Here is a 56739-nt window from a genome sequence, read left to right on the forward strand (position 1 = left end):
CGCGGACGCAATACGCAAGTGTCCGCGGGGCGGGCCGTGGCGCAGTTCGCGCATGTCCTCGAGCGCCTGCACGATGCGCTCCACGCCCGGCTGACAGTTCTTGTAGAAGAGTTCACCCTCGCGCGTGAGCGACGTGCTGCGCGTGGTGCGAAGAAAGAGACGCGCATCGAGCTGTGCTTCCAGCTTCTGCACGTTGCGGCTGACGGCGGACCGCCCGATGCCCAGGCGATCGCTCGCTTTGGCGAAGCTGCCTTCATTGGCAACGGCAAGAAATGAAACGACGCCCGCATAACTCGCCACGAAGCTATACGCGAGCGAATCGTCCGAGTGACATACGAGTTCAGATGGCATGGCGGCACGAAACGTAGTGGTTCTGTCTCACTAGACGTTCATGCCCTGCGCTTTGTGACACGCCATGCCGGATTTTTTATTTCACCGGCGTCAAAACCGGTTTGCCCTTGTCTTTGAGAAGCAGCACGATGAACTTCGCGCGCTTCGTGTTGCTGGCGTTGCGACCTACAGTGTGGATATCGTCAGGGCCTTCATAAAAGGTATCGCCGGGCTTGAGCGTCACGGCCTTGCCGCCCTGAAGCTGCATGACGATCGTGCCTTCGAGCACATACACGAACGCCTGCGCGTCATGGCGGTGCACCGGATCGACCGCGCCCGGCGGATATTCGACGCTGATCATCAGCGCTTCCTTGCCCGGAGATTCGGGCAGCGGCTTCGTCATGAGCTCCTTGACGATGGCCTCTGGCGCGGCCTGCGCCGTCTCCGCGACGAGCGCCGCGCATCCGAAGACGAGCGTAAGTCCCACCCGTTTGATGCTGTGCATGATCGTTCTCCCATGATCGAATGACGGCGCGAGCACATTACGAGAGGTTCGACTTGTCGAGGCCGAAGGCCTTGTCGGACGAACCCGGCACCGTCTGGAACGCGACATTCGCGCGATTCCATCCGTTGATCGCCATGATGGCGTAGGTCAGGTCGGACAGTTCCTTTTCCGAGAACTGTTCGCGCACGCGCGCATAGAGTTCGTCGGGCACGCCGTGCTCGGGAATGCGCGTCAGGACTTCGGTCCACGCGAGCGCGGCCCGTTCGCGTGGCGAGAATAGCGTCGACTCGCGCCAGATCGCCACATGATGCGTGCGCAGTTCGCGCTCGCCGTGAATCTTCGCTTCCTTCACGTGCATATCGACGCAGAAGGCGCAGCCATTCATCTGCGATGCGCGAAGCGTGACGAGATCGCGCGTCGTCTGTTCGATCGAGCACTCCTGCACCGCCTGACTGAACTCATAGAACTTCTTGAACAGTGCGGGCGATTGTTGAATGTAGTTGATTCGCTGCGTCATGATGACTCCATGCCTGGTTGAAAATATCGCCGGCAACCCGTGGCCGGCATGGATGTCATCGTAAGTTTGCGCGCCTTTTCGCGGTAGGCGCGGGATCGTGCGCACGCTATTGCTTCGCGCGCATCAATCAAAGTGGCAGGCGTTACGCATTGCCGTAACGCGCCGCGATGCGTTCGAGCTTGTCCGGGTTGCGTTGCACCTGAATTCGCACGATGCGCTCGTCTTCGATGTCGAATGTCTGCGCGGATTCGAGCTTGCCGTCGATGAAGCGCAAGAACGCCCATTCGCCATTGAGCATGACGAGGTCGAGACGCACGCCCTTTCCATAGCGCAGGAACGCCGCATAGAAAAGCTGCGCGATGCGCTTGCCGCCGAATAGCGGCTCCGGGAAACTCTGCACGCGACCGCCGCCATCGCCGACGAGCGTCGCGTCTTCCGAGAGCATCGCGTGGATGGCCGCGAAATCGCCGTGTTCGATCGCATGCGCGAATGCGCGCAGCAAACGCCTGTGAATCTCGCGCGGCACCGATTGGCGCGGGCGCGCCTCGCGCAATTGCGCTTTGGCACGGCTCACGAGCTGACGGCACGCGGCCTCCGTCTTGCCGATGATGCGCGCGAGCTCGGGATAATCGGCGTCGAAGACCTCGCGCAGCAGGAACGCCGCGCGTGCTTCGGGGCTCAGGCGTTCGAGCAGCATCAGAAACGCCACTGACACATCGTCCGCACGCTCGGTGACTTCTTCGGGCGTCGCGGGCGGCTCGGTGATTTGCGGCTCCGGCAGCCAGATGCCCGCGTAATGTTCGCGCTGCAGTTTCGCGGCGCGCAGCCGGTCGATGGAATGGCGCGTCGTGACGGCGACGAGCCATGCTTCCGCATTATCGATAGCTTCGCGCGCCGCCGCATGCCAGCGCAGCCATACATCCTGCACGATGTCTTCCGCCTCGGCGACCGAACCGAGCATGCGATATGCGATGCCCTGCAGACGAGGGCGCAGCCGGTCGAATTCGCGCGTGGCGTCATCCATGAAGGCGATTAAATGAAAGGTGCGGAAAAGGTGATCGTATATCACGCGCCTATGTTCGTGACGATCACGACGATGCGCCAAAAGATCTGAGCAATGCAGCCGTTAATATCGGAAGCCGGATCCGACTGCATCAACCTCCGTTCATTCATGACTCAATCCGAACATCAAAACGCGTCCGCGAATCCGACCCGCATCATCGTCGCGACCGTGATCGGTAACGGTTTCGTCGCCTACGACTTCACCGTGTATGGTTTCTCCGCGGCGATCATCGGACGGCTCTTCTTTCCCGCGCACGACGCCGCTTCATCCCTATTGCTTTCGCTCGCAACTTTCGGCGCGGGCTTCGTCATGCGTCCGCTCGGTGCCATGCTGATCGGCCGATACGCGGACCGGCGCAGCCGCGAGGCGGGCATGCGGCTGTCGATCGCGTCGATGGCGGCGGGCACCTGGCTGATCGCATGTCTGCCGACGCATGCGGCGATCGGTGCGAGCGCGACCGTGCTTATCGTGTTCGCGCGGCTTCTGCAAGGACTCGCGGCGGGCGGCGAGATCGGCCCGGCATCGGCGCTGCTGATGGAGTCCGTGCCCTACGAACGGCGCTGTTTCATGGTCAGCTGGCGCGGTGCGAGCCAAGGCGCCGCCGCATGCGCCGCGGCGCTCGTCGGCGCATGCACGTCCGCGCTGCTGTCGCAGGAGCAACTCATGCAATGGGGATGGCGCGTGCCCTTCGTCATCGGCGGACTGATCGCACCGCTCGGCTGGTTTCTCCGGCGCATGCCGGGCCACGCGTCGGCGGCGAAGACACGTGCCGCACGCACGCCGCTCGCGATCGTGCTTCGCGAGCACGCACGGCCTCTCATTTGCGGCATCCTGATGATGGCCGCGCCTTCGTCGAGCATCTACATTGCCGTGCTGTACATGCCGAGCTATCTCACGCACACATTGCACCGGCCACCCGCGATCAGCTTCCTGATCGCATCGCTCTCCGGTCTCGTGATCCTCATCGTCACGCCGCTCGTCGCGCTCGCCGCCGATCGCCTGATGAGCCGCAAGACGCTGCAATACGCATCGCTCATCGGCGCGCTCGCGACGGCATATCCCGCGTTTCATGCGCTCACGCAAGGCGCACCGGATACGCTCGCGCTCGTGATCATCCTGCTCTATGTCGCCATCGCGCTGAACAACGCGGGTGCGGGTTCGGTGCTCATGCTCGAAGCCTTTCCGAAGCATCGGCGCGCAGCGAGCCTCTCGGTCATCTACACCTTCGGCGTCGTCATTTTCGGCGGATTCTCCCCGCTCGCCGTCGCCTGGCTCATCGGCGCGACCGGCAATGTCATGACGCCCGCTTGGTATCTGCTCGCGGCGAACTGCGTGACGCTCTTCGCGCTCAGCCGCTTCCCCGAACGCCCCTCGAATGCGCGGCGTGCATGCGCATGACGGGATCGTTGGCCGCCGCGCGCAACAGATCCAGCGCGCGCAGACGCATCTCAAGCGGACTCACGTCGAACGCGCGACGAAACGCCCGCGTGAAATCCGATGCGCTCTTGAAGCCGAGGCCGAATGCGATATCGGCGATCTGGAGGTTCGGGAAGCGCGCCAGTTCATCGGCCGCCTCGCGCAGGCGGCGATGTCGAATGTATGCGGCAAGGCCGCCTTCCTGCTCGAACCATCGATAGATCGTCGCACGCTTCAGACCGAGTGCGTCGACGATCTTCATCGGCGTGAGATCGGCTTCATGAAGATGCGTCTCGACATAACGCTTCACCTGGCCTTTCACGGCCGTTTGCAGCGCGGCGCGTGAATCGTGCAACGCATGCGGCTTGTCGGCGAATGCCGCGAGCAGCAGTCGCGCGCCGGCTTCGAGCGCGTCGATCGCATCAGGCCGTTTCAGCGCCGGCAGCGCGCGCGCGGTGGCATCGAAATGCTGGCAAACGAAGCGCGCGAGCGGCGCGTCCTCGGGCAGGATGCGGCCATGCAGCGCATCGCAGTCAGCGGTATGCGCGGCCACGACCGAACGCGGCGCGAACATCGTCAACACGCGGCATGCCGGGCGTTCGACGCGGAACCGCTGGTTCAGATCGAACGCGACGATGCCGCGCACCGAGCCCGGCGCACTGCGCTTCACGCTCAGGCCGCTCACATGGCCGCACTCGCCTTCGGCATATACGTGAAACGCGAAATCGCGACGGGTATCGGTCGAGACGCGCGCGATCGAGCGCTCGAGCACCAGCGCATCGGTGCGCGCCTCAGTGAACACGAGCCCTCCCGCCGCATGCAGGTCGATGCTGCCCGCAAAGCCGCGCGCGATCTGATCGTTGTCGGGAAGGACATCGACGACATGCCCGACGCGATCGCGCCATGCGAGCAACTGGCGCTCGCGCGGCACTGCCTCCGTCGAGAAGCGCGTGAATAGCGTGGGCGGATCGGAATCGGCGGGCATGGGAGTCGATGTCGGTCCAAAGAGTCCTTTCGATCGGTGGCGCGCACACGAGGCGCCGCCCGGTGAGACGCATGGTAAAGCGTAGTCGAAATGCCGGTATATCGTGCTGATTGAGGAGCAGCGTGTGCGGCGTCGCGGGCGGTTCAGGTCGGCGATTCCTTGCCGTCATCCCGCTGTCACATCGCTGTCTCTCACTCATACGGTTTACGGCTGACAAGATCAAAAACACAGCCGTATGCAGCAAGAAAAGACGTTTCGGGGCGTCAAATGGAAAAGTCGAAAGTTTTGCGAACCAGGCGCGAAGCGGAAGCCACGCGAGCGGCGCTCAAGCCCGCGCGCGTCGCGGACGCCCAGCTCGATCATCTCGAGCGTATGGTCCGTTCGCTCGCGCGGGCGAGCGATCCGAAGGCGTTCGCCTGTCTCGATCGCGCCTATTGGACAAAGCGACTCGCCGCGCTCGGCGACGAAAGCGATCTCGTATCCACGCAGCGCGCTCGCGTGCTGCGGCTGCTCGATCTTCTCGCACAGGATCGCGCCGCCGGACCTGACAAGGCCGCGGCGTGATTTTTCGTCGGATATGCATGCGGAATGCAAGACACAAGACGGCATTCCGAATGCAAAACGCAAGATGCCAGCCATCAGCGGCAAGTCGATTGAAAGGCCAGCCTGAGAGAGCACGATCGACGCGCGGTCGTTTTTGACCGTCGTCCCGAAAAGTGCTATTACGACGGGGCTTCGCGTCCCGCGCATGCTTCGCCAGCACGCGCGAGGTCATGCGCGGGACTCGAAAGCTCCACGTAATCGCATCGGCATTCAAGACGATGCGCGTCAGCTCAAGGTCACCGTGAATCCCACAACCCTAACTCCCTGGTCTGCCCACGACACGCAACTGCTGATCGCCTGCGCGCTCGGCCTCGCAATCATCATCGTTTCCATCAGCGTGCTCAAGCTCGCGCCGTTCCTGTCCATTCTCGTGGGCACGTTCGCGGCGGGCTTCGCCGCGCATCAACCGCTCGAAGCAATCGCGCAAGCGTTCAGCAAGGGCGCTGGCGCACTGCTCGGCGACGTCGGCATCATCATCGCGCTCGGCGCCATGCTCGGCGCGCTGATGGCCGAGTCCGGCGCGGCCGACCGGCTCGTCACCGCGCTGCTCGATCATTCGACGCCGCGCCGCCTGCCGTGGATGATGGCGTTCGTCGCGATCATCGTCGGCTTGCCCCTGTTCTTCGAAGTCGGGCTCGTGATGATGGTGCCGATCATCTTCGTGATGGCGCGTCGCGCGAAGCAGCCGATCCTGCGTATCGCCATTCCCGCGCTTGCCGGCATGACGACGCTGCATGCGTTGCTGCCGCCGCATCCCGGTCCGCTGATCGCGGTGAGCGCATTGCATGCCGATCTCGGCCTGACGCTCGGACTGGGCCTCATCGTCGCGCTGCCCGCCGTGATGCTCGCCGGGCCGCTCTATGGCATCTGGCTGTCGAAACGGCTGCATATCGAAGAGCCCGAGGAAATGGGCAAACTTTTCACCGCGCATGAAGACGGTGCAGCGACGCCGGGCTTCGCGATCTCGCTCGTGACGATCCTGCTGCCCGTCGTGATGATGCTCGGCCGCACCGTCGCCAAGCTCGCGCTCACGAAAGACACGCTGCTCTACAACACACTCGATTTCGTCGGCGAGCCGCTCGTCGCGCTGGCGTTGACGGTGCTCTTTGCGATCGTGATGCTCGGCTGGTCGCGCGGCATGGCGCGCGAGCGCGTGGGCGGCATTCTGCGCAAGAGCCTGCCGCCGATCGCGGCGCTCCTGCTCACCATCGGCGCGGGCGGCGGATTGAAGCAAATGCTCGTCAACGCGGGCATCAGCGCGACTATCGGCAAGATCGCGGTGGGCACGCATCTGCCGCTGATCCTGCTCGCATGGCTGATCGCGGTCGCGCTGCGTCAGGCGACGGGCTCGGCGACCGTCGCCACCACGACCACCGCGGGCATCGTCGCGCCCGTCGTGAGCGGACTCACGGCGACGCACAACTCGCTGATGGCGCTCGCGATCGGCGCGGGCTCGGTATTCTTCTGCCACGTCAACGACGCGGGTTTCTGGATGGTGCGCGAATACTTCGGGCTCACGCTGAAGCGCACGGTCGCGGTATGGTCCGTGTTGCAGACGATCGTCTCGGTGGTGGGACTCGTGCTGACGCTCGTGTTGTGGAGCGTGCTGGCGTAAGGACGTTTCAGGCGTTCGGGCGTTCAGCCCGACGCTTCCTCGCGCGCGAGATCGCCGATGCGCGCAGCCGGCGCATCGCGCTTTGCGCGTTCGAGGACGGCGAGCACTTCGCGCGCCGTGTTCTCCGAATGCTCGCGCAGGACCGCCGGCAAGCCATCGCGCGCGGGATCCTCGAGCGCGGCCAGAATGGCTTCGTGCTCGCTCGCGGATTCGGCCCAGCGCAGCGTGTCCGCATTCGCCGCGCCGCGCGCCCGATGCACCTTCGACATCAACGTCGAATAGACGCTCGCGAGCACGGGATTGTCGGCGGCATCGACGATCATTTGGTGAATCTGCTGATTCAGCTTGAAATACTCGACGCGCTTGCCGGCGTCGTGACACTCCACCATGCGCCGGTGCTTCGCCGCGATTGCCGCGATTTGCGCATTCGTGATGCGCTGCCGGACCAGTTCGCCCGCCATCGCTTCGAGGCCGTGAAGCAGTTCGAAGGTGGCGGCGAGATCATCGAGATCGATCTCCGCGACGCGATACCCGATGTACTGCCGGTGCGTCACGCGCCCCTCCGACACCAGCACCTTCAGCGCCTCGCGCAAGGGCGTCTTCGAGACGTCGAACGCGCTGCTCAGTTCTTTTTCGTCGATGCGCGCGCCGGGCGGCAATTCGCCCTCGTCGATCATGTCGCGCAGGCGCGCGGCGATCTCCGCAGCCATGCCGCGAGTGCGCAAAAGGAGGGGGCTTTTGATGGTCTGGTTCATTGCAGTGCAAGCTTATCACGAAGTTGGTGAAAACCCTGCACCAACATTTACCTCGTTAATTTTCAATAAAACCAATCGTTTACACTGTTTGTAATTATAAATTTCTAATCCTATACTCTGTCCAACGTTGCGCGACGTCACGAAAACATCCGCTTATCCAGGAGCCCGTTCATGTCTTCAACATCCGGTGTTGCCGCATTGACGGTGGGCAAATCCACCGTTCGCTGGAAGATTTTCGTCGTCATGCTGAGCCTCATCGCGATCAACTACATCGACCGCGCGTCGCTGTCCGTCGCGATGCCGCTCATTTCCAAGGAGTTCGATATCGGCCCGGCGATGGAGGGGCTTATCCTCTCCTCCTTCTTCTGGACCTACGCGGTGATGCAGATTCCCGGCGGCATGCTCGCCGACCGCTTTAAGCCGCGCGTCGTGATCGCATCCGCGACCGTGTTCTGGGGTTTCTTCCAGGCGATCGCCGCCGTCTGCACCAATGCGCCAGGCCTGCTGCTCACGCGTCTCGGACTCGGCGCGTCGGAAGCGCCGATCTATCCGGCCGGCGGCAAGCTCAACGCGATCTGGATGACGCAGACCGAGCGCGGCCGCGGCGCGACGCTGCTCGACGGCGGCGCACCGCTCGGCGCGGCGCTGGGCGCGATTCTGATCACCGGGCTGATCGCGATGCTCGGCTCGTGGCGGCTCGCATTCGCGGTGGCGGGCGTCGGCACGGTCCTCGCGGGCATCCTCGCCTGGTTTTATGTACGCAATACACCACGCGAGCACCCGGGCGTGAACGAACTCGAAGCGGCCTATATCGAGGAATCGCATGCCCGCGACGCCGCCGCCGAGCCGTCGTCGCTCTCGGGCCGCACGCGCGATTTCTTCAAGTACCGCTCGGTGTGGTGCATGTTCTTCGGCTGGATGTGTTTCAACAGCGTGTTCTACGGCCTGCTCACGTGGATGCCCAACTACCTGCACATGGTCCACGGTTTCGACATCAAGCAGATGGGCGGCTCGAGCTTCATCATCTTTTTCAGCGGCTTCATCGGCGAGTTGATCGGCGGATGGATCGCGGACAAGTGGAAGGCCGCGGGCGGGCGTCCGAATGTCGTGATGCGCACGCTCTTCGGCATCGCGGCGGTCATCGCGACCGTGTCGATCTTCTCGGTGGCGTATGTGACGAATGCGGTCGCGGTCGTCGCCCTGCTTTCGACGACGCTCTTCTTCCTGCGCTGGTGCGGTCTCTACTGGTGCATTCCGTCGTCGCTCGGCACGCGCAACAAGATCGGCTTTCTCGGCGGCTTCATGAATCTCGGCGGCAACATCGGCGGCATCGCGGTGCCGATCATCGTCGGCGCGATCGTGCAGCTCACGCACTCCTACTTCCTTGCGCTGATGTTCTTCGCGGCGGCCGGCATCGGCTTGCTCGTGTGCTCGAGCGCCATCGATTACGAAAAGAAGATTCCCGTCTGAGTGGAATCGGCAGTTCACGCTGCAACGCTTCGCTCAATTCACACAGAGACATCACGATGAAAAAACGTACCTTGCTCGGCATGCTCACGCCCTCGTCCAACACGTCCCTCGAACCGCTGACGAGCGCGATGGTTTCGAACCTGCCAGGCGTCTCCGCGCATTTCGCGCGCTTTCCGGTCACGGAGATCTCCCTCTCCGATCAGGCGCTCGGCCAGTTCGACGATTCGAAGATCCTGCAGGCGGCGCAATTGCTCGCCGATGCAAAAGTGGACGTGATCGCCTGGAACGGCACATCGTCGGGCTGGCTCGGCTTCGAAGCCGATGAGCGTCTGTGCCGGCGCATCACGGAAGCGACGGGCATTCCCGCGACGACCTCCGTGCTCGCATTGAACGAAATCCTGAAGAAGACCGATGCGCGTGAATTCGGTCTCGTCACGCCGTATCTCGACGACGTGCAGGAGAAGATCATCGCGAACTATCGGAGCGTTGGCCTGAACTGCATCGCCGAGCGGCATCTGAACCTGAAGGCCAACTTCTCGTTCTCGGAAGTTCAACCCGATGAAATCCGCCGCATGGTGCGCGAAGTGGCGAAGGACAAGCCGCGCGCGATTTCGATCTTCTGCACCAACCTGAACGCCGCGCATCTCGTGCCCGAGTTCGAAGAAGAAACCGGCATTCCGATCTACGACACGATCACGACCGTCGTATGGAAATCGCTGCAGCTCGCCGATTACGACACGCGCAGCGTCAAGGGCTGGGGACGTCTCTTCAGCGAAGTCGTCTAAGGAGACAGGCCATGTCGAACGAACTCGATTTCGTGATCCGTCACGCCGACGTCGTCACCGCGTCGGACCGGTTTTCGTGCGACATCGGCATTCGCGACGGCCGCGTGGCGATGCTCGGGCATGGCCTGCCCGACGCGCCGCGCGAGCTCGATGCGAGCGGGATGCTGGTGTTGCCGGGCGGCGTGGACGGTCACTGTCATCTCGATCAGCCGATGCCCGACGGCCTGCGCATGGCCGACGACTTTCTCAGCGGCACGCGCTCCGCGCTATGCGGCGGCACGACAACCGTGATTCCGTTCGCCGCGCAAGCCAAGGGGCAATCCCTGCAAGCGGCCGTCGACGATTATCACCGCCGCGCCGAAGGCCGCGCGGTCATTGACTACGGCTTTCATCTGATCGTCGCCGATCCGACGCCGCACGTGCTCGCAGAAGAGTTGCCGCATCTGATCAAGAACGGCTACACGTCGTTCAAGGTTTATATGACTTACGACGATCTCAAGCTCAATGACCGTCAGATGCTCGACGTTCTCACGGTCGCACGCGAGCACGGCGCGCTCGTGATGGTGCATGCGGAGAACTCGGACTGCATCGGCTGGCTGACCGAACGCCTGTTAGGAAATGGTTTGCATGCGCCGCACGCCCATGCGCTCGCGCGGCCCGCCGTCGTGGAACGCGAGGCGACGCATCGCGCGATTGCGTTCGCGGAACTCGTCGACGTGCCGATTCTGATCGTGCATGTATCGGGCGCGGATGCGATCGAACAGATTCGCTGGGGCCAGTCGCGCGGGTTGCCGATTCTCGCGGAGACCTGTCCGCAGTACATGTACCTGACCGCCGACGATCTCGGCCACGGCGGATACGAAGGCGCCAAGTGCGTATGCAGCCCGCCGCCGCGCGATCCCGCGAATCAGCACGCGGTGTGGAAAGCATTGCGCCAAGGCGTGTTTTCGCTCGTCTCGTCCGATCACGCGCCCTTCTCTTATGACGATCCGCAGGGCAAGAAGCCGGGCGGCAAGGAAGTGTCGTTCGATCACATTCCGAACGGCATTCCCGGCCTCGAAACGCGCTTGCCGCTGCTCTTCAAGGGCGTGAAGGAAGGACGCATCTCGTTGCATCAGTTCGTCGAACTCACGTCGCTCGCGCCCGCAAAGCTATACGGCCTGTATCCGAAGAAAGGCACCATCGCGGTGGGCGCGGATGCGGACATCGTCGTGTGGGACCCGGAGAAGCGCGTGACCATCGCGAACGCGTCGCTGCATCACGCGGTGGATTACACGCCTTATGAAGGCATCGAAGTGACGGGATGGCCGCGTCATTGCTTCTCGCGCGGCGAACTGCTCGTCGAAGACGGCAGGCTTCTGAACGTGCAGAGTGGACGCGGTCGCTTTCAGCCAGCCGGCAAACCCAATCTCGAATGAAGGCGAAAGCGATGAAGATGCGTTTGTTGTCACTGACCGCTGCGGCGTTCTGCATGAGCGCACACGCCGCGGAAAAAGATATGCCGAGCGTCGCGCCGGAATCCGTCGGCGTCGATTCAGCGCCGCTCGTACGCATGTCGGAATGGATACGCGCGGACAACATGGATGTGCGCAGCCTCGTCATCGTGAAGGACGGCAAGATCGTGTTCGAGCGCTATGGCGATGGTCTCACGCGCGACAACAACTACGAGCTGTATTCAGTCACGAAGACAATCACTTCGTTGCTCGTCGGCGTGCTCGAAGGCGAAGGCAAGCTGAGTCCGTCGACGAAAGCTGCGCCGCTCATCGCGAAAGCGCGGCCCGATCTCGCCGCTCAACTCGCCGACAAGCAGAGCATCGAATTGCGTCATCTGATGTCGATGTCGAGCGGCCTCAGTTATCAGGCGCGCGAAGGCACCGACCCGCTTTACTACGGCGCGCCGGATCGTTTGCGTGTCGCGGTGACGGCGAAGGCCGCAAAGACGCCGGGCACGGACTTCGATTACATCGACGTGAACCCGGTACTCGTCGGCACGGCCGTGAGCGTCGCGGCACACGAACGCGAGGATCGTTTCGCGCAGAAGAAGCTATTCGAGCCGCTCGGGATGTCGCATTACCGCTGGACCGGCGTCGATGAGACCGGCGCGGTCGCGGGCGGCTGGGGCCTGCGGCTGCGCGCCGTCGACATGGCGAAGATCGGCATGCTCATGCTCGACAACGGCCGCTGGCAAGGCAAACAACTCGTGCCGCAGGCGTGGATCAGACAGATGACGACGCCCTCGCCCGCCGCCGCCGATTATGGTTACTACTGCTGGATTCAGCATGTCGTCGAGAAAGGCCAGCCTGAATTCGGCGCGATGGGCTTCAAGGGGCAATTCATCACGGTCCTGCCGAAGCAACATGCGGTCGTCGTAATAACGAGCCTCTTGCCGACCGATGGCGGATTGCGCGACGCCACTTATCTCAATCAATACCGCCGCATGGTGAACGATTTCATCTTGCCCGCGCTGACACCGACGACGCGTCCTGCCGTGACGGCCGCGAAGACCGAGGCGCTCAGCGAAGAACTCGAACGCAGCAACAAGACACAGGGCGTGCCCGGCACCGCAGCCGCATTCAACGACGCACCCGAGACCTGATCCATGACTCTACGCTCGCTGCTCAAGTGCATCGCGCCGGCTATCGTCGCGATGTCGATCTCGAACGCCCAGGCCGACGCGCCGCTGCGTGAGACGGGTCTCGCCGAGGCATCGCCGGAAGATGCGGGCGTCGATTCGCATGGACTCGTGCGCCTGTCGCAATGGATTCGCGAGCAGAAGCTCGATGTGTACAGCCTGCTCGTCGTGAAAGACGGCAAGCTGATTTTCGAGCGCTATGGCGCGGGCGCATCCCGCGATTCGAACTACGAGCTGTACTCGGTCACGAAGTCGGTGACGTCGATGGTCGCGGGCATGCTCATCGGCGAGGGGAAGGTCAGTCTGGACGATTCCGTCGCAACGAAGCTCGCCGCGTGGCGACCCGACTTGCGCGCCGAGCTCGCCGACAAGCGCAACATCGAACTGAAGCACGTGCTCTCGATGTCGAGCGGCCTGCACTACGACTTCAAGCCGAAAGACGATCCGATCTACTACGCCGCGCCCGATCGTTTGAAGCTCGCGGCCGAAACGAATCCCAAGGCCGAGCCCGGCTCAGCGTTCGAATACACCGACATCAACCCGATCCTCGCCGCCGCGATGTTGAGCGCCGCAGCGCATGAGCCCGTCGAGAAATACGCACAGGCCCATCTCTTCGGCCCGCTCGGGATGAAGCACGCGGTATGGGCGCGCACAGACCGTTCGGGACTCGTGTCGGCGGGATGGGGCTTGCGGCTGCGCGCCGTCGACATGGCGAAGATCGGCATGCTCGTGCTCGATCACGGCCGCTGGCAAGGGCGCCAGATCGTGCCGCGAACATGGATCACGCAGATGACGTCGCCCGGTGTCGCGCCGTACTTCGGCTATTACTGGTGGATCAACAACATCGTGCAGAAAGAGCCGGAATTCGATGCGATGGGCTTCAAGGGGAAATTCATCACGGTGCTGCCCGAACGAAATACGGTGATCGTGATGACGAGCATCATGTCCGTCGCCGGCGGCCTGCGCGATGCGAAGAATCTCCAGACGTTCCGCCAGATGGTGAACGACTATGCGATTCCCGCACTCGACAATGCGCATCACGCGCGGCCCTCGGCGCAACGCCGCGCGACGTTGCGGCATGAGCTTGCCGTCAGCGCGCAAACGAAAGGCATGCCGGGCGCACAAGTGGACCCGACCGATCTTCCCGGCCTTTGACCCTAACGCACGCCGAATTTCCAGACCGTGATTTCGTGATACTCGTCACCCGGCTTGAGTGCGGTCGAGGGGAACGCCGGACGATTCGGCGAATCCGGGAAATGCCCGGCTTCGAGCGCGAAGCCATCCGTTTGCCGGTACGCCGTACCCGACGTGCCGATGGCGCTGCCATCGAGCCCATTGCCCGTGTAGAACTGCAGGCCCGGCTGCGTCGTGTAGACATCCAGCACGCGACCGCTCGACGGATCGTAGGCGCGCGCCGCGAAGCTCGGCTCGCCATTGCGCTGTCCGTTCTTGTTGAGCTTCCAGTTGTGATCGTAGCCGTGCGCATAACGCATCTGCTGATTCGACGAACGCAGCCGCGCGCCTATCGGTGTCAGCGCGCGCAAATCGAGCGGCGTATTCTCGACGCTCATGATCTCGCCGGTCGGAATCGAATCGGCACGCGTCGGCGTATAGCTCGATGCCGCGATCATGATGAGTTGCCCTTCGACACTGCCGCTACCCTCGCCCGCCAGGTTGAAGTAGCTATGGTTCGTGAGGTTCAGGACTGTCGACTTGTCCGTCTTAGCGCGATAGTCGATGCGCACTTCGTTGTCGTCCGTAAGCGTGTAGGTCACATCGACCGTGAGCGTGCCGGGAAAACCGTTCTCGCCATCGGGACTCACATAACGAAGTTGCACGCCCGCGCGCTGCGCGCCCTGAAACGTCCTGACCACGGTCCAGACTTTTTCGTCGAAGCCGTGCGGGCCGCCGTGCAACGTATTCGGCGGCTCGTTGACGGGCAGCTTGTAGCTGCGTCCGTCGAGCTCGAACCGGCCATCGGCGATGCGGTTCGCATAGCGCCCGATCAGACTGCCGAAGTGAATCTTGCCGTTGTACTTCTCGTAGTCGCCGAGGGAGCCGAAGCCGAGCACGATATCCGCGCGACGCCCGCGCCGGTCGGGGACATCGATTCGCGTCACGATGCCGCCATAGGTGACGCAGTTCATAGACACGCCCCGCGCATTCGAGAGCGTGTATTGAACGACCGCTTGCCCTTGCTGCGTCGCGCCATACGGTGTGGAAGTGATCGACGCCGCAAAGCCATGCAACGACATGAACGTCGCGCATGCAAGGGCGGCAAAACGGATGAGCGTTCGGTTGGTATCCGGCATAAGCGGCGTGAACAGAAGGCTGCTCGATATGGCTGTGAAATCACGCATGGAGCCGAACGCAGCATCGCCTATGCCTGATGAGGCCGGGCACGCACGATGCGTTCGCTTGTCGCATTCAGTTCGACGATGACGACAAGGAGCCTTTCATGAACGAACCAGCCGATCGTCCGACGCCACCGAAGCAGACACCCGACGATCCGAACGTGGCGGATCGCCGTCTGTCCGACGAACAAAAGGATTCAATGAAAAACGAACCGGAGCCGCCGAAGCGTACCGACGAAGGCAATAACACCAAGCTGCCGAATCCGAAGGACGTCGGGGAAGCGGGGTAGTCTTCGCGGGCCGCGGGTTATTCGTTAGATGAATCGGCGGTCCGCACGTACGAATTACATACGACGCTCGCTCGTATGAAATCTGCAATGGCACTTCGCGGCGTTGTCGAGCGCTTTTGTTGTATGGTATTCCGAAACTGTTGCAGCGTTCGAAGCCGCGCCCGGCGACGCGCCTCGCCGGAATAAGGAAGCACGACGCCCATGTACGATCCTGCTCACTTTTTGCCATCGTTCGTATGGCGCGCGACGCGAGACGGAGTGATTCAATACGCCAATCCGTGGGCGTGCCGCTATCTCGGCATCCCCTTTCCGGAACTGGTCGGGCGGCATTGGAATGCTTTTGTCCACCCCGACGACATCCCGCCGGTGCTCGACGCATTGCGGCAAATGCGCGACGGCACGCTTCTCCGCAATGTCGACGTGCGCCTTCTGCGCAACGATGGCGCGTTTCGCTGGCACACGTTGCATCTTCAGGCGCGGCGCGACGAGGAAGGACAAATCAGCGATACGGTCGGCGTCGCGATCGACATCCACGAATGCCGTCACGCCTGGGCGATGTACGAGGAGAGCGAGCGGCGACTGCAGGCCGCATTCGCCGGCGCACGCATGGGCGCATGGGAATGGGACATGAAGACGCGTGTCGTGCGCATGACCGCGCAGCTCGCCGCGCTCTACTCCTTTCCACCCGGCACCGACGCGGTGCTCCTTTCGGAAGTATGGGACCGCGTCGCGCCCGAACACCGCGAGCCGTTTCAGCGCAAGCTCACGGAAGCATTGCGTGACGGCGGCCCGTTCGAGTTCGACTTCATGCTCGAAGGCGATCAGGGACAACAACGCTGGCTGCGCATGCGCGGGCATCCCGAGTTCGACCGTCATGGCGTGCTCGCTCGCGTGTATGGCGTGAGCTTCGACATCAGCGCGCAGCGCGCCGACGAGGAACGCCTCAGTCTGTCGGAAAGGCGCTATCGCGCGCTTGTCGAAACGACGGGTGCGCTCGTCTGGTCCGCCGATGCGAAAGGCGGGATTCGTGCTTCGGGCGGCGAATGGGAGCAGTTCACGGGCAAGTCGCCGGACGTGCTGTCCGGCGGGGGCTGGCTCGACTACATCCATCCGGATGATCGCGAGCGCACGCATCAGGCATGGCTCGACGCACTGCGCGAAGGCGCCGCGCGCACGCTCACCTTCCGCATGTACCGGCGTGACGGACTCTATCGCATGGTGGAGGCGCACGCGGCGCCGCTTTACGACGACAAGGGCAACTTGCAGGAATGGTTCGGCACGACAACCGACGTCACGCCGCGCTATGAAGCGCAGGCCGCGATCGAAGCGCGCAGCCTGCGCCTGACGGTGGCGATGCAGGCCGCGAAGATTCATATCGCATCGCTCGAACTCGAGACGTGGACGCTCTTTCTCGAAACCGGCGGCGAGCGCCAGATCACCGAAACGCTCAGCTACGACGCAGCACTCGCCCGCGTGCATCCCGACGACAGTGCGACGCTCGACCGCTATGTGCGCAGCATTGCGGCAGGCGAAAACCCCGAGGGTCATTTCGAGTTTCGCGTGCGCAACCTGCACGGCGAACAATGGATGCAAGGCAGCGCCCTGCTCCAGCGCAGCAAGGACGGCAAGCCGCTGCGCATCATCGGCAGCGTGATCGACATCACCGAACGCAAGCACATGGAGCTGATGCTGCGTGAAGCGGGACGCCGCAAGGACGAGTTCCTCGCGATGCTTGCGCATGAGCTGCGCAATCCGCTTGCGCCGCTGCGCACGGCCCTCGCGCTGATGCAGAAGGATCAGGATGGCGACACGCATCTGCGTGAGCTGACCGACCTGATGCGCAGGCAAGTGGAGCACATGACCCGCATCGTCGACGACCTGCTGGAAGTCTCGCGTATCACGCAGGGACGCATCGCGCTGCAAACCGAACCGATTCTGGTCGGCACGGCCGTGTATCACGCGGTCGAGGCGATCGCGGGCATGGTCGAGTCGCGCTCGCAAACCATTCAAGTCGATGTATCCGATGCCACCACATGGGTATGCGGCGATCCCACACGCCTCTCGCAGATCCTCGTCAACGTGCTCAACAATGCGAGCAAGTACACGCCCGAGCAAGGCCGCATCACCGTGAGCGTGCAGGCGGACGAGGCATGGGTGTCGATCGTCATCGCCGATACGGGCACCGGCATTTCGGCCGATCTCCTGCCGAAAGTATTCGAGCTCTTCTCGCAAGGCGAGCGCACGCTCGACCGCTCGAACGGCGGCCTCGGCATCGGGCTGTCGCTCGTGAAGAAGCTCGTCGAGATGCATAAAGGCACGATCACCGTGCAAAGCCCCGGACCGGGACTGGGCACGACCGTCACCGTGCGGCTGCCGCGATTGCATCATCACGAAAGGCATTCGGCGCTCGCGCTCTCCGAGACGAGCATGCGCGAGACGCGCGCGGCGCTGCGCATTCTCGTCGTCGACGATAACCGCGATGCCGCCGATTCGCTCGCGATGCTGTGTGAATCGGAAGGACATGTCGCGCGTGTCGCGTACTCGCCGACGGAAGCGCTGGAGGCCGCGCCGCACTTTCAGCCCGATGTGGCGCTGCTCGATATCGGCCTGCCCGATATCGACGGCTATGAACTCGCGCGGCGCCTGCGTCGCAAAGGCGACACGACGCCCATGCTGATCGCGATCACGGGCTATGGACAGGCGGAAGACCGGTTGCGCGCGCAATCTGCAGGCTTCGATTATCACTTCGTGAAGCCAGTGAATGTGGACAGCCTGCTGAAACTCCTGTCGTCGCTGACGGTCGCGCGTTGAAGAGCCGCGCTCTACAATGAGCGTTCCATCCAGGTCTTCGAGGACGTCATGACGCCAAAGCCCATCAGCCGCTATCCCGTTCCCGATCCGCAAGACTGGCCGGACGATATCCGCGCCCGCATTCTCGACGTGCAGGAAAAGGCGGGCTTCGTGCCGAACGTGTTCCTCACGCTCGCCCATCGTCCCGACGAGTTCCGCGCGTTCTTCGCCTATCACGATGCGCTGATGCTGAAGGACGGTGGCCTCACCAAAGGCGAGCGCGAGATGATCGTCGTCGCGACGAGCGCGGTGAACGATTGCCTCTATTGCGTCGTCGCACACGGCGCGATTCTGCGGATCTATGAAAAGAACCCGCTCGTCGCGGATCAGGTCGCGGTGAATCATCGCAAGGCGGACATCACGCCGCGTCAGAAGGCCATGCTCGATTTCGCGTTAAAGGTATGTCGCGCGTCGGGCTCCGTGGACGACACCGATTTCGCCGCCCTGCAAGCGCATGGTTTCAGCGATGAAGACGCATGGGATATCGCGGCTATCACGGCGTTCTTCGGTTTGTCGAATCGCATGGCGAACGTGATTTCGATGCGCCCCAACGATGAGTTCTTCTTGATGGGGCGTGTGCCGAAAGAGCCGAAATAAGCACCCATGCGCCTGCCTCCGCTGAAATCCATCATCGCGTTCGAAAGCGTCGCGCGAACGAAGAGCGTGAACCGCGCCGCCGACGAGCTCGGCCTCACGCCCTCCGCCGTCAGCCATCAGTTGGCGAATCTGGAAAGCATCGTCGGGCGCCCGTTGTTCACGCGCCTGGGCCGCGGCCTCGTGCTCACGCCGACCGGCTCGCAATATCTCTCGGACGTCACCGGCGCGCTCGCCGAGCTGAACCGCGCAACCGAGCGCGCGTCGAGCGAAACGTCGGTCGAGATATTGCGGATTCATTCGAGCCCGAGCTTCGGTCTGATGTGGTTGCTGCCGCGTCTCGCCGCATTTCAGGAAGCGAACGGCGATATTCAGATGAATCTCGCGTGCTCATATGAGAATGTGTCGTTCACCTCGGGTTACTACGATATCGACGTGCGTCACGGCTACGCACACTGGACCGATGTCGAAGTGAAGACCCTGCGTCATGAGACCATCGCCCCGCTCGCTTCGCGCACGTATCTCGAACGCTTTCCTGTTTCTTCACCCGAGGATCTGCTCAACCGTCGCCTGATCTTTTCCGAATCGCCGCTCGTCCAGTGGCAGCAATGGTTCGGCAAGTTCGGCGTGGCGGTGAAGCGCAAAGCGTTCGATTTCTCCTTCGACCGCTCGTACATGTCGCTCGAAGCGGCCGCGCTCGGTCATGGCATCGCGCTGGAAAGCACGATGCTCGCGTCCGGTCATCTCGAACGCGGCTCACTCGTGCCCGTGTTCGGCAAGGAATACGCGGTTGAAGTCGACGCGCATCATCTGGTTTACCCGAGTCAGAACGCCGGATTGCCGCGCGTGGCCAAGTTTCTGCTGTGGATGGATCAGCAAATCGGGCGTCGCGGCGACACCTGAAAATTTCTCAGCAACAGTTGAACCAAACTGCGTTGATCGTCAGGTCAAAGGCGAAGAAACTGCGCCTACACCAGACAACCAACGGAGACAACGATGTTGCTCGACAACCAGGTAGTGATCGTCACAGGCGCGGCTTCGGCTCGCGGCATCGGCAAGGCAACGGCAAAGGCGCTCGCCGCGCAGGGCGCGCGCATCGTAGTGCTGGACCTGAAGGAAGCGGACGCGCAAAGCGCCGCGAACGATCTGGGCGAAGGTCATCTCGGCCTCGCCTGCGATGTCACCGACAAGGCCGCGTGCGTCGCGGCCGCCCGAGCGGCGATCGACAAATACGGGCGCATCGACGTGCTCATCAACAACGCCGGCATCACGCAGCCGATCAAGACGCTGGAGATCAGCGCGGATAACTTCAACGCGGTTATCGACGTGAATCTGCGCGGCACGCTCTACATGTCACAGGCCGTCATTCCGCAGATGAAGAAGCAGAAGAGCGGCAGCATCGTGTGCATGTCGTCGGTGTCGGCGCAACGTGGCGGCGGCATTTTCGGCGGACCGCATTACAGCGCGGCGAAGGCAGGCGTGCTCGGTCTCGCCAAGGCGATGGCGCGCGAATTCGGCGGCGATGGCATCCGCGTGAATTCGATCACGCCCGGCCTGATTCAAACCGATATCACTGGCGACAAGCTCACGCCGGACATGCGCGCGGACATCATCAAGGGCATTCCGCTCGCGCGTCTCGGCGATGCGGCGGATATCGCCAATGCATGCCTGTTTCTTGCGAGCGGCCTGTCGTCGTATCTCACTGGCGTGACGCTCGATGTGAATGGCGGCATGCTGATTCATTGATCGCACGCAATAGCGCACCCGGATAACCGGGGCGTCATAACATGGCTGGAGACATCTATGAAATCCAAACTCGCCGCATCGGCGGCAACGGCTGAATTCGCATCGTCCGAAGATGCAGGCAGCTTCGAGGCGAAGACCTACGCCAAGGTCGGACGCCGCCTCATCCCCTTCCTGATGCTGTGTTATCTCGGCGCGTATCTCGACCGTGTGAACGTCGGCTTCGCCAAGCTGCAGATGCTCAACGATCTGCGCTTCTCCGAAACCATCTACGGCATCGGCGCGGGCATCTTCTTCCTCGGCTACTTCCTGTTCGAAGTGCCCAGCAACGTCATCCTGCATAAAGTGGGCGCGCGCAACTGGCTCGCGCGCATCATGCTGACGTGGGCCGTGATCTCCGCGAGCTTCGTCTTCGTCAAGTCACCGACTACGTTCTATATCCTGCGCTTTCTGCTCGGTGTCGCCGAAGCGGGCTTCGCGCCCGGCGTGATTCTCTATCTCACGTACTGGTTTCCCGCAGCGCGGCGCGCCAAGGCGCTCTCGCTTTTCTTCATGGCAATTCCGCTCGCGGGTATCGTCGGCGGTCCGCTCTCCGGCTACATCATGCACGCGTTCCAGGGCATGCACGGGCTCGCCGGATGGAAGTGGCTCTTCATGCTCGAAGCGCTGCCCTCGCTTTTCCTCGGTGTCGCGATCCTGTTCTATCTCGACAACGGCATCGCCGGCGCGAAGTGGCTTACCGACAAGGAAAAGGCCTTGCTCAAGCGCAATGTCGAAAAGGACAACGCCCAAACGGTGAAGCATGTATCGATCGGCGCATTCATCCGCGATCGTCGTCTGTGGCTCATGGCCGCGATCTACTTCTGCGTCGTGCTCGGTCAGTACGGACTTACCTTCTGGCTGCCGACGATCGTGCGTCGCACCGGTGTAGCGGACCCGCTGTGGGTCGGCATTCTCACCGCGATTCCGTATCTCTGCGCGATCATCGCGCTGCCGCTGATCGGTGCGAGCGCCGACAAGCGCCGCGAACGCCGCCTGCATCTCGCGATTCCGATGCTCGTGTCCGCAGCCGGCTTCGCCACCTTGCCGATGCTCGGCAGCGTAGGCGCCTCGATCGTCTGCGTGAGTATTGCGGCGGCCGGCATTCTCGCTTCGTCGTCGCAATTCTGGTCGCTGCCTACCGCGGTGCTCGGTGGCATGTCGGCAGCGGCGGGCATCGCCGCGGTCAACTGCTTCGCCAATCTCGCGGGCTTCTTCTCGCCAGCGATCGTCGGCTGGCTCAACGACTTCACCGGCAAATCGACGGCGGGCCTGATCTTCATTTCTGTGGCGATCGTGCTGGGCGCGGTGCTCGTGTTCTTCGTGCCCGCCAAAACCGTCAATCGCTGATTTCAGCTTCAATCAAGGAGACAACACATGAATACCCCCGTCATCGAGGAGGTGACGCTCGCCGAGCGCGCCTACCGTATCCGTCGTAACGCCCTGCTGATGGGCGAAGTGCAGGGCCAGGGTTATATCGGCCAGGCGCTCGACATCGCCGATGTGCTGGCCGTCGCCTACTTCGGCGCGATGAACTACCGCCCTGAAGATCCCGACTGGGAAGAGCGCGACCGCTTCCTGCTCTCGAACGGTCACTATGCAATCGCGCTGTACGCCGCGCTTTTCGAAGCGGGCATCCTGCCCCAGGAAGAACTCGAAACCTATGGCAGCGACGACAGCCGTCTGCCGATGTCCGGCATGGCGAGCTACACGCCCGGCATGGAGATGTCGGGCGGATCGCTCGGGCAAGGACTCACGATCGCCGTGGGCCGATGCCTTGGCCTCAAGAGCAAAGGCTCGAAGTCCTTCGTCTACACGCTTTTCTCCGATGGAGAACTCGATGAAGGCGCGATCTGGGAAGGCCTCATGTCCGCTGCGCACTGGAAGCTCGACAACCTCATCGCGATGGTCGACGTGAACAATCAGCAAGCCGATGGCCCCTCGACGCAGATCATGGCGTTCGAGCCGCTCGTCGAAAAGCTCGAAGCGTTTGGCTGGTACGTGCAGCGCATCGACGGCAACGATATCGACGCCGTGAAGCAGGCCTTCGACAACGCACGCAATCTGAAGGACGCGAAGCCGCGCATCATCGTATGCGATACGAAGATGGGCTGCGGCGTGCCGTTCCTCGAACAACGCGAGAAAAATCACTTTATCCGCGTCGATGCCGATGAATGGCAACTGGCGCTTCAGGCACTCGAAGCAGGGAGACAAGCATGAGCACCCGTCTGAAAACTTCCGCGATGATCGCGTCGATTGCAAGCGAAGGACAGGTCACCCGGTCCGCGCCTTTCGGTAATGCGCTGGTCGAACTGGCGGGCACGAAGACGAACGTCATCGGCATGACGGCCGACCTCGGCAAGTACACGGACTTGCATATTTTCGCGAAGGAGTTTCCCGAGCGCTATTACCAGATGGGCATGGCCGAGCAATTGTTGATGGGTGCAGCGGCGGGCTTCGCGCATGAAGGCGCGCAGCCGTTCGTCACGACCTATGCCGTGTTCGCGACGCGCCGTGCGTATGACTTCATCCACCAGACGATCGCCGAAGACAATCTCGACGTGAAGATCGTCGCCGCGCTGCCCGGTCTCACGACAGGCTACGGTCCGAGCCATCAGGCCGCCGAAGATCTCGCCTTGATGCGCGCAATGCCGAACATGACCGTGATCGACCCGTGCGATGCGCTCGATATCGAGCAGATGGTGCCCGCCATCGCCGCGCACAAAGGGCCGGTGTATGCGCGCCTTCTTCGCGGCAACGTGCCCGCCGTGCTCGACGAATACGATTACCAGTTCGAATTGGGCAAGGCGAAGCTGCTTCGCGATGGCCGCGATGTGCTCATCATCTCGTCCGGCATTCTGACGATGCGTGCGCTCGAAACCGCCAAGGCATTGCAAGCCGACAACGTCGATGTCGCCGTGCTCCACGTGCCGACGATCAAGCCACTCGATACGGAAACGATCATCCGCGAAGCGAAGCGTTCGGGACGTCTCGTGGTGGTAGCAGAAAATCACACGACGATCGGCGGATTGGGCGAAGCAGTGGCGACGGCGCTGCTGACCGCAGGCGTAACGCCAACGTATCGTCAGATCGCGCTGCCCGATGCGTTCCTCGATGCGGGCGCGCTGCCTACGCTGCACGACCGCTATGGCATTTCGACCAATGTGATGTCGGCCACCATCAAGGGCTGGCTCGCCTGATGGACGAGCGCCGCGCAGTTCGATGAAACGCGCGGCGCTTGTTCACTTCTTCTTTCGTCCGCCCTTCTTCGCGCCCGCCGCCTCTTTCGCGACGATCACGCCGGGCCCGTTCATTTCTTCCATCCACGAAAGCGCGTCGGCATAGGCGAGGAATTGCTGGAAATAACCCGGCGATACTTCGCGCATGAGCGACAACGAACGATGTACGAGGCTGCTCGAATTGAGCGGTCCCGCATTCCTCGGAACGTGCGCGAGCGAATCGCGCAACTGCTTTTCCGCGCTGACTTTCGACCACACCGCGCGAAAGTATTCGAGCAACTCGGCGTGCGATGTCGCGTGCTTCGAAGACGGCTTCGCGATGTCATCGACCAGCGCAGCAAGCGGTCCGCGTTCGTCGGCATCGTGAGTTGCGGTGCGGTGCAATGCGGCACGCTCGATATCGGTGCGATAAGCATCGAGCAACTGCGCGAGGCGCGCATCGAGCTTGCGGCGCGTCTCGCCGTCGTAAGCCGCCGCGCGTTTGGCGAGCGCATCGATGAGATGAAAGCGCACGGGATTCGCGCGATCGTCGCCGTTCGCGCGCCATGCGTCGAGCATCGCACGTGCCGACGCTGCGTTATTCATGAGCCTTCACCGCGCCATCCGCGGGCCGCGGCACGGCTGAAATCTCGACGCGACGATTTTTCGCGCGCCCGACTTCATCGGCGTTCGAACTCACGGGCTGCTCCGACCCGAACGCCGCAGCGAACACCGACGAAGAAGGCACGCCCGCATCGATCAAAGCGCGTGTCACGGTCAACGCGCGTTTCGCGGAAAGCTCCCAGTTATCCGCGAAGCGCCGGTTGCCTTCGTGCACTTGTTGATCGTCGGCGAAACCGCTGACCATGAGGATCTCCTCATGCGCATGCAGATAGGCGCCGAGCGGCGCGGCCAGGCTCTTCAACACATCGCGGCCCTGCGGCTGCAACTGATCGGAATTGAGCGCGAAGAGCACGCTGCCGCTGATGCCGATGCGCCCGTTCACGAGCGTCACGCGTCCCGATGCGAGCGGCCCCGCGAGCGCCTGTTCCAGCGTCTGGCGGCGCTGCGTTTCTTCCTGGCGATGCTTCACCTCCTCGTCGAGCTTGTTCTCGAGCTGCAATTGCACGCCAATCACGCCGACGAGTATCAGCACGAACGCACCCAGCAGCACGGACATCAAATCGGCGAACGCCGGCCAGATCGGCGCGGCGTGTTCCGCGCCGCCGTCGATTTCCTCGTTCATGCCGCCCGCGCTCCGGCCGCGCGCTGTCCCGCGATGTGCTGCAAGTCCTCGACGATCTGCTTCTGCGACATCATGCTCAGATCGATGACTTCCTTCGCCTGCGCGACGTAATACGCGAGCTGTTCGTCGCTGCGTGCCAGCGATTTGTCGAGTGCGCTTTCGATACGTTCGAGATGCGCGACGAGCTTGTCGTTCGATTCGCCGAAGGACTGCACGGCCGCACCGAACGCGTCCGAGAGGCTCGCCATTTCGACCGCGCTCGTCGCCACTTGCGCGGCCATCGCGCCGAGCTTGCCGGCTTCGGCTTCGACCGTGCCGGTGAACTGTGCGCCGACGCGCTCGAGCAGCGTCGCCGATGTATCGACCAGTGCGTCGATCGCGGCGCGCTGCTCGTTCGATGCGTGATTCACGGCATCGAGCAGTGTTTCGACCGTGGCGAGCAGACGGCTGCGCTCGTCGAGCATCGCGGTGTCGCGGACCATCGAATCGGAAAGCTTCTGGCGCATTTCGGCGACGACTTCCGCTGCGGCCTTCGGTGCTTCCGATGCCGCCTGAACGAGCCGCTCGATCTCCGCGATGGTCGCGCTCGCGTGTGCCTGCGATTGCGCGGACATGTCGTGCGCGGTTTGCGCGAGCGCGTCGCAAATCTCTTTCTGACGATTCGCCGCCACCGCGCTCGTGTCCTGCCATTGCTCCCGCAACGAGGCCGCCATCGTGTCGAGCGCACCGCTCCATGCCGCGAGACGCGCTTCGCCGTGCTGCGCGAGTTCCGCGCGCAAGTCCGCATGCGATCGATCGACCGATTGCACGAGCGATGCCGCGTGCCGCTCGAAGCTGGCCGCTGCAGTCGTCAATGCGTTCTCGTTCTGCGCGGCGGTTTGCTCGCTGGCGCGCGCATGTTGCGCGAGCGCATCGCGCCATGTTTGCGACATGCTGCCCGTCGCGTTTTCCAGGCGCGCTGCAACAGCATCGATCAAACCGGATGAACGCGCTTCGAAGGTCTGTGCGAATTGCGCGAGCGATGCATCCATGCGTGCGACGAGCGCATCGCTCGATTGTGCATGCTTCGCAACCGACGATTCGAGTCCGCCCGACACGCGATCCATGTGCGCAGACACGCCTTCGACGAGATTCGCCGCACGCTGATCGAACGCAAGCGCGAAGCGATCGAGCGATCCGCCCATCTCATCGACGAGCGCCGCGCTCGATTGCGCGTGCTTCGAAAGCGATGCGTTCCAGATCTCCGCGACCTTCACCGACGATGCCTCGAAGCCGCTAGCCAAGCCTTCCAATTGACGCGCGACCGCTTGCTCGACGCTCCCGTGCAGCGAAGTGACTTCGCGCGCGATGCCGTCCATCGTCGCCTGCATGACGGGCTGCAACGCGGCGCTCGCGGCACGCGCGCTATCGGCGACGCTCTGCTTCAGCGACAACTCTACCGATGTAGCCAAACGCCGATACGACGTCTCCGCCTTCGCATGGAACGCATCCTGACTGGCGATCTGGCGTTCGCTCGCCGCGAGGCTCTGCTGCTCGATTGCCATCGTCATCGACTGAAGACGATCGACGAGCTTCGGCATCAATTCGGTCTGAAGCTGCAGCAGCTTGAACGTCTCCTCGCGTTGATGCGCTTGCGTGAAGGCGCGCAGCGTCGTTGCGATTTTCACGTCGAGCTGCTGCGTGACATGCAGGCGTTCACGGCGGCACAGCGCCGACAGCAGGCCGAGCATCGCGGAGGTCGCGACGCCCGCGATCGACGTGCCGAATGCGAAGCCGAGACCCGTGACCGGCGCGGAAAGGGACGCGCGGATGGCCGTCAGATCCGATGCGCTTTGCAACGCCGTGCCGGTGCCGCGCAGCGTCGCGACCATGCCGAGCAGCGTGCCCAGCATGCCGAGCAACACGAGCAGGCCGACGAGATACGGCGCGAGCACCGGACCGGGCAACGCCGCGCGCTCGCCTTCGATGCGCAGGCGCACGGCATGGCGCAAGCTCGGATGCAGGCTGTCGAGCCACACGGCGAGGCTGCGCGGCGCGCTCGCAAGTTGCGTGATGCGCTGTTCGAGCGAGACGGTGATCTGTTGATAGCGGCGTAATTCCGCCGCGCCCGCGAGATAGCATCCGGCGATCACGACCGTCACGGCGAACGCAATCGCGTTCGACGCGATATACGCAATGCCGATGCCCAAAACCGCGGCGAGGCCAATCGAGAAGACAGCGATATTCAAAAGATTTCGGGGCATAGCGAGCCAGTTAGCGGGGGCGAAGAGCCGCGAGCAAGCCTTCGATCGGTTGGAAACGAACATCGAGTTCGGCGAGCAACACGCTTTGCAGATCCTTGCGAAACACGTCGAGCCAGGTGTGGGCCGCGGATGTCTCCAGTGACGCGTGAGCGCTCTTCAGGCGCTCGAAATGCTTGCCGAGCAATGCGGGCACGTTGGCGAGCAGACCGCGCTCGCGCGCGCTCAGCGCCTGTTCCATGACGGCATCGACGACCGCGAGGCGCGCCATGTCCGGCGATCTGGCCGCGAGCATCGATCTCAAACGCGTACGCAGCGCGCCGATGTCGGATTCCATCGCCTGTTGCAGCGACACGTAACGCTGGCGAAACTCCGCATAATCGATGAGCGGCTCGTCCGGCGAAGGCTGCACGGGCGCACGATGCCTGCGGCGCGCAGCCGCTTCGTCGCGCGCGAACGCGCCGGCGAGAGAGGTCCGCACGCGCGCGCACTCTTCTTCCACGTCGCGAGGGGCGGATCGCGCGCCGGACATGGCGGGCGGATCGGTCGCAAGCGCGGTGGACAGCGCGATCGCGTCGGTCCAGCCGAGCCATTGACTCAGACGGTCCGCGAGCGATTGAGCGGGTTCGTGAACTTCGAGATCGGCAAAATGTGCCAGCAGCCGAACGAGCGCCGGGCCGCTGAATGCCGTGCGCTTCATGCCTTGCACAGTATCACCGGGGGCAAAAGGACACTATTTTACCTGCGCAGGCGAAATCGATGCCTCGTTTCTTGTCGAAACGGTGCAACGCGGCTGCGAACGTGGCCTCAGGGCGCCTTCGCAGGCATGAACGCGAACGGCTGTGTGGCGACGAAACTTCCCGCTGTCTCGCCAGAAAAAACCTGCCCCGCATCGATGGTCAGCTTCATCACCGGCGCGCCGGGATTCAGGTTGAGTTTTTTCAGCGAGACCCAGAACGTATCGGGCCGCGTCGCGGAATCGAAGTAATAGATCAGGTTCTGCTGATCCGACACGGTACGCCATATCGTCGACGATAGATTGGGCCGCTCCGGCGTGCTGATGCCGAGTGGCACGCTCACCGAACGCATCACGCTCATCACGCTCGCGACTGCCTGAAACGCATACGACTGCTGCGGCACGCCCGCCATGTAGTTCGGATCGGCCTGCTTCGGGATCGCATCGAGCAGGAAGGATGCGCGCACGAAGCGGTCCGCGGCGCGGTTCGTGCCGGGCAGGAAGCCCACGCCGCCCACGCTCTTCCAATACGTATCGATCGCAAGTTGTTCATCGTAGATCGGCGAGTTGGTCATCACCTTGTACTTCTTGCCCTGATGGATGATCAGCTTGCCGTTGATGTATTCGAAGATGGCAGAATCGCCGCGCGCATCCGACAAGGAGAGATGAATCGTCAGCGGCTTGCCGTTGGGCAGCGGCGGCGCGATGATCTGGAACGGCTCGCGCGACAGCACATACACCGCCTGCCCGACGGTCGCGAAGTTATCGAGCGCGTATTGCGCCCACAGGCTAATCGACATCGGATCGCGCTTCGGATCGGGCTTGCCGTAATCGGTTTCCGCGAGATAAAGCGCATTGGCGACGAGTCCGCGCTCGTTCATGCCGTCGACCGTGCCGATCTCATAGCCCGACACCACCACGCTGCCGTACTTCGATTTCCATTTGATCGAGCGCGGCCCCGCATTGCCATCGCGCTCGATGCCTGCGGGCATCACCCAGAGGTTCGAGCGCATGTCCTCGGACCAGTCCATCGACCGGCCTGTTATCACGAGGCCCTTGTCGCCGACATACAGTGCGCGCGTGCAGGCAAGCGCGAGTGACGTGGAGAGCAATGCAAGCGCGGCGAGGCACGCGATCTTTCGAGTCAGACGGGTCATGGCCGTGTTCCTCATCCGGTTGTGCAGGTTAGCGCTATAAGCCCGCGTGAGCGACAAGTTACTGGACCCGCGCCCTTTCGTCAAAGCATCGCATTGCTGCGCTTTTTGAAATTGCATGCGCCCTGAATCGCAATGTCGATTGCATGAGGCGGTGTTTCGCGTAGATCCACGACACGGCTCAAATAAACATCGAGTTCAGGTATGCGTTCGTATATTGATGGGATCGAAGCGGGCGAAGCGCACGCGAAGTCGCGTGCGCTGAAGACAAGCGGCGTCTATCGAGTTTCAGTGCGTATGACGCTCGGGTTCGAACGGCCTCTTTAGCGCGTGAACAGCGCCGCGCGCGAGAGGCCCCGGGGCCGCGTCATCGTGAAGGAAATCCCGACGCGATCGCCTTGGCGCGTAAGTCGGCGAAGCGGCCGCCCGGCGTCGGCGTCTGCGATGCGCCTTCCGCTGCCTGCGATTTGTCGACGGTGCCGAGGCCCGTTCCGGTCACCGGCGTGGTCGAGCATTGCAGGCCGTACGGCCCTTGCGCCACCGTCAGGGCGGGCGCATCCGTGCGCGGCGCGTCGCTCAGATCGAGTGCATAAGCCATGTTGAACGTGGCCGGATCGCTCGCTCGCGGGCCCAGCGGATCGAGCCCGAAGCGCCACGCGAGCAGTTGATGAATCGAGCTCGGATCGAAGGGATAGCGCGCCACGTTGTTTGCGCGCACGCGCGGCCCGAGCAGCATGCACGGCACGCGAAAACCGAGGCGTCCATCGTTGCCGAGTGCCTGCTCCGCCGACGACACCGGCCTGACCGGCGGCGCGACATGCTCGAAGAAGCCGCCCCACTCGTCATAAACGACGATCATGAGCGTCGTGCTCCAGTTCGGGCTCGTGCGCAGCGCTTCATAGATTTGCGAGAGCAGCGCCTGGCCATTGCGCACATCTGCATGCGGATGATCGTCGTTCGAGGTGCCGTTCGCCTCGCCGCCGAAGCTCGGATCGACCATGCAGAACGACGGCAGATTGCCGCTGGCCGCATCGGTCAGGAAGTCGGCAAAGAGCTTCGAGCGATCGACATAGCGCGTTCCGTAAAGCGCCGTGAACGGCACGTCGTGGAAGTAGTACTTCGACGAGACGTTCTTCGCGTCGAGGCGATCCCAGATCGTCGATAGCGACGAGGTGTCGAGCGTGTCGCTCAGGCGATCGGTCTCGCCGCTATGCAGATAGACCCGGTTCGGAAACGTGTCGGCGAGAATGCCGCTCATGTAGTAGTCGCAGACGGTGTATTGCGTCACCGCCTGGCGATAGAAGTCGAGATCGCTGCCCGTGAAGTAACCGATCGGCAGCAGATCGCCGCGCGTCTTGTTCGTGTCGGGCGTGAGCAGGAAGCCGTTCATCGCGCCGTTCGCGAGATGCGTGCGCCCTGCGTCGTATTCGTGATCCGGGTCCGCGAACTGGCAGCCCTGAAAACCATAGGCCGCGTTGGCCGACAGCGAAAACGTCGGATGCGCCTCGCCGAATGCATCGGTGAACTGCCTGCCCGCCTGCACGCCCTCGACGCCCGGCACCCAGCCGAGCAGGTGGTCGAAGGAGCGGTTCTCCATCGTGACGAGCACGATGTGATCGATGCCCGATGTCGCCGGCGCGGGCAACGCGGGGCGCGGCAGATTTGCGCGATCGGGCGGAATGTCGCCGATGGGACTCTTCGGCGTGACAGTGCCGGAGTCGTCGTCGCTGCCGCCACCGCAGGCGGACAGCATGGCGGTGCTGGCGAGTGCGGCAAGCAGGCGGCGGCGTACTGCGTCGGGTTCGTTCGAGGTTTTCTTGACCATGACGGCGCACCATGTGAGTGTCGTTATCGAACGCCGTTCGTCTGCAAACTCGGTTGCGCTTCGACGCATCGCACGCGAACGGCTTGTGGGTGCCGCGATATAGCATGCGGCGTTCCCGGCGACTTCACTCACACGGCCGCGCCGCTATGGTTTTCCGACGACCGAGTGGCTCGCGCCGTCCGCGACGGGCGCCTCGATCGAATAGGCATCGACGCCATCGATGCAGCCGAGGTTCACGCGCCAGTTGTCGGGATTCGAGCGCGTCTGATGGAACGTGTAAATTCCACAGTGCTTGCAGAAGAAATGTTTTGCGACTTGCGTATTGAACTGATAGAGCGTGAGTTCGCTTTCGCCTGAAAGGATGCGCAGTTTGTCCCTGGGGAACGGCGGCGACATTACCGCGCCGCGCCGCCGGCACAGGCTGCAATTGCAGCGCACGGCCGGCTCGGCCGGCGTCTCGACTTCGAAGACCACCGCACCGCAATGGCACGCGCCTTTCAGGATCGTCGGGTTGATCACGGGTCTGCCTCCTTCGCGGTTTCTTCTCAGGCCGCGTCCTCCACATATTGTGCGAGTCCGCGTCCGAACGACCAGTCCTCACGGCGATTCGGCGCAAGCACGATCAGCACGTCCTCGGGACGCAAGCCCGGCGATCTCGCGAGCTTCGCCGCCAATGTCGTGTAGAACGTCTTCTTCGTCGCCGTGTCGCGCCAGTCGCTCGCGGTGATGTGAATGAACACGAGGTCATCGCTACGCTCGACCCCGAGATACCCGGGATCGTAAATGAAGTCGTCGCGGTCGTGCTCCTGTATCAGCTGGAAGCGGTCGTCGGCCGGCACCTTGAACGCTTCGACGAGCGCCTCGTGGACGCTGTTCGAGATCGCGCGGATATGATCGCGCGGTTTGCCCTTCACGAGCGAGATTCTGACGAGCGGCATGAGGATTCTCCTTCGAAAGCCGGTTGAGCCAGCACCACTCTACGCCGCACTATGAATGCTGAAAATTCAATAGTTCTGCATCGACCGTTCGGGGAAACTGAATCATCGCGCCCGCAAGGCGTCGACGATGTTCATCCTCGAAGCCCGCAACGCCGGCAGGAAGCCGCCGACCAGTCCCATCACGAGCGAGAAGCCGAGCGTCCTCGCGATGACCGAAGGCGTCAGCATGAATCGGAATGAGAGGTCCGCGAAGGTCTGGAAATTCGTGGTCGAGAACGAAGCGAACTGCATCAGCGCCGCGCAGCACAGCCCCGCCACACCGCCGACCAGCCCGAGCAGCAACGCTTCGAGCAGGAACGCGCCGAGCACGTCGAAGCGCTTGAAGCCGAGCGCGCGCAACGTGCCGATCTCCGCGACGCGATTGGCCACCGACGCGTACATCGTGATCATCGCGCCGATCATCGCGGCGATAGAAAAGATAATCGACAGCGTGAAGCCGAGGATATTGATGAACGTCGACAGCGCCTTCGACTGATCGCCGTAGAAGACCTGCTCGCGCTTCGCCTCGTCGGCGAGACGCGGGTCCACGTCGATATCGGCTTTGAAGCGCTCGAACGCATCGCTGCGCGCGAGCCGCACGACCATCGACGAAAAGCTCGTGCGCCGGAACGACTGCATCAACTGATCGACGTCGCCCCAGATTTCCGAATCGAAACCACTGCCGCCCGCATCGAAGTGACCCACGACGGTCCAGTCGCGCTGCGCGAAGCGCAGATGATCGCCGATGCGCGTGCCGCCGAATCCCTTCGCGATGCTGCTCCCGACGATGATCTCCGACGACCCGCGCCTGAACATGCGCCCCGCCGTGAGCTTCACTTGCGGACGCAGTTGCACGCCCATCGGCGACACGCCGCGGATCACGACGTTCGCGGGCGTGTTCGAGCCGAGCTTGGTGAGCGAAATCAGCACCACGGTTTCCTTCGATGCGAGCGGCTCGCCGTCGCCGTTCATCGCGACCGATGGATGCATCTGCATCACGTTCGCCTGATTGCGGTCGATCGCGCTCTGGATCTCCGTTTCCGCGCCCTTGCGGATCACGACGACATTGTCCGCTTCACCGGTCGAGACGAGCGTCTTCTTGAGGCCCGCGTCGAGCATCAGCACGGTCGCGAACACGAACACGACGAGCGCGAGACCGCCCGCGGTCAGCATCGTCGTGAGCCGGCGCGCCCAGAGATTGCGTGCGACGTAGGAAACGGGAATGGCCATCGCGCGTCCTCAGCCGATCGCCCGAAGGCCTTCGACAATGCGCACGCGGCTCGCCTGCACCGCCGGCACGATCGCCGCCGCCATCGCCACGGCGAACGCGCACGCGGCCTGCAACAGCATGGTCTCGTGCGACACCATGAAGACCGGAAACACGCCGCCCGTCGCGCGCTTGAAGACTTCGGCCATTGGCGGCGTCGCCAGAATGCCGATGCCGCCGCCGATCGCGCAGATCGCCATCGATTCGCCGAACACGAGCATCGACAGGAAGCCAGGACCGAAGCCGAGCGCCTTCAGCGTCGCGTATTCGGTGATGCGCTCACGCGCGCTCATCGCCATTGCGTTCGCCATCACCGCCATGATGATGAGGATGACCACGTACGACACGACGCGTATCGCCGCAATGATCTGATTGGACATGGCGACGAAGCCGAGTTGGAACGCCTGCTCCGTTTCGGTGAGCGTTTCGGCAAGCGAGTTCTTGAAGACGCTGTCGATGTTGCGCGAGACGGCCGCGGCTTCGTCCGGGTCACGAATGCCGACCACATACACGCCGACCTGATCCACGGTGCGTTTGGTCGTCTTGCGGATCGTCTCGTTCAAATAGTCGTAGTGAAAGATGAGTTGCCGCGTGATCGTCGATTCCTCGCGGCCTTCCATGATGCCGCGCACGACGAAGTCCCATGTTCCCGGATAGATCGTGCCCTTGAGCGGAATGACGTCGCCGACCTTGAAGCCATATTGATCCGCGAGTTGCCGGCCGATGAGCGCGCCCTTGCGATCGCGCTGATAATCGGCGCGTTGCTGATCCGGAACGATGAACTCGGGATAGAGATCGAGATAATTGTCGGACACGGCGAACTGCGCGAAGAAGTTCTTCGGGTCGCGATAGACGCCGCCGAACCAGTTCGAACGTGCCACGAGCGTCACGCCATCGACGCCGCGGATGCGGTTCTCGTATGCGAGCGGCAAGGGAAACACGAGCGAGATCGCATTGCGCGTGACGAGCCGCGCATTCGATGCCGCCGCCGCGCCCGCGTACCACGCGTCCACGACCGTGTGCAGCAGGCCGTAAGCGAGCACGGCGATCGTGAGACCGAGCACCGTCAGCGTGGTGCGCAGCTTGTGCCGCAGCGCGTTGCGCAGGATCAGCTTGAGCACGAACATGATGGTCTAGCGCGCGGTTCCATCGATCAGTTCCCCCTTCTCCAGATGCACGAGCGCCTTCGCCGCGCCCGCGGCGTGAGCATCGTGCGTCACCATGATGATGGTCTTGCCGAGCTTGTCGTTCAGGCGTTGCAGCATCGTGAGGACATCGGCGGCGGAGTTGCGGTCGAGATCGCCGGTCGGTTCGTCGGCGACGATCAGCTTCGGGTCAGTGATCAGCGCCCGCGCAATCGCGACGCGCTGCTGCTGCCCGCCCGAGAGCTCCGATGGATAGTGGCTCATGCGGTCCGCCATGTTGACCATGTCGAGGACCATCGCGACGCGCTCGCGCCGCTCCTGGCGCGTGAGGCGCGTCAGCATCAACGGCAATTCGACGTTCTCGAATGCGGACAGCACCGGCATCAGGTTATAGAACTGAAAGATGAAGCCGACGTTCGCCGCGCGCCAGTCCGCGAGCGCGGCTTCGGGCAGTCGCGTGATATCGAGTCCGCCGACGAGCAGCTCGCCGCTATCGGGCCGGTCGATGCCCGCGATCAGGTTGAGCAGCGTGCTCTTGCCCGAACCCGATGGCCCCATCAGCGCGACGAAATTTCCTTCCGCGATGGATAGCGTGATGTCGGTCAGCACCGGCACCGTCTGCACGCCGCGCCGGTACGACTTGACGACGTGGCTGATCTGAACGAGAGGCGTCGTGCTCACGCTATTTCTTCGCCAGCGTGACTTTCGCGCCGTCCCTGATCTTGTCGCCGGGCGCGAGGACGAGCACATCGCCGGGCTTCACGCCCTGCACGGCCAGCAGATCGCCGATGCGCTCGCCCGTCGTCACGGGCACTTCGCGCGCGGTGTCGCGCTCGACGATGAAGACCACCTTCTTGCCGTCGCGCGTGACGACAGCCGCCGGCTGCACGGCGACGACCGCCTTCTTGTCCTCCGGCGGCACGGGCTTCGACAGGAACGCGACCTTCGCGGACATATCGGGCAGCACGCGCGCGTCGCGCTCGACGAAGCGCACTTTCACGAGCACGGTGGCTTTGGAACGATCGACCGTCGGCACGATGCGCGACACGCGGCCCGCGAAGCGCACGTCGGGCAGCGCGTCGAGCTGGATTTCGCACGGTTGCTCGACGGCGATGCGCGAGATGTTCGACTCGGCGACATCGGCTTCGACTTCGAGCGTTTTCATGTCGGCGATGGTCACGACCGCGCCCTTGCTATCCGACGCCGACGAGAAAGGCGTGATGTTGTCGCCGACATTCGCGTGTTTCTCCAGCACGACGCCGTCGAAAGGCGCGCGGATCACAGTCTGATCGACGGCCACTTGCGCGGCCTGCGCGTTGGCCTGGGCCGAAACGATCGCGGCTTCGTCGCTGTTGATGGACGCTCTCGCCTTGTCGTAGCGGGCGAGCGCGGCGTCGTATTGCGTCGCGGGAATGGCCCCTTGCGGGGCGAGGATCTTGTAACGAGCGAGATCGACTTCCGCGTTCTTCAGCTCGGCGCGCTGAAGCTCCAGATTGGCCCGCGCAACCTTGACCTGTGCCTGTGCCTGCGCGAGCGACGCGGCCACGTCATTGCTCTCGAGCCGCGCGATGATCTGACCTTCCTTCACGGGCGTGCCTTCGAGCACGCCGAGCCATTCGACGCGCCCTTGCCCCTTCGACGCGACCGCCGCCTTGCGCTGCGGCACGACATAGCCCGTAGCGTTCAGCAGCGTATAGCTCTGCGACGGATACACGGATGTGACCGTGGCGGTCTCCACGGCCTGCGGGCCGGCGAGACGAAACGCGACGGCGGCGAGCGCGATCAGGATCGCGACGATGACCGCGTATCGAAGCCAGTTGCGCCGGCGCCGCGGCATCGTCCCGGACGGTCCCCGGTCGATTTTGAGTTTTGCGAGATCGTGTTCAGCCAATTTTTGGACGTGCGCCGCCGGATGGTCCTGCGGATCGGGATGCGGTGGAGGGATGGTCAGTATAGCGCCGAGACTTGCTGCGCTTACGAAGTCTTTACTTGACTATTGACACCCCACAAGCCCTGCGCCGGCTTCGGATCGGGCGCGCCGTTATCCATCGATTTACACACCTCTTCTCTATTCGCAACGGAAGGCGATCACGCCCGCTATTTCGGTTGCAAGCCCGACAAAGCGGTTGTACTCCTCGAACGGCGTCAGACGATCGGCGATGGCATCGGTCGAACCTTCCCGTACGAACACGTCGAGCATGTCCTTCACCGCCTTGTGCGTCGCGAGCATCGGTTCGATGGGGCTCAACGTGTAATCGAAGCCCATTTCGTAGGCGTCTTTCATCGAGACACAAGGACTCTTTCCGGTAAGGGCCTGATTGAAGAGAATCGGCTTGCCGAGCGGCTTCAGACGCCGCGTGAGCTCGCGCATATGCTCGATGCTTTCCGGCGCGTCGATGACGGCCATCGACGATGTGCGCGGCCGTGCGCAAGTCCTCGATACGGCTGTTCGTTCATGAACCGATGAACACACGATCCACGGCGAGTTCATCGTGATGCCGTCCCGCGTGCGCGCCCATGCTCGGAACAGGTGCGCCGCGTGCGGGAATTGACGCTGCGGCTGATTGAACTCGACGAATCGCAAGCGCGGGAACTGCGCGCAATCGTCAACGCGTTGCGGCAAGGCGATGTGTCGTCGGCACAAGCGCTATGCCGCAAGAATCGCGGGCGCAATCTTCAGACCCAAATCGAAGCGTTGCAACGCCTCAGGATTCTTGACGTCTGATCGTGAGCACGATGAGATCCGCATCGAGGCGATCGGCTTCATCGGCGATCAGGCGCCCGATGCGCAAGCCTCCGATCATTGGACGAGCCGTTGCGGGCGTCCGTCGTTCAATTCATGTGATCGGCGCCGACAATTAGCGGAAGGTGAGCGTGCGCATCGAAAGAGGTTACGATGCGATAAATCAAACTGATGGGATGCTCATTCGCCTTTCGCCATGAACGATCGTGAACTGCTCAACCTCGCCTATTTGCGCGCGTTCCGTCTCGTTGCGCAGATGGGCAGCGCCACGCGTGCCGCCGCCGCGCTGTTCCGCGCCCAATCGGCAGTCACGCGTTCCCTGCAGGAACTCGAGGCGGCGGTCGGCGAGACGTTGCTGGAGCGCCGTCCGTCGGGCATGCTGCCGACGCCCGCGGGACGCGCCGTGCTGTTGCGCTGCCAGCGCATCTTCGCGGAACTGGAAGAGCTGGCGCAATGGTGCGCGACGCGTCAATCGCGCCGCCGAACCGCGCCCGGAGGCACGCTTCCCGCCTTTCTGCTCAACACGCGGCGGTTGCAATTGTTCTCCGCGCTAGCGCGCCATCGGCATATGCCGAGCGCGGCGCAGACATTGGGCCTCAGTCAGCCGGCTGTCAGCAGCGCGATCCGCATCATGGAAACGGGCTCGGGCATGCAACTGTTCTATCGCAGCCCGCGCGGACTGCTGCTCACGAGCGAAGGCGAAACCTTCGTGCTGCACGTGCGCCGCGCGCTAAACGAACTGCGCCATATCCCCGATGATCTCGCGGCTTTGCGGGGCACGATTCAGGGCTATGTCACGGTCGGCGCGCTGCCGCTCGGCAGAACGTTGATCCTGCCGGGTGCTATCGCGCGCGTGGCCGCGCAATATCCGGGCGTGCGCGTCGTGACCGACGAGAGCGCTTATGAAACGCTAGTCGCGGGACTGCGCGCGGGCGATATCGACTTCGTGCTGGGTGCACTGCGTCAGAACGATGCGTCGAGCGGTCTCGTGAATGAGCGCATGATGTCGGAAGACATCGTCGTGCTCGCGCGTCGCGGGCATCCGCTCGCGAGTGTGAGCGGTTTGACGCTCAAGGATCTGATTGCCGCGCAATGGATCTTGCCGCGCAGTCAGGCGCCCGCGCGGGGCATGTTCGAGGCGCAGTTCAAACGCGGGAAACTCAAGCCTCCGATGCCGACCGTCGAGACTGCCGATCTCGCTGTCATCCGCGGCCTCTTGATGCATACGGACATGCTCGCGGCCGTGTCGGCACAGCAATTGCACTACGAATGCGAATCAGGCCAGCTTGTCGTGATGGACATTCCCCTGCACAACACGCGGCGGGAAATCGGCCTTACGATGCGCGCGGGCGGCACGCCATCGCCGGCGGCACGGGCGCTGATCGATGCGATCAGATTGACTGTCGATCAACTCGGGCATGAACTGCGCCGAGCATCGCCCAACATCGTTCGAGTGCCTATCTAAATCGTTTATCGCCTTGTCGCATCGTTTCCTGGTGCGATCACCGCAGAGAAAAGGGAGAGGCAATGGACGAACAGCAATGGATTGCAATGGATGCGTATTTGTGCGATCGAGCGCAAACGCAGGATGAAGTGCTAGACGCAGCCCTTACGTCCAGCACGGAAGCGGGATTGCCTGCGATCAACGTCGCGCCGACGAGCACGAACACCACCGCGTTCAGGCTGTATCAAGACGGTCCAGTGAACGTGTTCTACTGCAGCGATCACAACGTGATGCTCGAGCCGGCGCACGATGTGTACGCGCACCTGACGCCATCGACGCCGGGTTGATCGCTTACTCGGAAGTCATGCCTTGTCTGTTCAAACCGGACCATCTGCCGCGCAGCGCGGACATGCCCGTTTGCGATCCGGCAGGCGGCAATTTCCTGCATTCGACATGCATGCCTCGCGAAGCCGCGGCCGCCGTGAACTGATCGATCTCCTCGCGTACGTCCGGGTCGACATAGTCCGCGCGTGATGCATCGAAGATCACCGTCGCGCCATCGGGGATGGTGCGCAGAAGATGCTTCAATGTGACCTTGCCGAGAAACGAAACGTCCTTACGGAACGACACCAGATAATGATCGTCGTGTTGCGTCATCGTAATCGGGCGCTTGAGATTCGCGCGGATCGCAAGCAGAAGACTGCACCCGATGCCGAGCAGGATGCCCATCAGCAAGTCGGTCAGCAACACGCCCGCAATCGTCACGATGAACGGCGCGAAGCGTTCGATGCCCTGTTTCGCGATGGCCGCGAACAACGAAGGCTTGGCGAGCTTCAAACCGGTGAAGATCAGGATGGCCGCGAGGCAGGCAAGCGGAATCAGGTTGATTACGCTCGTCAGCGCGAACACACTCGCGAGCAGCAGCGCGCCATGCACGAACGATGACCAGCGGCTCTGCGCACCCGCATGCACGTTCGCCGAGCTGCGCACGATGACCGAGGTGATCGGCAGTGCGCCAATCGCACCGGCCATCATGTTGCCGATGCCTTGCGCTTTCAGCTCACGATCGGGATGTGCCGCGCGCTTCTTCGGGTCGAGTTGCTCGACGGCTTCGAGGCTCAACAGCGTTTCGAGACTCGCGACGATGGCGAGCGTGAAGGCGAGCCGCCACACATCGGGATTCACGAACTGAGAGAAGTTCGGCAATTCGAGCGCATTCGTGAATGCAGCGAACGATTCGAGCGACGGCAGCGCGACGCGATGTTGCGCGGGCGGTGCGAAGCCCGGCGCGAACAGGTCGAGCAACAAGGTCGCGCCGATGCCGAACGCGACCACCGCGAGCGGCGCGGGCACGGCGCGCACGAGCGCAAAGCGGCGCATTGCGCGCGTTTCCCAGCCTGCGAGCATCGCAAGCGATACGACGGCCACGATGCACGCCGCCGCCGATATCGGTCCGAACGGCGTACCGAGCACGCCGGGTCCGCTCGCGGCCGGGGCGCCTCCATTGGCGAAGCCCGCGGCAAGGGGAATCTGCTTGATGACGAGCAGAAGACCGATCGCGGCGAGCATGCCCTTGATCACCGACGACGGCACATAGGCTGCGAAGCGCCCCGCCTTCAACATGCCGAAGCCGAACTGGATCGCGCCCGAGAGCAGCACGGCAAGCAGGAACGCTGAGAAGCTTCCGAGCCCGGCGATGCCATCGACGACAATCACGATCAGGCCCGCTGCCGGACCGCTCACGCTCAGTTGCGAGCCGCTCAGCAACGCGACGACTAGTCCGCCGATGATGCCCGACAGGAGCCCGGCGAATGGCTCGACACCCGATGCATTGGCGATGCCGAGGCACAGCGGCATCGCGACCAGGAAGACGACAGTGCCCGCGAACATGTCACGCGGGAAAGTGGCGATACGGTTACCAGAGTTCATAGTTTTTCTTCGAACGAGTTGGGGCCTGCGAAAGTCGCGAAAGCGACATCGCATCTTCGGGTGATCGATTCAGGAAAGCGGGCTTAAGCGGCTTGCAACGATGCGACCTGCGCGCGCGCAGCGTGCTGCGTTTCCCCCTCATCGGCGTAGCCGGAAGCGAGAACCTTGATGAGGCCGTCATGAAGGCCGAAGATCCAGCCGTGAACGAGCGGCGGCTCGTCGCGCTCGCAAACGATTGCGTGTTGCCGCAAAAGACGCACTTGTTCGAGCACGTTCAGTTCGGCGAGACGGTTCGCGCGCGCATCGAGTTCGGAGAATGCATCGAGCTCGTGTCGATGCCGTTGCCCCAATGCGCACAGCGGCGCGATCCGGCGATTCACGTGCGGCAAGTCGCTCGATTGCGGTAGAAGCGAGGCGCGTACACCGCCGCATCCGTAATGGCCGCATACGATCACGTGATCGACTTTCAGCACGCGCACCGCATATTCCAGCACGCTCATTGTGTTGTCATCGGAAGGCGAGAAGAGGTTGGCGATATTGCGATGAACGAAGAGATCGCCGGGATTGGCATTCGTCACCGTTTCAGCGGGCACGCGGCTATCCGCGCAGCCGAGCCACAACACCTTCGGGCTTTGTCCCTGCGCGAGACGCGGAAAGAACTGCGCATCGGCATGCGCGGTCTCGCGTGCCCACGCAATGTTTTCCAATAGCATTCGTTTCGGTCGATTCATGCATTTCTCTCCAGAACAAGCGCGTCTAACGATGCCGACGCAAAAGAATCAAAAAGGGGCCACATCTGCATTGCAGTGCAGCGAGTTCCTTACGAATTACTTTCGCAGAAAAAGTTCAGCGGCGTCCAGAGAAAAAAATATGACGTTATGCACGCAAATGATGCATGCGGCGGTTGGGTTATCTGCGCCATGGAGCGGCGCGGTTGTCTGATAACCTTGAGCCCTCCAGGTTCAGCTATCGCAAACACATGACCGACCCAGCAGCAAGCATCGACACGACGCGTTTCATCGAATTGAACGGCGGCGCTCATCCGGTGCGCATCGAATATCAGTGGTTGAACCCAGAACGCGCGGATACGCCCATCGCGTTGTTCCTGCACGAAGGCCTGGGCTCCGTCTCGTTATGGAAGGGCTGGCCGCAGATGCTTTGCGATCGTCTGAATTGCCGGGGCCTCGTTTATTCGAGGCCAGGTTATGGGCGCTCGACGCCACGCCAGCCCGGCGAGCGATGGCCGGTCGAGTTTCTTCATCTGCAGGCGCACGAGGTACTGCCTGCATTGCTCGATGCACTCGGCATTGGCGCTGAAGAACGCTCGCGCATGTGGCTGATCGGGCATAGCGACGGCGCCACGATCGCCCTGCTTTATGCGGGCGCGTTTCCCGAAGCCCTTGCCGGCCTTGCCGTCATGGCGCCGCATGTGTTCGTGGAACCAATGACGGCTGATGGCATCGAAAAGGCGCGCATAACCTATGAAACGACGTCGTTCAGAGACAAGCTGCAGGCTTATCACGAAGATGTGGATTCAGCCTTTTACGGCTGGAACGATGCGTGGCTGAATCCGGCGTTTCTGCATTGGGACATCACTGAAGAGATATCGTCGATCAGGCGGCCCTTGCTCGCCATTCAAGGCTATGACGACGAATATGCATCGATGCTGCAGCTCGACAAGATCAAGGCGGCTGTCGATCACGCGCAACTCGTCAAGCTGACGCAATGCCGGCATTCGCCACATCGCGATGCGACCGATGAAGTGAACGATGCGATCGCCGCTTTCGTGCGCGCGCACCGAACTTGAATCAGCGCTTGATCTTCAGATAGGCGCGGCTGATCGCGGGCCGCGTATGCACCCACAAGCGCGACGCGAGCCACGAGGCGGGACGGTCGCGCACTTCCAGCCGTTTGATCGTACGTTCCGCATCGCTGAATGCGTTGCGATCCAGCGGGTTTGCTCCGACATTCGTTCCGGTGTGGCACGTATAGAAGTGCCTGAAGCCCGCGCTCAGCGCCACTTCGCGGTAGTCGTCATCGTAATAGCCCTGCGGCCAGCAGAGATGATCCGACACTTCGCCGAGACGCGCGCGCAACGCGGCACGTGCAGCGCTCAGATCGTTTTGAAGGCGCTCGCGTTTCTCGTCGGGCGATGTCGTAACCCGATCCCAGCGCACATGCGTATGCGTGTGGCTATGAAACTCGAACGTGCCCGCTCCTAGCATCGCTTCGATTTCGGACCAGCGCAAAATCACATCGTCGATGTTTCCGCTCTCGATTGCGCGTTCACCTGCGTGATGATCGAGCAAGCGCGGCAAGGCCGCGGCAGCATTCGATGCATTCGGACGCACGCCGCCTTCGCCGGGCCAACTGCTCACGAGAAAGCATAGTGCTGTGAAGCCGTGGCGTTTCAATACCGGATGCGCATGCACCCAGTTGTCGAGATAGCCATCGTCGAAGGTGATGACAATGGATTTCGCAGGCACGTCGTCGCCATTCAGGAAAGCGGCGAGTTGCGCCGAGCCGATTGTGCGATAACCCGCGCTCGCAAGGTAGTCCATTTGCGCGGCGAAGTTTTCGGGCGCCACGGTGATCATGCCGGGCGACGTGCTGACGTGGTGGTACATCAGCACGGGAACCGCCCGTGCCTGCTTTGCGCTCATCTGCGATGGCCTCGCTCGTGCAATGCGCGTCGATAGAAGTGCGCTGTTTCGTCCGCCATGTGGCCCACCGTGAAGCCGTGTTCGGTGATGCGCGCACCCTCGTCCCTGAGGCGCTGGCGTAAGGCGGGATCGTCGATCATGCGTGCGATCGCACCGCGCAATGCAACCGGATCATGCGGCGGCACCAGCAGTCCATTCACGTTGTCTTCGATGAGTTCGGGCACGCCGTCTACATGTGTGCCGATGACGGGCAAGCCCGCCGCCATCGCCTCGATGAAAGCCTGGCCGAGCGCTTCCTGATGCGTGGGCAGCACGAAGAGATCGGAACCGCGAAAGATGTTCGGTATGTCCGTGCGAAAGCCCAGCAGGTGAATACGATTTGCGAGACCGAGGCTATCGACGATGCTCTTGATGCTGTCGAAGAGTGGACCATCGCCCGCCATTACGACATGCAGGTTCGGACGCGTGTCGATCAGCGGGCGTACCGCGGCGATCAGGTCTTCATGTCCTTTCTTGTCGCGCATGATCGCCACCATGCATGCGACAAACGCGTCCGGTGCGAGACCGAGCTCCTCACGCAAGGTCGAATGTGCGACGGCCTGCGGCTTCACGATGCCGTCGTAGATCGTCTGGACGCGCTTCTCCGCCACACCCGCTGAAATCAGATAGCGGCGCACGTAATGGCTCACCGCGATGACACGATGCGGGATCCAGTTATAAGTCGCGAGCGAGGATATGGGCAGTGCGAGATGCCGCGTGCGCACGATGAGCGGCGTGCCTGCCAGCCTCCCGGCCGTGCCGGCGACGAGACTGTCGTGACCGCTATGCGTGTTGAGCACGTCGAATGCGCGGCGGCGCAAGAGCGCCTTGATACGCAGCATCGATTGCATGTCGCCGCCGCTGCGCATGCGTGCGTGATGAACCGCGAACCCGAGTTCAGCGCAGTGCTGCCCGAGACGCGCATCGCCCGGGCAAATCAGTTCGACGGTATGACCGCTTTCCCGTAACGCGACCATTTCCTTCAAAGTGCGAATCTCCTGACCGCCCCATCCCTTTGAGGACTCGCTATGTAAGATCTTCAAATGCTGGTCTCCACAACCCTCGGCTGCCAAGCCGGAATATTTGGTAATAATTGGAATAGCTTTCTGCTTTCGGTAATTCGTAAAGAAAAAGCAAGGGAATTTAAACAAGCCTCGAACGAGGCTTGTCGTAAAGAGATGCATGGCTTGCAAGCCAGATGTAAGCGCGGCGCTGACAGCGCTCTACATGACCAATCGATGCCCCGCCTCAAGGTCGATTGGCATGGCTCGACATGGCGACCTGATGACCTGATGAGCTAACGGATGAGGCAGGCACCTGGTTGACGCGTACCTGGCAGTTCTGTCAGCTTGGGATCCCTGATCTTAGCGTGACTTTGCGGGAAATGACACTTATCCGTTTGCGCTTCGGGCACTTAAGGAAGCCATAAGAAATGCGTTGCGAGGCGCAAACGTTTGTCGGTCTTTCGGGGGAGGATGTTGCTATGGACAGCCTTTCGACAGAGGCAAATTCGGGTACGCGCCATCACCTGTTTGGTCAACGACCGCGTACTGCGGTCGCTGCCTCATGCGCTGAATCTGTTCGTCAGTTGCTTTGAGCGGAGCACGCAACTTATACCGATTGATGACGTTGGCGGATGGGATTTTGCAAGTGAAGTCCCCGCCTGAGAACCAACGACCGCAATCAAGCCCCGTCCTGCGCCTTAGACGACGCTTCCTGCGCCCGCCGCAGCCTTTCGCGGCTGTTCGAAAGATGCATGCGCATGGCCGCGCGCGCTGCCTCGGGATCGCGTCGCTCGATCGCATCGTAGATATCTTCGTGCTCGCGATTCACGCGATCCAGATAGCCGGCGGGATCGTTGTGTGCGAGCGCGGCTGAATTGACACGCGTGCGCGGGATGATGGTGTTGCCGAGCTGGCTCAGGATGCTGTGAAAGTAGCGGTTACCCGTAGCTTTCGCGAGTTCGAGATGAAATGCGACGTCGGCGGCGACCGCGTTGCCCTCGCCGGCTTCGATGAGCCGTTCGAATTCGTCGAGCGCGCGACGCATATGCGCGAGGTTTTCATCGGTGCGGCGCACGGCGGCGAGACCGGCCGCCTCCGCTTCGAGACTGATGCGGAGCTCGAGAATCGCCATCACGTCGCGCACCGTGAGGTCGCCCGCGGCCTCGATCTGAAAACGGTCCTGATCGCCCGCTTCGAGTACGAATGTGCCGATGCCATGCCGCGTCTGCACGAGGCGCGCCGCCTGCAGCCGCGAGATGGACTCGCGAACCACCGTGCGGCTCACGCCGAGCTGCGCCATGATCTCCGATTCCGTCGGCAGCTTGTCGCCAGGTCGGAGCGCGCCGCTGCGAATCCGCTCTGACAACTCGGCGACGACTTCCTCGGTGAGATTGCGGGAGCGGCGAAGCGCGCCGGACGCGAGGGCTTGGGACATTGAAAGACCGATCTTTGTATGCTCGATTGGCCATTATAGGGCGCACCATAGCTTGTACGATGACTATTGACTGCAGTCGGTACTGTCCGCCTTCGCCTCGTGCACATTTAGACGCAATACTCGCTTTAATAGCGCCCAGTGCCATGTCGAACGGCGCGTGCCGGCAGCCGCTAATCGCCATGATGGAAAACCCCATCAAAATCATGCGATTAGGGACAAAACAAAGCGTTGATAAACCGATTGTTGCGGCGTAAAGTTCAAGTACCGCATGAAGTGCAATCGTGCCAGCCCGGTGGCAGCAAACGCACGCCGGGCGGCGTCGTTCATAAAAGAAGGCTCGCGAATCGATTGCCGCATCCGTTGGATTCGCCATCATCTTGCGCAGTCGCGAGCCCGATCACAGCGGTTCACCGGCTCGTCGCCGCGCGTGTCTATGCGATACGCCACGCGCTTTGCGCCTCTCGCGCGTCTCGCTCATCGATCAGGCGAAAAGCCGGTGCCCGCCCTTATTCACATCCGCGAATTTCGCAGCGATACTGAGGCGCGGCATCGAGTTTGGCAGGCAAGGAGACGAGCAAATGATGCGTGAAGTAATCGGAGCGTTCCATGGCTCCCGTAAGCTGGATGAAGCGCTTGAAGATTTGCGCGCGGAGGGCATCGCGGCCGATCGCGTCCGCGTGGCGAGCATGAGCGGCTTCGCCGATTTCCACACATCGCAGATACAGAGCAACAACGCGCAGACGCAATGGATCGCGGCCGAATACGCGGGCCACGGCGAACATCTGGGTGTGGTCGATACGCACGACTACCCGTACGGGCTGGACGCTTCGAACGACGACATCCTCCCTTCGTTCGGCGCTGACGGCGGCGATGCGGACCTGGCGTGCGGCGTCACGCGCGTAATCGTGAGCATTCGCGACGAAGCGGAGATGCGCGCGGTGTGCGACATCTTCTCTCGCCTCGGCACCGACGACATCGACGTGGAAGGCGCCGCGGCCTGACCCGCACCGTCCGCGGCTCACATCGTCGCATTACTGCGTCGTCGTCGCGGGCTTCGCCTTCTTCTTGTGCTTGAAGTGAGAGCCGCCCTGGTGCGCGCTGCCGGGTGTGGACGTGTTGTCACCGCCGACGGTCGGCCCGGCCGTTGCCGCGCCATGTGCGTTGCCGCCGCCCGAGCCGCCATTGCCGTTACCACCGCCGGACTGCGCCATTGCGGCGCCCGTCACGCCCATCGTCGCGCCCGCCAGCAGCGCGACCAGAAACCTCAATCCAGCTTTTCTCATTTCTTCCTCTTCGATCAGGTTGTTTGCCGGTCGGCGTGCACTTCGCATGCAAGATGCGTTACGCAAAATGCCGTTTGGTATCTGGCATGCTGCGTGCTCGCTCTATTAATTCCGTCGTCGCGTTCAGCAGGAAACCGTACCTATTCATGGATGTCCGCAAATCCACCCGCAAGTCGGCCGATCGCGACGATGCCGCGACTGCATCGAGAGCAGGTTTCGTGCGCGTTCGTGGCGCACGCGAGCACAACCTGAAAAACGTCGATGTGGACGTGCCGCGCGATGCGCTCGTCGTCTTCACCGGCGTGTCCGGTTCCGGCAAATCGTCCCTGGCTTTCGGCACGCTTTACGCCGAGGCGCAGCGGCGCTATTTCGAATCGGTGGCGCCGTATGCGCGGCGGCTCATCGAACAGGTTGGCGTGCCGCAGGTGGACTCGATCGAAGGCTTGCCGCCCGCGGTCGCGCTGCAGCAGCAGCGCGGGGCACCGAACGCCCGATCATCGGTGGGAAGTGTGACGACGCTGTCGAGCCTCGTGCGAATGCTGTATTCGCGCACCGGCAGCTATCCGCCCAAACAGCCGATGCTCTACGCGGAAGACTTCTCGCCGAACACGGTCCAGGGCGCGTGCCCCGTTTGTCACGGCCTTGGGCGCGTCTACGAAGTCACGGAAAAGTCGATGGTGCCCGACGACTCGCTCACGATCCGCGAGCGCGCCGTCGCAGCCTGGCCGCCCGCGTGGCACGGCCAGAATCTGCGGGACATTCTCGTCACGCTCGGCTACGACGTCGATACACCGTGGCGCGACTTGCCGAAGAGCGACCGCGACTGGATTCTCTTCACAGAAGAGCAGCCGACCGTCCCGGTGTATGCCGGCCTCACGCCGAAAGAAACGCAAGCCGCATTGAAGCGCGGCGCCGAGCCGAGCTATCAGGGCACCTTCACCGGCGCGCGCCGCTACGTGCTGCATACCTTCGCGCATACGCAAAGCGCGCTCATGAAAAAGCGCGTGTCGCGCTTCATGATCGGCAGCGATTGCCACGCATGCCACGGGAAGCGGCTCAAGAAGGAAGCGCTGTCCGTGACGTTCGCGGGGCTCGACATCGCCGAGTTCGCGCGTCTTCCAATGAGCCGTCTCGCCGATCTGCTTGCGCCCATCGCACGCGGAGAGTGGCCTTCTCACGACGAAGCGCCGGGTCTCGCGCTCGCAAAAAAAGACCGCATCGCGGCAACGGCCAAGCGCGTGGCCGCCGGCGGGTCGGCACACAAGGCCGCGACCGACGTGCGCCGCACGGCCAATCTCTCCGACGAGAAGCGCGCCGCCGCCGAACGCATCGCGGCCGACTTGCTGGAGCGGCTCGCCACGCTGATCGATCTCGGGCTGGGCTACCTGTCGCTCGATCGCGCGACGCCGACGCTTTCCTCCGGCGAGCTGCAACGCCTGCGGCTCGCGACACAACTCGCATCGCAACTCTTCGGCGTCGTGTACGTGCTCGACGAGCCGTCCGCGGGCCTGCATCCCGCCGACAACGAAGCGCTCTTCGCCGCGTTGCAGCGTCTCAAGGCCGCGGGCAATTCGCTCTTCGTCATCGAGCACGATCTGAATACGATGCGGCGCGCGGACTGGCTCGTCGATGTCGGTCCGGCTGCGGGCGAACAAGGCGGACATGTGCTCTATAGCGGACCGCCGGAAGGCCTTGCATCGATCGAGGCATCGCAGACGCGCAAGCATCTCTTCGCGCCGGAACAGACCATCGAACGCATTGCGCGCGAGCCGCGCGGATGGCTGCGGCTCGAGGGCGTCACGCGCAATAACCTGCATGGCATCGACGCCGCGTTCCCGCTCGGCGCCTTCACGACCGTCACCGGTATTTCAGGTTCCGGCAAGTCGAGCCTCGTGAGTCAGGCGCTGCCGGAGCTCATCGCTCAGCGGCTCGGACGCGCACTCGACGACGCGGACGAAGACGAACAGGATCCGCTCTTCGCGCCAGCAGACGCATCGGCTGGCGGACGCATCGCCGAAGGTATGGAGACGATCCGCCGCCTCGTGCGCGTCGATCAGAAACCGATCGGCCGCACGCCGCGCTCGAACCTCGCGACTTACACGGGCCTCTTCGACTACGTGCGCAAGCTGTTCGCGGATACGCCCGCCGCGCGCAAGCGCCGCTATGGCGCGGGGCGCTTCTCGTTCAACGTCGCGCAGGGACGCTGCCCGACATGCGAAGGCGAAGGCTTCGTCAGCGTCGAACTGCTATTTTTGCCGAGCGTCTACACCTCTTGCGCCACGTGCCACGGCTCGCGTTACAACCCGCAGACGCTGGAGATCACTTGGCGCGACAAGAACATCGCGGACGTGCTCGGCATGACTGTCGATACCGCATGCGAGTTCTTCGCCGATGAACCGAACGTAATGCGCGCACTCGCCGTGCTGCGCGACATCGGCCTCGGTTATCTGCGGCTCGGGCAACCCGCGACGGAGCTTTCGGGCGGCGAAGCGCAGCGCATCAAGCTCGCGACCGAATTGCAGCGCGCGCATCGCGGCGACACGCTCTATATCCTCGATGAACCGACGACAGGCCTGCACCCCACCGATGTCGACCGGCTGATGGCGCAACTGCAAGGACTCGTCGATGCGGGCAACACGGTCGTCGTCGTGGAGCACGACATGCGCGTTGCCGCGCTCTCCGACTGGGTCATCGATATCGGTCCCGGCGCAGGCGAAGATGGCGGCCGCGTCGTCGTGACAGGCACGCCGCAACGCATCGCGAAGCATGCCGCGAGCCGCACGGCGCCTTATCTGGCGGAGGCGCTGGGCTCAGGACAGCGCACGCCCTGAAGGCACGCCTTTGCGATACGCCTCGTCGAACGCGGCTTCGAGTCCGGCGTGCGCCCCGCGCAAACCATCGACGACGCGCCTTGCCCACTCGAAGTATTCCCGCTTTCTTTCCTCGCCCCAGTTCGACGGCGGCATGGCGATAATGTCGCGCAAATTGCAGATCTTGTCCGCGAGCTTCACGAGTTGCGCGCCATGACTGATATGCGCCGCGTGTTCGATCTGCAGGCGCTTTCTTTCGGCCTTCGGCAAGGACTTGTCGTCCGTCACTTCAGCGACGATGTCCGCGACTCCCGCGCCGAACCATCGCACGAGCTCGTCGTGCGACGTGGCCGTATCCTCGATCGTGTCGTGCAAAACGGCCGCAAGCAGCACGCGCTCGTCGTCTATGCCGCCTTCGTTGGCGAGCACGTTCGCAAGCGCGATCGGATGATTGATATACGGCGACGCCTCCGCGTCCTTGCGGCGCTGATTGCGATGTTTGTCCGCGGCGAACGCGATGGCCCGGATCAGTTGATTCACTGGATGGTCTCCCTGCGGCGAATAACGAAAGTATATTCGCCGCGCAAGCGCCGCCGGTCTCAATACAGGCCGAGCCATCGCCACACATAAAAACGTGCGATGCCGACCAGCTCATGCAATGCGCTGTTCGAATCGAACCATCCTCGGCGATGTGGCAGCCACCATGTCAACGAAGGACGGATGTAGGCAACCGCGGGCTGCGGATGCAGTTCGAACGCATCGAACGCGAGCATTGCACGACGCATATGCAGCGACGACGTGATCAGCACCGACGTGTCGTATTGCCGCGAACGCAATATTTTTTCGGTGTTGCGCGCGTTCTCGTATGTGTCGAGGCTCTCGTCTTCGAGGATCAGATCCTTGCGCGCTACGCCAGCGTCGAGAAGCAGGCTGCCGTACAACTGCGCTTCGCTTTGCTCGTGATGCTGCGGATTGCCTCCGCTCACGATCACGAAGCACGCCTTTTCCATCTCGATGCAGCGCTTGTAGAGCGAAGCCGCGAGATCGATGCGCGTCATCGCATCGCCCTTGGGCACCAGACGTCCATGGCGATCGTACGACGTCCCGCCACCGAGCACGACGATCGCCATGCGTGAGCCGAAGCTCGGGTCCTTCATCGAGGCATACGTGTCGTTCGCAAGACGCACGAGCGGCCCGGGCAGACAACTGCCGAGCAACCAGAAGGCCGCGCCCGCCGCGAGCAGGATCGTGCCGCGCCGTTTCTTCCAAACGACGAACAGCGCAATGAATATCAATAGCAAAGAGACCAGTATCAATTAGCTTACCCCGATGGTTGTTTTTCAAAAGCCTTTCGAGTGCGGATACTTTTTACAAGGACTTATGGAAACAGGTGCAGGAGTTACCTACCCCCTCGCAGCAATGGCGTCAGTTTGAATGATCGCAACGGATCGAGACATGCTCGATATCGCACATAACAACGATCTGTCATCGAGGCCGACCGTGCGGCATCGCACGGACGCACTGGCCCGCAAATTCGTTAAATACGATCAAACAAAATTCACAAGAAGACAGCGCGTGCGAGGACGCTCGTGGAATGGTCTTCACGAGACAACACAACACCGCTGCCGATTCGCCCCGGAGCTAGCGACACCCGATAACAACTCATCGTCGCGATCCGGTATTACTGCACCGCTGGCCGGGTACAAGGGAAAACACAGACAATGAAAACTGAATTGCGCCGCATCCTCGCCGAGTCCGCTCGTCTCGACGTGCCCATCGACACGCTTGCCGACGGCGACGATCTCTACGCCGCCGGTCTCTCCTCGCTCGCCACGGTTCACGTGATGCTTGCGATCGAAGACGAATTCGGCATCGAGATTCCCGATCACATGCTCACGCGCCGGCTCTTTTCGAGCGTCGATTCGCTCGCATCGGCCGTCAACGAACTGCGCCGTTCGCAGGCGGCAGCATGAACGCGCCCGCTCAAGAGCTTGAAATGGCCGAGCTCGCGCAGAGTGCGACAGCGCGCTGCGAAAGCGAGTTGATCGAGGCCGCGAAGCGGGTGGCCGCCGTCGCGGCAAAGCACGCCGATGCGGTCGATCGCGAAGCGCGCTTTCCCGCCGAAGCGGTCGCGGCGATGCGCGAGGAGCGCCTCTTCTCCGCGATGATCCCGACGATGCATGGCGGCGACGGCCTGTCGCTCACCGGCGTCGCGCGCTTGTGCGAGGCCCTGGCGCAAGGCTGCGCATCCTCCGCGATGATCTACGCGATGCATCAGAGTCAGGTCGTATGCATCGTCGATCATGGCGCAAACGTGCCCTGGCAGCGCGACTTCCTTGCGCGCATGGTCAACGAGCAGTTGCTGCTCGCATCGGCGACCTCGGAAGAGAACATCGGCGGCAACATGCGTACGAGCGCATGCGCGGTCGATCTCGTCGACAATGCGTTTCGCATCGAGAAGCTCGCACCGACGATCTCTTACGGCAAGTATGCCGATTGCATTCTGGTGACGGCCCGCCGCCATCCCGATGCGCCGCCCTCCGACCAGGTGCTGATCGTGGCGCCGCGCGATACGTTCACGCTCGAGCAGCGCGGCACGTGGGACACGCTCGGCATGCGCGGAACCTGCAGCGAAGGACATCGTCTCGTCGCGAGCGGCTTCGCGGAACAGATCCTGCCTGCGCCGTTCTCGCGAATCGCCGACGAAAGCATGCTGCCCGTATCGCACACCTTGTGGTCGTCGGTATGGTGCGGCATCGCAAGCGACGCGGCGAATCGCGCACATCAGTTCTTCCGCAATCAGGCTCGCGGCAAGCCCGCATTGCCGCCTTCGGCCGCGCGGCTTTCACAAGTGCTCACGCTCATCAAGATGATGCAGGCGCGTCTGCGCGAATCGCTCGCCAATGTCGAAGCGGCTCAGGCCGATCGCACCGCGCGCAAGGCGAGCCAGAGCAATGACGACGACGCGCCGCTCACGGCGTCGATCGGCATCAATGCGGACCTGAACATGCTCAAGCTGGCGATTTCGCAATCGGCTGTGCATGTCGTGCAGGAAACACTGATGATCTGCGGCATGGCGGGCTACAAGAACGACACGCCGTTCAGCGTGGGGCGCCATCTGCGCGATCTGCATTCGGCGCCGCTCATGATCAGCAACGATCGCATCGAATTGAACACGGCGAATCTGCTGCTTGCGCAGCGCGCCGCAACGGGGACCCTTTGACGATATGAACATGCCGACGGAACAGGCCGCCATGATGCAGGCCGAAGCACAAGCACAATCACAAGAGACTCAGGCACCGTACGACAAATCGGACTTGACCTTGCGCGATCGCCTGATCGAAGCGGGCATTCTGCTCGATACGGGCGAAGATGGTCTTTACGGCCGCAGCGAAGTATTCGAGGACGTCGTCGAGCGCCTCAATCAGGCGATCACGATGCTCGGCGCGGATCAGCACGCGGAAGTGCTGCGTTTTCCGCCCGCGATGCGCCGCCGCGATTTCGAGGACAGCGAGTATCTGAAGAGCTTCCCGAATCTCGCGGGCACGATTCACTCGTTCCAGGGCAACGACCGCGGGCATCATCGCCTGCTCGAAGCGCTCGACAAGATCGTGCATATCGGCGAGGAAGAAGAACGCTCCGATGAATGGATGGATCAGCAGAAGCCCACGCGCCTCGTGCTCACGCCGGCCGCATGCTATCCGATCTATCCGCTCGTCGCGAAGCGCGGCAAGCTCGCTGAAGACGGCGCGACCTTCGATGCGTTCTCGTACTGCTTCCGTCACGAGCCGTCCATCGATCCCGGCCGCATGCAGATGTTCCGCATGCGCGAGTACATTCGCGTCGGCAGCCCCGAACAGGTGATGGCATTCCGTCAGAAGTGGATCGAGCGCGGTTCGCTGCTCGTGAATCTGCTCGCACTGCCGTTCGAAATCGACCTCGCCAACGACCCGTTCTTCGGGCGCGGCGGCATGATCGTCGCGGATAGCCAGCGCGCGCAGCAACTGAAGTTCGAATTGCTCGTGCCCGTCGCGACACCCGACCGCCCGACCGCGTGCCTGTCGTTCAACTATCACCAGGACCATTTCGGCGAGCTCTGGCACATCAGCCAGGCGGACGATCAGGTCGCGCATACCGCATGCGTCGGTTTCGGCATGGAGCGCACGACGCTCGCGCTCTTCCGTCACCACGGACTCGATGTCAAGGCGTGGCCCGAGAAAGTGCGTCAACTGCTGTGGGGCGACAAGGGGCCGCTCATCGAAGAAGGCCTCGCGAATCTGGGAAGCCAGACATGAACGCACGCTCGCCGGCAGAAGCCGTGATCGACACGTCCACGTCCGCGAACGGCGAGTACCGTCAACACGCGCTGCATCGTGAAGAGCGCGTATGGCTGGAGACGAACTGTTATGTCGACTTGTGGATCGAGCTGCTGCATCACTACGGCTGCGATCCGCATGCGGCGCTCAGCTTCACGGTGACGCAGGCGTTCGAGGGCGATCAGTTCACGTTCCCGAAGTTCTCGCTCGACGATATCTCGCGGCTCTACGGCCTGCAGGCCCAGGAGCTCGCGATCTACGACACGCTGGAAGCGCACGTGCGCGAGCAGACGCGGCGCGGGCACATGGTCGTGGTGGAGATGGACTCGTACTATCTGCCCGATACGCGCGCGACCGCGTATCGGCAGACGCATACGAAGACGACTATCGCCATCGATGCAATCGACACCGACGCGAAGCGCATCACGTACTTCCATAACGCGGGTTATTTCGCGTTGTCGGGCGAGGACTACGATGGCGTGTTCCGGCTCATGCCCGGCCTCGCAAGCGATGTGCACGCGCTCTTTCCGTACGTCGAGTTCGTGAAGCGCGCGCGTGCGCCGCTCGAAGGCGATGCGATGGTGCAACGCTCGGTCGAGCTGCTCGCCTTGCGGCTCGCGGATCGTCCCGCGACGAATCCGGTCGCGCAATGGCGTGCCGCATTCCCCGAGCACTTGCGCGCGTTGCTCGAACGTGATCCCGCGTACTATCACCTCTACACGTTCAACGTGATGCGTCAGCTCGGCTCGAACTTCGAGTTGCTGTCGAAGTATCTCGGCTGGCTGAACCGGCACGGCGTGAAAGTGTCGTGCGACATCCAGACGAGCGCGCAGGCGATTGCCAGCGAAGCGATGGTCATGCAGTTCCGTCTCGCGCGCGCCCGCATGCGCTCGCGCATCGACCCTTGCGAAGATTGCCTCGATTCGATGCAGGCTTCGTACGACAAGGTCATCGAGCCGCTCGCCGCGCGCTTTCTCTGAACGCCAAAGCCGCGCACATCGCGCGGCTTTGGCGTCGTTCTCCGAATCCCGTCAACGAGGTAGGCACATGCACGTCCTGTCCGCGCACGCGCCGCGGCGTCTCTCCGAAGGCTGGCAATGCGTGAGCACGCCTGCGGGTGCGTGCGCGACGCCCGCATCGCTCGATGCGCTCACCACGCAGTGGATCGAAGCGCCCGTACCTGGCACGATCGCGTCCGCCCTGCGCGCGAGCGGCGCCAGCGATGAAGCGCTTGCGCAGCCGTTCGCGTATTCGGATCACTGGTATCGCGTGACCTTGCGCGGGCACGGCAAGCGGCGCCTGCGCTTCAACGGGCTTGCGACCTTCGCCGAGATATGGCTCGATGGTCGCAAGCTGCTCGAATCGGATTCGATGTTCGTCGCGCATGATCTCGATGTCGATCTCGATGGCGAGCACACGCTTCATCTGTGCTTTCGCTCGATCGCGCCCGCGCTGGCCGCAAAACGAGGACGCGCGCGCTGGCGTCCGAAGCTCGCGCAACCCGCCACGTTGCGCAATGTGCGCACGACGCTCTTCGGGCATATGTCCGGCTGGTGCCCGGCCATTCAACCGGCGGGACCGTGGCGGGCGATCGAACTGATCGGCGAGTCGCGTGCGTGCATAGACAACGTGGACATGCGCACGCGTGTCGATGAAAGCACTGGCATTCTCGATGTCACGGTGCGCTACTTTCATGCGCAGGAACAAGCACCGGTTCATATCGAATGCGGCGAAGCGCAAGCCATGATGCAATGGCAGGACCCGTACACGGTCACGGGCCGCGTGCGCGTGCCGGACGTGCGCTTGTGGTATCCGCATACGCACGGCGAGCCGGCGCGCTATGCCGTGAAGCTCGGCGAAATCGAGCTCGGCGAAGTCGGCTTTCGCACCATCGAAGTCGATCGCGGCGTGGACGACAAGGGCTTTCAGCTCGTCGTGAACGGCGTGCCCGTGTTCGCGCGCGGTGCGTGCTGGACATCGGCGGATATCGTCGCGCTCGATGCGTCGCGCGAGAAGCTGGATCACATCTTCGGGTTGATGCGCGACGCGGGACTCAACATCGTTCGCGTGAGCGGCATCACGCTCTACGAATCCGACACGTTCTACGAACTCGCCGACAAGCACGGCGTGCTCGTGTGGCAGGACTTCGCGTTCGCGAACTTCGACTATCCCGACGACGAAGCCTTTCGCGCCAGCGTGCAACGCGAAGCCGAACAGTTCTTGACCCGCACGCGCCGCTTCGCTTCGCTCGCGGTGTTGTGCGGGGGAAGCGAAGTGCATCAGCAGGCGGCGATGCTCGGCCTTCCGTTCGAGGCGTATCAGCAACGCCTCTTCAATGAGCTCTTGCCGAATGCAGTTGCGATGCAACGGCCCGATGTTGCGTATGTCGTGAACTCGCCGAGCGCTGCGCCCGGCGATACCGTGTCGATGCCGTTCGGCACGCACGGCGGCATCACGCATTACTACGGCGTGCCCGCGTATCAGCGTTCTTTCGATGACGTGCGCCGCTCGCAGGTGCGTTTCGCGTCGGAATGCCTCGCGTTCGCCAACGTGCCCGACGATGTCGCGCTGCGCGCCATGCCGAACCCGCGCGCCCATGAGCCGCGCTGGAAAACAGGCGTGCCGCGCGACCCCGGCTCGGCATGGGACTTCGACGACGTGCGCGAGTACTATATGCAAACGCTTTATCGCATGGACGTGCCGCGTTTGCGCTATGAAA

The 56739-nt window shown here is 62.7% G+C and carries 53 protein-coding genes and 1 pseudogene (2 of these 54 running past the window's edge); 26 read left to right on the forward strand and 28 right to left on the reverse strand.

Features of this window, described 5'->3' with window-relative positions; genetic code table 11:
- The 4 genes from NCS58_RS23290 to NCS58_RS23305 all read right to left on the reverse strand — a co-directional run.
- Positions 1-351: the start of a LysR family transcriptional regulator gene (locus NCS58_RS23290; protein WP_061117120.1), read on the reverse strand. It extends 657 nt beyond the left edge of the window; 351 of the gene's 1008 nt are visible here — the first part of the coding sequence; its start codon is at positions 349-351; the stop codon falls past the left edge of the window.
- 76 nt (positions 352-427) lie between these two features.
- Positions 428-835, reverse strand: coding sequence for a cupin domain-containing protein (locus tag NCS58_RS23295; RefSeq protein ID WP_061117274.1), 408 nt, complete (start codon positions 833-835; stop codon positions 428-430).
- Positions 836-872: 37 nt separating this feature from the next.
- The gene (locus tag NCS58_RS23300; protein ID WP_061117121.1) at positions 873-1352 is read right to left on the reverse strand and encodes a carboxymuconolactone decarboxylase family protein; all 480 of its coding nucleotides are present in this window, start codon (positions 1350-1352) and stop codon (positions 873-875) included.
- A gap of 142 nt (positions 1353-1494) precedes the next feature.
- Complete coding sequence (locus tag NCS58_RS23305) at positions 1495-2376, reverse strand: RNA polymerase sigma-70 factor (RefSeq protein ID WP_061117122.1); 882 nt, start codon at positions 2374-2376, stop codon at positions 1495-1497.
- Between the two features lie 147 nt (positions 2377-2523).
- Here NCS58_RS23305 and NCS58_RS23310 point away from each other — a divergent pair, with 147 nt between their 5' ends.
- Positions 2524-3813, forward strand: coding sequence for an MFS transporter (locus NCS58_RS23310; RefSeq protein WP_061117123.1), 1290 nt, complete (start codon positions 2524-2526; stop codon positions 3811-3813).
- On the opposite strand, the gene NCS58_RS23315 is transcribed toward NCS58_RS23310, so the two are convergent.
- Positions 3764-4816: a helix-turn-helix domain-containing protein gene (locus NCS58_RS23315; protein ID WP_061117124.1), complete on the reverse strand. Its 1053-nt coding sequence runs from the start codon at positions 4814-4816 to the stop codon at positions 3764-3766. The two genes, NCS58_RS23310 and NCS58_RS23315, sit on opposite strands and share 50 nt — an antisense overlap.
- A 267-nt stretch (positions 4817-5083) precedes the next feature.
- Here NCS58_RS23315 and NCS58_RS23320 point away from each other — a divergent pair, with 267 nt between their 5' ends.
- Together NCS58_RS23320 and NCS58_RS23325 are read left to right on the forward strand one after the other, a co-directional pair.
- Positions 5084-5380: a hypothetical protein gene (locus NCS58_RS23320; RefSeq protein ID WP_061117125.1), complete on the forward strand. Its 297-nt coding sequence runs from the start codon at positions 5084-5086 to the stop codon at positions 5378-5380.
- Positions 5381-5660: 280 nt separating this feature from the next.
- Positions 5661-7034, forward strand: a complete 1374-nt coding sequence (locus NCS58_RS23325) for a gluconate:H+ symporter (protein WP_250477684.1) — start codon at positions 5661-5663, stop codon at positions 7032-7034.
- Between the two features lie 23 nt (positions 7035-7057).
- On the opposite strand, the gene NCS58_RS23330 is transcribed toward NCS58_RS23325, so the two are convergent.
- On the reverse strand, positions 7058-7744 hold the full coding sequence (locus NCS58_RS23330; RefSeq protein WP_086960854.1) for a GntR family transcriptional regulator: 687 nt from the start codon (positions 7742-7744) through the stop codon (positions 7058-7060).
- 216 nt (positions 7745-7960) lie between these two features.
- On the opposite strand from NCS58_RS23330, the gene NCS58_RS23335 reads away from it, so the two are divergent.
- Genes NCS58_RS23335 through NCS58_RS23355 form a run of 5 tightly spaced genes read left to right on the forward strand, consistent with a single transcriptional unit; the run spans position 7961 to position 13831 of the window.
- Positions 7961-9259, forward strand: a complete 1299-nt coding sequence (locus NCS58_RS23335) for an MFS transporter (protein ID WP_061117127.1) — start codon at positions 7961-7963, stop codon at positions 9257-9259.
- Positions 9260-9315: 56 nt separating this feature from the next.
- Positions 9316-10044, forward strand: coding sequence for an aspartate/glutamate racemase family protein (locus NCS58_RS23340; RefSeq protein WP_061117128.1), 729 nt, complete (start codon positions 9316-9318; stop codon positions 10042-10044).
- An 11-nt stretch (positions 10045-10055) separates the two neighbouring features.
- Positions 10056-11462, forward strand: a complete 1407-nt coding sequence (gene hydA / locus NCS58_RS23345; protein ID WP_250477685.1) for a dihydropyrimidinase — start codon at positions 10056-10058, stop codon at positions 11460-11462.
- Between the two features lie 53 nt (positions 11463-11515).
- Positions 11516-12640, forward strand: a complete 1125-nt coding sequence (locus NCS58_RS23350; RefSeq protein ID WP_250477686.1) for a serine hydrolase — start codon at positions 11516-11518, stop codon at positions 12638-12640.
- A gap of 3 nt (positions 12641-12643) precedes the next feature.
- A complete protein-coding gene (locus NCS58_RS23355; protein WP_061117131.1) occupies positions 12644-13831 on the forward strand; it encodes a serine hydrolase in 1188 nt (395 codons plus the stop codon).
- Positions 13832-13833: 2 nt separating this feature from the next.
- On the opposite strand, the gene NCS58_RS23360 is transcribed toward NCS58_RS23355, so the two are convergent.
- The gene (locus NCS58_RS23360) at positions 13834-14931 is read right to left on the reverse strand and encodes an aldose epimerase family protein (RefSeq protein ID WP_250538891.1); all 1098 of its coding nucleotides are present in this window, start codon (positions 14929-14931) and stop codon (positions 13834-13836) included.
- A gap of 203 nt (positions 14932-15134) precedes the next feature.
- Between NCS58_RS23360 and NCS58_RS23365 the strand changes: the two genes are divergently transcribed.
- From NCS58_RS23365 to NCS58_RS23400, 8 genes are all read left to right on the forward strand, one after another.
- Positions 15135-15320, forward strand: a complete 186-nt coding sequence (locus tag NCS58_RS23365; protein ID WP_061117276.1) for a hypothetical protein — start codon at positions 15135-15137, stop codon at positions 15318-15320.
- A 201-nt stretch (positions 15321-15521) separates the two neighbouring features.
- Positions 15522-18131 carry a PAS domain-containing protein gene (locus NCS58_RS23370; RefSeq protein ID WP_250477688.1) on the forward strand — a complete coding sequence of 870 codons (2610 nt, stop codon included), beginning with the start codon at positions 15522-15524 and terminating at the stop codon, positions 18129-18131.
- Between the two features lie 48 nt (positions 18132-18179).
- The gene (locus NCS58_RS23375) at positions 18180-18767 is read left to right on the forward strand and encodes a peroxidase-related enzyme (RefSeq protein WP_061117134.1); all 588 of its coding nucleotides are present in this window, start codon (positions 18180-18182) and stop codon (positions 18765-18767) included.
- A 6-nt stretch (positions 18768-18773) separates the two neighbouring features.
- The gene (locus tag NCS58_RS23380; protein WP_061117135.1) at positions 18774-19667 is read left to right on the forward strand and encodes a LysR substrate-binding domain-containing protein; all 894 of its coding nucleotides are present in this window, start codon (positions 18774-18776) and stop codon (positions 19665-19667) included.
- A 93-nt stretch (positions 19668-19760) separates the two neighbouring features.
- Positions 19761-20510, forward strand: a complete 750-nt coding sequence (locus NCS58_RS23385; protein WP_061117136.1) for an SDR family NAD(P)-dependent oxidoreductase — start codon at positions 19761-19763, stop codon at positions 20508-20510.
- 57 nt (positions 20511-20567) lie between these two features.
- On the forward strand, positions 20568-21896 hold the full coding sequence (locus NCS58_RS23390) for an MFS transporter (RefSeq protein WP_061117137.1): 1329 nt from the start codon (positions 20568-20570) through the stop codon (positions 21894-21896).
- A gap of 27 nt (positions 21897-21923) precedes the next feature.
- A complete protein-coding gene (locus tag NCS58_RS23395) occupies positions 21924-22766 on the forward strand; it encodes a transketolase (RefSeq protein WP_061117138.1) in 843 nt (280 codons plus the stop codon).
- Positions 22763-23746, forward strand: coding sequence for a transketolase family protein (locus NCS58_RS23400; protein WP_061117139.1), 984 nt, complete (start codon positions 22763-22765; stop codon positions 23744-23746). The genes NCS58_RS23395 and NCS58_RS23400 overlap by 4 nt, the downstream gene beginning before the upstream one ends.
- Positions 23747-23788: 42 nt before the next feature.
- Here NCS58_RS23400 and NCS58_RS23405 read toward each other — a convergent pair whose 3' ends face one another.
- The 13 genes from NCS58_RS23405 to NCS58_RS23465 all read right to left on the reverse strand — a co-directional run bounded on the left by NCS58_RS23405 (position 23789) and on the right by NCS58_RS23465 (position 36977).
- Complete coding sequence (locus NCS58_RS23405; protein WP_061117140.1) at positions 23789-24370, reverse strand: DUF2894 domain-containing protein; 582 nt, start codon at positions 24368-24370, stop codon at positions 23789-23791.
- Entirely contained in the window at positions 24363-25010 is a 648-nt protein-coding gene (locus NCS58_RS23410; protein ID WP_061117141.1) for an OmpA family protein, read from the reverse strand. Before NCS58_RS23410 ends, NCS58_RS23405 begins: the two co-directional genes overlap by 8 nt.
- Complete coding sequence (locus NCS58_RS23415) at positions 25007-27253, reverse strand: DUF802 domain-containing protein (protein ID WP_061117142.1); 2247 nt, start codon at positions 27251-27253, stop codon at positions 25007-25009. Before NCS58_RS23415 ends, NCS58_RS23410 begins: the two co-directional genes overlap by 4 nt.
- 10 nt (positions 27254-27263) lie before the next feature.
- Positions 27264-27950 (reverse strand): DUF3348 domain-containing protein, encoded by a 687-nt coding sequence (locus NCS58_RS23420; RefSeq protein ID WP_061117143.1) that lies wholly within the window; start codon positions 27948-27950, stop codon positions 27264-27266.
- Positions 27951-28057: 107 nt separating this feature from the next.
- Positions 28058-29143: a linear amide C-N hydrolase gene (locus tag NCS58_RS23425; protein ID WP_061117144.1), complete on the reverse strand. Its 1086-nt coding sequence runs from the start codon at positions 29141-29143 to the stop codon at positions 28058-28060.
- A 364-nt stretch (positions 29144-29507) separates the two neighbouring features.
- Entirely contained in the window at positions 29508-30965 is a 1458-nt protein-coding gene (locus NCS58_RS23430; RefSeq protein WP_061117145.1) for an alkaline phosphatase family protein, read from the reverse strand.
- Between the two features lie 144 nt (positions 30966-31109).
- On the reverse strand, positions 31110-31481 hold the full coding sequence (locus NCS58_RS23435; RefSeq protein WP_061117277.1) for a GFA family protein: 372 nt from the start codon (positions 31479-31481) through the stop codon (positions 31110-31112).
- 29 nt (positions 31482-31510) lie between these two features.
- The gene (locus NCS58_RS23440) at positions 31511-31903 is read right to left on the reverse strand and encodes a tautomerase family protein (RefSeq protein ID WP_061117146.1); all 393 of its coding nucleotides are present in this window, start codon (positions 31901-31903) and stop codon (positions 31511-31513) included.
- Between the two features lie 102 nt (positions 31904-32005).
- On the reverse strand, positions 32006-33172 hold the full coding sequence (locus tag NCS58_RS23445) for an ABC transporter permease (protein WP_061117147.1): 1167 nt from the start codon (positions 33170-33172) through the stop codon (positions 32006-32008).
- A gap of 9 nt (positions 33173-33181) precedes the next feature.
- Positions 33182-34336, reverse strand: coding sequence for an ABC transporter permease (locus NCS58_RS23450; RefSeq protein WP_061117148.1), 1155 nt, complete (start codon positions 34334-34336; stop codon positions 33182-33184).
- Between the two features lie 6 nt (positions 34337-34342).
- Entirely contained in the window at positions 34343-35035 is a 693-nt protein-coding gene (locus tag NCS58_RS23455) for an ABC transporter ATP-binding protein (protein ID WP_061117149.1), read from the reverse strand.
- 1 nt (position 35036) lies between these two features.
- Entirely contained in the window at positions 35037-36191 is a 1155-nt protein-coding gene (locus NCS58_RS23460) for an efflux RND transporter periplasmic adaptor subunit (protein ID WP_250477689.1), read from the reverse strand.
- Between the two features lie 231 nt (positions 36192-36422).
- Positions 36423-36977, reverse strand: a complete 555-nt coding sequence (locus NCS58_RS23465) for a hypothetical protein (RefSeq protein ID WP_250477690.1) — start codon at positions 36975-36977, stop codon at positions 36423-36425.
- 316 nt (positions 36978-37293) lie between these two features.
- Here NCS58_RS23465 and NCS58_RS23470 point away from each other — a divergent pair, with 316 nt between their 5' ends.
- Together NCS58_RS23470 and NCS58_RS23475 are read left to right on the forward strand one after the other, a co-directional pair.
- A complete protein-coding gene (locus NCS58_RS23470) occupies positions 37294-38562 on the forward strand; it encodes a LysR family transcriptional regulator (RefSeq protein ID WP_061117153.1) in 1269 nt (422 codons plus the stop codon).
- A gap of 194 nt (positions 38563-38756) precedes the next feature.
- Positions 38757-38888: pseudogene (locus tag NCS58_RS23475) on the forward strand (anti-sigma factor); the annotation flags it as partial.
- 4 nt (positions 38889-38892) lie between these two features.
- Here NCS58_RS23475 and NCS58_RS23480 read toward each other — a convergent pair.
- Positions 38893-40470 carry a SulP family inorganic anion transporter gene (locus tag NCS58_RS23480; RefSeq protein ID WP_061117155.1) on the reverse strand — a complete coding sequence of 526 codons (1578 nt, stop codon included), beginning with the start codon at positions 40468-40470 and terminating at the stop codon, positions 38893-38895.
- Positions 40471-40553: 83 nt separating this feature from the next.
- Positions 40554-41201, reverse strand: coding sequence for a carbonic anhydrase (locus NCS58_RS23485; RefSeq protein WP_061117156.1), 648 nt, complete (start codon positions 41199-41201; stop codon positions 40554-40556).
- 248 nt (positions 41202-41449) lie between these two features.
- Here NCS58_RS23485 and NCS58_RS23490 point away from each other — a divergent pair, with 248 nt between their 5' ends.
- Positions 41450-42277: an alpha/beta fold hydrolase gene (locus NCS58_RS23490; protein WP_061117157.1), complete on the forward strand. Its 828-nt coding sequence runs from the start codon at positions 41450-41452 to the stop codon at positions 42275-42277.
- A gap of 1 nt (position 42278) precedes the next feature.
- Here NCS58_RS23490 and NCS58_RS23495 read toward each other — a convergent pair whose 3' ends face one another.
- From NCS58_RS23495 to NCS58_RS23505, 3 genes are all read right to left on the reverse strand, one after another.
- Positions 42279-43133, reverse strand: coding sequence for a polysaccharide deacetylase family protein (locus NCS58_RS23495; RefSeq protein WP_061117158.1), 855 nt, complete (start codon positions 43131-43133; stop codon positions 42279-42281).
- Entirely contained in the window at positions 43130-44215 is a 1086-nt protein-coding gene (locus NCS58_RS23500) for a glycosyltransferase (RefSeq protein WP_061117159.1), read from the reverse strand. Before NCS58_RS23500 ends, NCS58_RS23495 begins: the two co-directional genes overlap by 4 nt.
- Positions 44216-44855: 640 nt before the next feature.
- A complete protein-coding gene (locus NCS58_RS23505; protein ID WP_061117160.1) occupies positions 44856-45611 on the reverse strand; it encodes a FadR/GntR family transcriptional regulator in 756 nt (251 codons plus the stop codon).
- Positions 45612-46189: 578 nt separating this feature from the next.
- On the opposite strand from NCS58_RS23505, the gene NCS58_RS23510 reads away from it, so the two are divergent.
- Positions 46190-46612 (forward strand): hypothetical protein, encoded by a 423-nt coding sequence (locus tag NCS58_RS23510; RefSeq protein WP_061117278.1) that lies wholly within the window; start codon positions 46190-46192, stop codon positions 46610-46612.
- A gap of 30 nt (positions 46613-46642) precedes the next feature.
- Here the strand turns inward: NCS58_RS23510 and NCS58_RS23515 are convergent, their stop codons facing one another.
- On the reverse strand, positions 46643-46894 hold the full coding sequence (locus NCS58_RS23515; RefSeq protein ID WP_061117279.1) for a hypothetical protein: 252 nt from the start codon (positions 46892-46894) through the stop codon (positions 46643-46645).
- A 146-nt stretch (positions 46895-47040) separates the two neighbouring features.
- Here NCS58_RS23515 and NCS58_RS23520 point away from each other — a divergent pair, with 146 nt between their 5' ends.
- The gene (locus tag NCS58_RS23520) at positions 47041-49725 is read left to right on the forward strand and encodes an excinuclease ABC subunit UvrA (protein ID WP_061117161.1); all 2685 of its coding nucleotides are present in this window, start codon (positions 47041-47043) and stop codon (positions 49723-49725) included.
- On the opposite strand, the gene NCS58_RS23525 is transcribed toward NCS58_RS23520, so the two are convergent.
- Positions 49705-50244, reverse strand: coding sequence for an HD domain-containing protein (locus tag NCS58_RS23525; protein WP_061117162.1), 540 nt, complete (start codon positions 50242-50244; stop codon positions 49705-49707). The two genes, NCS58_RS23520 and NCS58_RS23525, sit on opposite strands and share 21 nt — an antisense overlap.
- A 59-nt stretch (positions 50245-50303) precedes the next feature.
- Entirely contained in the window at positions 50304-51005 is a 702-nt protein-coding gene (locus NCS58_RS23530) for a YdcF family protein (protein ID WP_250477692.1), read from the reverse strand.
- Positions 51006-51425: 420 nt separating this feature from the next.
- On the opposite strand from NCS58_RS23530, the gene NCS58_RS23535 reads away from it, so the two are divergent.
- The 5 genes from NCS58_RS23535 to NCS58_RS23555 all read left to right on the forward strand — a co-directional run.
- Positions 51426-51677 (forward strand): acyl carrier protein, encoded by a 252-nt coding sequence (locus tag NCS58_RS23535; protein ID WP_061117164.1) that lies wholly within the window; start codon positions 51426-51428, stop codon positions 51675-51677.
- On the forward strand, positions 51674-52927 hold the full coding sequence (locus tag NCS58_RS23540) for an acyl-CoA dehydrogenase family protein (protein WP_061117165.1): 1254 nt from the start codon (positions 51674-51676) through the stop codon (positions 52925-52927). The genes NCS58_RS23535 and NCS58_RS23540 overlap by 4 nt, the downstream gene beginning before the upstream one ends.
- 4 nt (positions 52928-52931) lie before the next feature.
- Entirely contained in the window at positions 52932-53999 is a 1068-nt protein-coding gene (locus NCS58_RS23545) for an amino acid--[acyl-carrier-protein] ligase (protein ID WP_061117166.1), read from the forward strand.
- On the forward strand, positions 53996-55000 hold the full coding sequence (locus NCS58_RS23550; protein WP_061117167.1) for a DUF1839 family protein: 1005 nt from the start codon (positions 53996-53998) through the stop codon (positions 54998-55000). Before NCS58_RS23545 ends, NCS58_RS23550 begins: the two co-directional genes overlap by 4 nt.
- 67 nt (positions 55001-55067) lie before the next feature.
- Positions 55068-56739, forward strand: the 5' portion of a protein-coding gene (locus NCS58_RS23555) for a glycosyl hydrolase 2 galactose-binding domain-containing protein (protein WP_061117168.1). The gene runs 809 nt beyond the window's last position; only the first 1672 of its 2481 coding nucleotides appear in the window; its start codon is at positions 55068-55070; its stop codon lies beyond the right edge, outside the window.

Source organism: Caballeronia sp. INML3B (genome assembly GCF_023631305.1).
In the GTDB taxonomy this organism is placed as follows: domain Bacteria; phylum Pseudomonadota; class Gammaproteobacteria; order Burkholderiales; family Burkholderiaceae; genus Caballeronia; species Caballeronia turbans.

What these genes read in the sequence shown, in the direction of transcription:
- NCS58_RS23295 (WP_061117274.1), bottom strand. Translation starts at nt 835, where the DNA reads ATGCACAGCATCAAACGGGTGGGACTTACGCTCGTCTTCGGATGCGCG.
- NCS58_RS23300 (WP_061117121.1), bottom strand. Translation starts at nt 1,352, where the DNA reads ATGACGCAGCGAATCAACTACATTCAACAATCGCCCGCACTGTTCAAG.
- NCS58_RS23305 (WP_061117122.1), bottom strand. Translation starts at nt 2,376, where the DNA reads ATGGATGACGCCACGCGCGAATTCGACCGGCTGCGCCCTCGTCTGCAG.
- NCS58_RS23310 (WP_061117123.1), top strand. Translation starts at nt 2,524, where the DNA reads ATGACTCAATCCGAACATCAAAACGCGTCCGCGAATCCGACCCGCATC.
- NCS58_RS23315 (WP_061117124.1), bottom strand. Translation starts at nt 4,816, where the DNA reads ATGCCCGCCGATTCCGATCCGCCCACGCTATTCACGCGCTTCTCGACG.
- NCS58_RS23320 (WP_061117125.1), top strand. Translation starts at nt 5,084, where the DNA reads ATGGAAAAGTCGAAAGTTTTGCGAACCAGGCGCGAAGCGGAAGCCACG.
- NCS58_RS23330 (WP_086960854.1), bottom strand. Translation starts at nt 7,744, where the DNA reads ATGGCTGCGGAGATCGCCGCGCGCCTGCGCGACATGATCGACGAGGGC.
- NCS58_RS23335 (WP_061117127.1), top strand. Translation starts at nt 7,961, where the DNA reads ATGTCTTCAACATCCGGTGTTGCCGCATTGACGGTGGGCAAATCCACC.
- NCS58_RS23340 (WP_061117128.1), top strand. Translation starts at nt 9,316, where the DNA reads ATGAAAAAACGTACCTTGCTCGGCATGCTCACGCCCTCGTCCAACACG.
- hydA (WP_250477685.1), top strand. Translation starts at nt 10,056, where the DNA reads ATGTCGAACGAACTCGATTTCGTGATCCGTCACGCCGACGTCGTCACC.
- NCS58_RS23350 (WP_250477686.1), top strand. Translation starts at nt 11,516, where the DNA reads ATGAGCGCACACGCCGCGGAAAAAGATATGCCGAGCGTCGCGCCGGAA.
- NCS58_RS23355 (WP_061117131.1), top strand. Translation starts at nt 12,644, where the DNA reads ATGACTCTACGCTCGCTGCTCAAGTGCATCGCGCCGGCTATCGTCGCG.
- NCS58_RS23360 (WP_250538891.1), bottom strand. Translation starts at nt 14,931, where the DNA reads ATGTCGTTGCATGGCTTTGCGGCGTCGATCACTTCCACACCGTATGGC.
- NCS58_RS23365 (WP_061117276.1), top strand. Translation starts at nt 15,135, where the DNA reads ATGAACGAACCAGCCGATCGTCCGACGCCACCGAAGCAGACACCCGAC.
- NCS58_RS23370 (WP_250477688.1), top strand. Translation starts at nt 15,522, where the DNA reads ATGTACGATCCTGCTCACTTTTTGCCATCGTTCGTATGGCGCGCGACG.
- NCS58_RS23375 (WP_061117134.1), top strand. Translation starts at nt 18,180, where the DNA reads ATGACGCCAAAGCCCATCAGCCGCTATCCCGTTCCCGATCCGCAAGAC.
- NCS58_RS23380 (WP_061117135.1), top strand. Translation starts at nt 18,774, where the DNA reads ATGCGCCTGCCTCCGCTGAAATCCATCATCGCGTTCGAAAGCGTCGCG.
- NCS58_RS23385 (WP_061117136.1), top strand. Translation starts at nt 19,761, where the DNA reads ATGTTGCTCGACAACCAGGTAGTGATCGTCACAGGCGCGGCTTCGGCT.
- NCS58_RS23390 (WP_061117137.1), top strand. Translation starts at nt 20,568, where the DNA reads ATGAAATCCAAACTCGCCGCATCGGCGGCAACGGCTGAATTCGCATCG.
- NCS58_RS23395 (WP_061117138.1), top strand. Translation starts at nt 21,924, where the DNA reads ATGAATACCCCCGTCATCGAGGAGGTGACGCTCGCCGAGCGCGCCTAC.
- NCS58_RS23400 (WP_061117139.1), top strand. Translation starts at nt 22,763, where the DNA reads ATGAGCACCCGTCTGAAAACTTCCGCGATGATCGCGTCGATTGCAAGC.
- NCS58_RS23405 (WP_061117140.1), bottom strand. Translation starts at nt 24,370, where the DNA reads ATGAATAACGCAGCGTCGGCACGTGCGATGCTCGACGCATGGCGCGCG.
- NCS58_RS23410 (WP_061117141.1), bottom strand. Translation starts at nt 25,010, where the DNA reads ATGAACGAGGAAATCGACGGCGGCGCGGAACACGCCGCGCCGATCTGG.
- NCS58_RS23415 (WP_061117142.1), bottom strand. Translation starts at nt 27,253, where the DNA reads ATGCCCCGAAATCTTTTGAATATCGCTGTCTTCTCGATTGGCCTCGCC.
- NCS58_RS23420 (WP_061117143.1), bottom strand. Translation starts at nt 27,950, where the DNA reads ATGAAGCGCACGGCATTCAGCGGCCCGGCGCTCGTTCGGCTGCTGGCA.
- NCS58_RS23425 (WP_061117144.1), bottom strand. Translation starts at nt 29,143, where the DNA reads ATGACCCGTCTGACTCGAAAGATCGCGTGCCTCGCCGCGCTTGCATTG.
- NCS58_RS23430 (WP_061117145.1), bottom strand. Translation starts at nt 30,965, where the DNA reads ATGGTCAAGAAAACCTCGAACGAACCCGACGCAGTACGCCGCCGCCTG.
- NCS58_RS23440 (WP_061117146.1), bottom strand. Translation starts at nt 31,903, where the DNA reads ATGCCGCTCGTCAGAATCTCGCTCGTGAAGGGCAAACCGCGCGATCAT.
- NCS58_RS23445 (WP_061117147.1), bottom strand. Translation starts at nt 33,172, where the DNA reads ATGGCCATTCCCGTTTCCTACGTCGCACGCAATCTCTGGGCGCGCCGG.
- NCS58_RS23450 (WP_061117148.1), bottom strand. Translation starts at nt 34,336, where the DNA reads ATGTTCGTGCTCAAGCTGATCCTGCGCAACGCGCTGCGGCACAAGCTG.
- NCS58_RS23460 (WP_250477689.1), bottom strand. Translation starts at nt 36,191, where the DNA reads ATGCCGCGGCGCCGGCGCAACTGGCTTCGATACGCGGTCATCGTCGCG.
- NCS58_RS23470 (WP_061117153.1), top strand. Translation starts at nt 37,294, where the DNA reads ATGAACGATCGTGAACTGCTCAACCTCGCCTATTTGCGCGCGTTCCGT.
- NCS58_RS23480 (WP_061117155.1), bottom strand. Translation starts at nt 40,470, where the DNA reads ATGAACTCTGGTAACCGTATCGCCACTTTCCCGCGTGACATGTTCGCG.
- NCS58_RS23485 (WP_061117156.1), bottom strand. Translation starts at nt 41,201, where the DNA reads ATGAATCGACCGAAACGAATGCTATTGGAAAACATTGCGTGGGCACGC.
- NCS58_RS23490 (WP_061117157.1), top strand. Translation starts at nt 41,450, where the DNA reads ATGACCGACCCAGCAGCAAGCATCGACACGACGCGTTTCATCGAATTG.
- NCS58_RS23495 (WP_061117158.1), bottom strand. Translation starts at nt 43,133, where the DNA reads ATGAGCGCAAAGCAGGCACGGGCGGTTCCCGTGCTGATGTACCACCAC.
- NCS58_RS23505 (WP_061117160.1), bottom strand. Translation starts at nt 45,611, where the DNA reads ATGTCCCAAGCCCTCGCGTCCGGCGCGCTTCGCCGCTCCCGCAATCTC.
- NCS58_RS23510 (WP_061117278.1), top strand. Translation starts at nt 46,190, where the DNA reads ATGATGCGTGAAGTAATCGGAGCGTTCCATGGCTCCCGTAAGCTGGAT.
- NCS58_RS23515 (WP_061117279.1), bottom strand. Translation starts at nt 46,894, where the DNA reads ATGAGAAAAGCTGGATTGAGGTTTCTGGTCGCGCTGCTGGCGGGCGCG.
- NCS58_RS23520 (WP_061117161.1), top strand. Translation starts at nt 47,041, where the DNA reads ATGGATGTCCGCAAATCCACCCGCAAGTCGGCCGATCGCGACGATGCC.
- NCS58_RS23535 (WP_061117164.1), top strand. Translation starts at nt 51,426, where the DNA reads ATGAAAACTGAATTGCGCCGCATCCTCGCCGAGTCCGCTCGTCTCGAC.
- NCS58_RS23540 (WP_061117165.1), top strand. Translation starts at nt 51,674, where the DNA reads ATGAACGCGCCCGCTCAAGAGCTTGAAATGGCCGAGCTCGCGCAGAGT.
- NCS58_RS23545 (WP_061117166.1), top strand. Translation starts at nt 52,932, where the DNA reads ATGAACATGCCGACGGAACAGGCCGCCATGATGCAGGCCGAAGCACAA.
- NCS58_RS23550 (WP_061117167.1), top strand. Translation starts at nt 53,996, where the DNA reads ATGAACGCACGCTCGCCGGCAGAAGCCGTGATCGACACGTCCACGTCC.